Genomic DNA, 48,242 nt, shown 5'->3' on the forward strand with positions numbered 1-48,242 from the left:
AGGTGCAGACAGGATGAATAAGGGAAAGATCAACAAAAGAAAGTGGCTACGCCGGGGTAAATGCCAAACATTATATGGCTGGAGCGCTGCATATGATAACAGAGAAAGTTACATATGTTTCCAGCACTAGTAAGAGCTTCGAGCTGTTTATTGCGAAGCTTGAAACGCCAGTACCGTCGGGCAAAAACAATCATGTTGATCGTTGACAATTACATCAATTATAAAAGTAAAAAGTCCCAGAGTTGGTTGAAGTAAAATCCAAAATTTATTCTTCTGTTTCAGCCAGTTTATCCTCTGTAGGTGAATAAAATAGAGAAACTTTGGCACGCTTTGTATGAGACGTTGACCCAGAATTATCAGTGTGAAAATATGTAGCAATTATTACGGTGAGTACGTTACTTATCTGGATAACATATTACCATTCCTCGGTAGTTGTTACGGTCCGATAAAAGTGAAGTATAATTAGGAGCAGTTATTTAGGTAATATTTAACAAATTTTTTTGTAAATTAGATTTATAAACTCCTTGTTTTTTATCTCTGAATCAAAATAAACTTCAGCATGTTTTCTGCAAGAGTGTCTTAGATTATTTAAAACTTTTCTATCTAACAGATATTCGGTCACTTTCATTAATTCATTAATGTTTTTTAGTGGCACTTTATAGCCGTTTATTCCATTTTCTATAGCATCACTTACTCCTGGAACATCATATCCAATTGAGGGTATACCCATTGAACTAGCTTCCATAATACAAACAGGAAACCCTTCCCTAATAGATGGAAGTAACAATATATCTGATGATTCATAATAATGTGTTATTTCTTTTGTATATCCAATAAAATTTATTTTACTCTTATATTCCTTTTTTATGTTATTTATTGATTCTTGATTTAAAGATGTAGGGTTATTAGGATATATACTCCCAACTACTGTTAAACATATGTCATATTTTTTTTCTAGTTGTTTAAATATGTGTATAGCATCATTTATTCCTTTATCTGAAATTAATCTACCAACAAACAATAAGTTGAATTTTTCTCTTATATCTTTTTTTCTTGGTTTGAATTTATCAATATCAATACCTATACCATTAGACACATAATCATCTGGATTACCTAATATAAATCTATCTGATTTATTGCAAAATAACCGTATAAATCTTTTTCTATTCAGAAGAAATTTTAGTATTTTTTGAGCAAGAGTCGATTTTGCGATGAAGCTCCCTAGTCCTTCAGTATATATAAAACAAGGTTTTTTTGTAAAAATTAAACTTGGGTATATTAGAAGTGTTGTAACTATAAAATGACTAATTATTGTAGAGCCCATCAGTACATGTTTCAAAGTTAAAAAGTTCATTGTGATAATAGAGTGTAGAAGATTAAGTATTGATGTATGACTTCTTATACCATATACATGAGCCCCAATCTCCTCCAGCTTTAATTTTGATTCTGTGTCATCATTGGGAGCTATGATATAAACATCTCCTAATGAGATTAATATTTTTATATAACTCGCTCGAAATAGGTAGGTTGTTTTTATTGAGTTTTGAATAATAGTAAAAGTGTGTTTTTTCATATCTTTTGGAAAATAATTTGTAAGCTTTGTATATATTTTTGAATGTCATGATTCATTTTTATTACTAAGATTGCTTTTTTAGACATGCTCTCATAAGTATTGTCATCAATTAAGAGTTTATCAATTTCTTCTGCTAATATATCTATATTATACGGAGGGACAAGAACTCCACAAGTACTATTAACGACATTTGGAATACCACCAACAGAATAACAAACAGGAACATTGCCTAATGACATCGCTTCCAATAAAGATATTGGTAATCCTTCATATTGGGATGTCAGGCAAAATATATGAGAACATGCTAAGTATTGCAGGACCTCAGTATTACTTTTTGGGCCAAGGTAAAATATATCTTTTTTTCTATAAGATTTTTCTATTTCATTTTTTAAATTAACATAGTTATCTCTTCTATCGCCAATTATTATTAGTAAAGTATCTTTATTACTTAATTTATTAAATGCTTCTATAAGGTGGGTTTGATTTTTCACAGTGCTAGTGTTTGCAATATTGATTATTATTTTTTTTCCTTTAGATATGTTTCTTATTTCTTTTTGTATTGCTGAATTATCAAGGTTTGGAATCTGTATAGGATTCTTTAATACAATGCCTCTACAACCATTGGACTTATAAACTTGTTCTGAACAACATATAACAATAGATATTAGGCTATATGTTAATTTGTTTAACAATCTGGTTATTGAATTATAGTTTTCCCATACGGAGTGTTCCAAATAGATTATTTTTCTTTTAAAGCCCAATAATCTACTAAAGCAGGATATAATAGGCGAATTGTCAAATATTATATTGAAATTTTCTTTTTTTAATTTTAAATAATAGTTTATCACTGTTTTTAATAAACAAGTAGTTGATAATTTACCTATAAATTCTACATATGCGCCTGCTTTAGTTAGTTCATTATAGTAATCATCCTTATGACTTTCAAAATAATATATATGTATATCATATCCTAATTTCACTAGTTCTTTTGTAATAGTTAAAATATATGTTTCCGCACCACCTCTCTGTAATGTTTTTGTGGTAATACATATTTTTAGATTGCTATTATTCATTGTGTTTTTACAATTTTCTTATAGCTGTCGCTGTTTTATTATTATGATTGATAATATATTTATCTTTCAGTAAATTATTTATATCGCTAAAGCAGCTTTCCCCTTCTCTTTCTGGAGAAATATCAATTACTATATATTTTGGACTGATTTCATCAAGGCCTAGAATCACTTCGTTTTCAAACCCTTCAGCTTCGACTTTCAATAAAGTAAAATCAGGATCAATTTGATAATCATGAAAAATGTCTTTTAGAGTGATTGCCTCTACAGGTATAGATTTACCATTGCTATTTTCTGTTTTTTCACTAAGTGAGTTATCAGTATGAGTTTTGGAAAGATATAATTTTAGTATTCCTTTTTCCTGGCTGAGTGCTTTTTGAAGTGATATAACTTTTTGCGGTAGATTTTTTTGTAAACATGAAAAAGTCAGAGGTGATGGTTCTATTGCGATAACTTTTTCTAGTGATTTGTATTTATCTAAAGCTGATAGAGTGACTCCTCCAATAAAAGCACCACAGTCAATGAAATACTTTGGTTTAATATCTATTTCTAGATTAAGAAAATATTTTTTTGTTAGGTGTTTTTTATAATTAAAGAAAAACAAATTAAATAGTTTATAATGAGCTTTTTCAGGAAAAAACAATTTCTCCTTATATATGTTATTATATAGGTACAGATTATTGATTTTTTTAAATAAGAATGATCTGTTAAATATATAGTTTGTAATTTTTTGAATTTTTTGTCTTTTTAAAAAATTATGCAACATTTTTGTTTCTATTTCCCTTCCAAGTTAAATAAACGTAGCTATTAAACGAAAAGTTTATAAGTGATGACATTAAGAAAAAATCTAACTTATATAAAAAAAATAATAAAAAAGTAAAGGAGTATGATAAAAGTAGTAATAGGTGATATTTTAGAATAAAAAGATTTGACTTAGTATTGTGTAACCATGCTCCTAACCAACCTCCAACTAATTTACTTGACAGAAATAGAGATATGCCAATTAATGGCAAATATGTGAATAAAACGTTACATTTACTAAAATGTAGCATTAAAACTATTGAATAAAATAGGAAGAAAAACAATGTAACGATTGAAAAAAAACAATGCCAATAGTAGAGTTCACTTTTATTTTTGATATTATATTCTTTAGTTTTAGATGCGGATTCATAATAATTTATATTGAAAAAATACTGTATTTTAGAAAATAAAGAAAAAATAAGTTTTATGATTTTAACTACAGATAGTAAATTAGGAGAAATAAGTGATATGATTAATTCATCAGATTGGCCAGAAATACTTGAATTTAAAGATCTAAAAATAAAATAGTATGAATGTTTAAAAGATTTAATATATAGTAAAGAACATGAATGAATTTCTTTTATTTCATTTTTATAAAAATAAAAATAAATCAAGAGAAGAGTAAACGTAATTATATTAAAATATGAAAATTCATTAAATATTAATGATAAAGGTAAAGACATAACAATAATTTCTGATTTTTTTATATCCCCACACCATTTCATGTAAAAAGAGAAACATAAAAGAGTTGGTACTATGTATAACCCCTGATCAATTAGAAATGTTATTGGATAATTTAACAATAAAAAAAATATTGAACCACCAAATAGAGTTTTTTTACAATAAATTTTTCTGAATTTCTTTGTTTCAAATAATATTGGGAATATAAACGATTTCGTAATATTACAAAGAAATAATACTAAGATGAAATTCTTTACGTCTATATCATTTTTATAATAATAGATAAAAGATGATGTTAATGTTATAATTATATTATAAATAATAAATTTCATTATTTCATTATTTCATTATTTCATTATTTTAGTATTTTATTCCAAACTTCTATCGGATGATAGAAAAATATATCGGTATAATTTTTATTTGAAGAGATCTTATCAAGTTGTTTAAATAGTCTTATATCTGAGCCTGGTAATATGATTGGTTTTAATCCATGAACTAAGCATTCAATATAGAAATTTGACATTCCTTCTTTCAATGATGAAACACAAAAATACTCGTATGACTTTAATATTTCTGGTAATTCCTTAGGGGTATAAACACCTCGATAAAATGATTTAGAGGAATTATCTATTGTTAAATTGAATTTTCTCACATAATTTTCATCCGAATCATGATTTTCGTTGTAAGGACCATAGAAATCAACTTTTTTGATATAAGGTATATTCTCTAAAAAAAATATTGATGCTATTTGTCTTTTTCTTTTTGAAATTACTCCTGAATGAATGACAGAACCCTTAGTTAATTCTTTTGCATCTGTTAAGTCTTTTTTTAAATCTGAAATATTGGGCAAGGTTATCTTATTGCATTTCTCTTTAGAGTAAACTATAGAATTTTCCTTTTCTTGTGGTATACCTTGTTCAATAAAAGTATTAATTCCTAATATGCATATTTTTTTTAATCCAATTTTCATCGAATTAAAGTCATCATAGCCTATACATGTCGACTGAAATATTATTTTTTTCTTAAAAGTCAATAGAGGTATAAGTAAGCAGCCCATCCACCAACCATGGAATATGTATATGTCATTTTCTTTATCTATGATGAATAACTTTAACAATCTTAATAAATCTATAAACCGTAGTTTTCTATTACTATTTTTAGCATCTCCATATACAGAAAAAGTGCTATGCTTTGCGTGAGTGTAATTAATTAATTTTTGGATTTGTATAGCTCTTCCAGAAAAACCTGAATTTATATTGATTCCAATGTGTAATACTTTTTTCATGACTTATTCTGCGTAATATGTTTTCAATGGCTAAATGAATAAATATTATAAACATTCCATTAAAGAAAAAACCATATATTGTAGCACTATCTATTCTTAATGAGTTTATAAAGAGAAATAATAATAATGCTTTTTTCATATCATTACCTATTATTTTTATTTTTATAATAATAAAAATAGGTAAGAAAGTTAAAATATATATTGTCGGTATACCGATAATACCAAAATACCACAAACCTTCAATTGCTAAAGGAAGACCTCCAGTTGTATTGTAAAGGTCTCCAATTAAGCGAGCTAAATGTGGTGTGCTCTCTATTGGTGATAAAAAATCTGGTATTAGACCTATTACTGGTGAAATTATTGTTTTATATGAAAAAAAAGAAATATCCTGAAATGAAGGATGATGTATGTATACCGAATATAATCTCCCAAATACAGTTGCTTCCCCCGAATGATTAAAGTACTCTAAATATTTTAGAGAAAGGAATCTGTCAACTAATTCATAGTTTAAACCAACAGCTCTTACATTATCGATAAATATTGCAATGAAAGCTCCAGTTATACCGAGAGGAATTAAAAATATATTACGAAATCCAATTCTTGACAATATTAATAGAAAATAAATTAAAGACGGATTTCTACCTAATGAAACTAGAACTACCATGGCAGAAAATCCTGCAGTGATATAGAAGGTATATCCTTTTTTTATTTCACTTAATAAATAAGGTATATACATGACTACTATAGCATAAAGAACCCCAGATCTATTATTAAACATTTTATATTTTAATCTACCAGGAAGTAGCCAAGCTTCGAATGGAAGAATAAAGTTAAGTGTTATTAATAAAAGCAGTATAGAAAAAATACAAGTTAGAAGTCTTTTTGATTTCGTATTGTTATTATAACTACTTAATGAGATTACTAAAAATGAAAAAGTAAGATAACTGGCTAAAACTACAAAATAAATATTAATATCATTATATGCTGAGTATCCGCCAATAGAATAAAGTGTTGATGCTATTAGAGAGATAGATAGTATGTAGGTTTTATTTTTGTTTAATTGCACTTTTTAAACTTCTTATTAATAACAAAAATCTTGTTGTAAATACTCTATGTAAGCTTACTATAATTTGCATAACTTCAAAGAAAAGAATTGAGATAAAATTGTGTTTTTTAGCCGTTCTATCCAAAACTATGGATTTTTGAAAAAAATATTTGTCAAAAATCTTTTCTTTTTTTATCTTGTGTGAAAACTTTTCCGCTACCTTATTATGCTGTTTTTTTGTGAATTCTGGTAAGTTTATAGCATATGTATCATCATTTTCTATAAGTTGCTCTATCTTTGGTATTTCAAGATAATTTATTGACCATGTATTTGTTTCATTGCTACTCATTTTTATTAATGTTAATCTTTTTTCGTAGTCTCTCATCATATCTACAATAGTTGTCGGTCCCCAGCTTATTTTTTTGTGAGATGCCCATACTTCATTTATATCTCGATAACAATATATTTTTGATATAAATGGATTGTTGATGTGTAGTGACATCTCTAAATTTAAAGGGCTAGTTTCGATAATGGTTCTATCTAGATTAGATGATAATTGGAGCCAAAAGTCACATAAACGAATGTTAGCGGTATCTGTCTCTAAAAGCTGAATTTTCATCAAAGCATTATATAAGGGTATATCATGGTTTTCTACTCTGTATGAGTTAAAAAATTGTTTGATAGCTTTAGAATAATTTTGGGGTTGATGTATAACAGTCATAGTTATAGGAAATATTTCAGGTAAAAAGTATCCATTAACTATTTTTGTTAAAACATAACCTAGTTTAGTTGTCCCTGAACGGTCAATTCCTCCGATTAGAATCACATTACTTGATTTTATAGTATCTACATTAATGTTCATTTGAAAAACCACTTATTGAAAGACTATTAATCTTAGATAAAATTATATTAGTATGTGTTTGAAAAGTTTTAGAGCATTCTCGAGATAAATTATAAATCCTTTGTTGTTGGTTTTTGAAAATATCACCATGAAGTTTATATGTTGTTAGACCAAAAGGTAACACTTTTTTTGTTTTTTTTACATCGTAATCTAAATATAATTTCAGTTGACTCAGATATATACTTAGTGATTGAGACAATAATCTTTCATTGATATTAAAATGTCTACTATCTGATATACTATCTAAACAAGATATTATCCATCTTATATTTGTTGGTTCATAATTTAAACAATTAATTAAATTTTCTTCTATAGTTCGTCTTTTTACAGTGATATTTCTAGAAATGGCATTAATTAAAGCTATTTTGTTAAGCTTATTATCATTTCCATTTTCTAATGCTATTTTTTGAATTCTTTTTTTTGAAAATAAACCATATTTAGAAAGAAAAATATACATGTACGATTTATTGTAATTTTTACGTTTTAAAGAGATTAAGAGTAGATTTAATTCAAGTGATTTAATTTTTTTCATCATAACTTTTTGATATTTTAATTGTTATTAAAGAAAATAAACTACCAAAAATAATGCCAAGAAGAGAACCTAGAATAACTAATGATATTCTCTTTGGTTTGAATTTTTCTTCAGGAATAAATGGTGGGTCTATAGTTTTAAATACAAATTCATCTTGAACTTCTGCCAACATCAGCTTTTTAGTTTGTTCTTCAATTAATTTATAAAAGGCGCTTTGCATATCGGCAACTGCGGTTTTTTCTAGTTGTTCTTTTAAGTAATTGAGGTTTTTAGTCGTCTCTGCGATAGTACGGTCCCGCATGACTTTATTGATATCTTCAACTAGCCAGGAAACCCATTGCTGAGCAAGGTAAGGAGAGTAAAAAGAGACACTGATTGTATACAGTCCAGAATCTTTGTTCTGTGAAACATTCAAAACATCTTTAGAGAATTTTTCATAGGCTTCTTGTGCTGAAGGCTTAATTCCTCTTAAGCCTTTTGGTTTTCGTAGCCATTTCTTATTACTGATGTCATATATTTCATCATTATAAATCAGTTTGTTGCTAGCTAAATCCCACCCCTTAGCTACCATCAGCGGAACAAGAAGATGATGCTCCTTGATAAACTGTTCAATAAACTGGCGTGACTGTAACACCTGCACCGCTAAATCAGCCTGGCTGGTTTGCCCTTTGGCAAGGTTCACGCCAGCTAAGCTGGCTAACCCTCCAAACTGAGATGCCATTTGCGACAGCCCACTATTGCCTGAATTATCGGCAGGCGCTAACAAAGCATCCGATTTATATGTATTGGGTAAATGGAGAGCATAAGCGACAGCCCCTGCTGCAAATATAATTGTTGTTAGTATAATGATCCACTTACCGTGCCATAGCGCGCCAAACAGTTCTCGTAAATCAATTTCATCATCTTGCTGGGCATAGTAGTGAGGGGGTTCTCTGTGGTCTGAATCTGTAAAAATGTCTTGCTTTGTCATAAATAACCTATAGGAAAAAATATCAAGGCCTGCTTGGTATAGCAGGCCATTAATCTTTACTAATTCAAATCCAGTGCGTTGATAGCAACTCCGGTCTGATACAGAATTTGGGTTGCGGCCTGCCAGAAGCTTAAAGTATCCCGGTAGTCGGAATCGACAGGGACCACAATGGTATCTCCGGCAACCAAAGAGTCGTAACTACGGCCAAACCAGAAACCATTGTTGGGTTTAATTACCGAACCATCTGCCCTGATCACAAAGACGCGATCTTCATCCGCTCGTTTTTTCATTCCGCCGGCTTTATTTATGTAATCGTCCACATCTAAACGGGGATCAAGTAGGTAAGTTATGCCGACCTGAACTTCCCCCATAACAGATATAGTATTGCTGTAGGTCGGGACAAACAAGAAATCGCCATCTTCCAGAGGCACATCGGCCCGAAGATTTCCCTTTTCTATCTGATCCAATTGAATGACTAATCGGCCAAGCGCCTTACTTTTTGCGGCTTTATCGATAAAAGACAACGTTTTGTCAGGGTCGGATAACACACTGGAGTTATTTCCTGCAGTAAGGGACTTCTTAGCCACTTCGCTACGTAAGTCTTCGGCGTAATGCTTCAGCAGTTTTTCTTCTTTTAAGCGCAGCGATTCCCGGGTAAAAATAGCACCCTGAGGATACGCGTATTGTGTTAATCCTCCGGCTCGCTTGATAACATCCCGCAACGTTTCCCCTTTGCTGATTGTGTAGATACCCGGAAACTTCACTTCACCACGTAAATCCACGGTGTTTTGTTCTTTGAGACCGGGTTGCTGAAGAATATTAATTTTATCCCGAGGGGCAATGATTAGATTTGCCTGGGCATCGCCAAGTAAGGCGTTATTCAGGTTAAAAGAGATGATATTGATATGGCTTCTTTGATTGTGGATGAGTGTGCGGGCAATTTCGGCATTATGCGTATACGCGTATTCTGTCAGTCCTCCCGCGGCATTAATGATGTCTTTAACATGATTGCGTTGGGTTATGGGGTAAAGTCCGGGGTGCTTCACTTCACCGCGGACTTCAACTAACTGGGCCGGGCTGCCATATATGGCTTGCTGGCGAAGCTTCAGAATCACCTGAGCCATGAGCACACGGCGGGAATTGTTTTTTAGATCCTGAACTTGCTCTTTAGATATGTGCTTCCCCTGAAAGAGCCAATCCACCTGTTTGGTGGTAATCCCCGAGGTATCCAGAGTTTCTCCTCCGGAAGCAATTTTGGCTTGTTGCTGCTTATCAAATTGCGCCTGCTTCTGAGCCTGATGCAAACTTTTGGCGGTAACATCGTCGACATTTTTATTGTCAGTCATTCGTTTCAGGTCATCTTCACCAAAACGGTTAAAGATGAGGATTTGATCGCGTGAATGTAATGTCAGGTTATCATCACTATCCGGGTGTAGCAGCGCATTTGCCAGGCTAAATTGGAGGACACGAATATTGTGCTGAGGGTTAATTTCCCGGATCACTAAGGCATAATTCACATCGGCAGTGGGATTGAAGGCGGAATCAAGAGAGTAAAAGACGTCACTGATGCGTTGGCCTTTTGTCCATTGCTGATAACCCGGGTTAACAACATCGCCATCCACCTTTATATAGTCTTTATAATCACCATTGGCACTGCCGACGGAAATAATGTCGCCACGAGACACCAACTTTTTCATATCTGCTGTTGATGAATTAATGGTCAGAACTTGACGTTCGCCCTCAGGCGTTAAACGCGTTACCCGGATTTGCTCTGTGTATGCTGTGGATGTCATGTCACCGGCGTCATGTAACAGTTCCCGGAAGGTTTCACCGGTTCTTAATTCGTAAATCGCCGGACGGTTTACTGCGCCTTCCACTGTGGCCGTTTTTCCTACCGGATTAACAAATACGACGTCTCCCGGTAACAGGCGTACATCATTACTGGAATCACCTTTTAGAAGTAAGTCATATAAATCGAGCTTGCGGACAATTTTACCATTGCGTTTTAGCTGAATATTTCTCAAAGAACCGCTATTGCTAAAACCGCCACTGTAGTATATCGCCTGAGAAATAGTAGTCAGGGCACTGACTGTATAGGCCCCAGGCTTATAGGCATCCCCCATAACAAAAATTTGCATCGTGCGCAGTTTACCTAGTGTAATATCACTTTTCACGCCGATAATCTGTTCATTGATGCGTTTCGTTAAAGACGATTTGACCTGAGTAAAAGACATCCCCGATACTGAAATTGGTCCTAATGACGGAAAATTAATGACGCCATGGCGATTCACTATCAGGTGATATTCATCATTATCTTTACCAAACAGTTGAACAACGATTTCGTCTCCGGGACCAATCTGATAGTTGCTTGGAATAGGGGTGTCACTAACAGGAGCAAAAGTAGAAGGGGAAGAGGCAAACAGTGAAACACCAAAGCGTTTTAATTGTGTCGGGGTCTGCTGCTGGGAAACATTGCCATGAGAGTTTTCATCCTGAGATAACGCATTCTCTTCTCTGGGCTTTTGTGTCTCCGGAGTAGAAATTGGTTGTGAGTTTTTATTTCCGGAGGATGGCAAAGTGACACCATATTGTTGAGCCAAAGCCTGTTGTTGGGCTTTTGGTAAACTCTGAAACATTTTTATTTGTTCCTGAGTTGGTGTCTGAGCTGCAAAAGAGCAAGGTGTGGCAAGTATACTGGCCAAGAGTAAAATAGAATATTTTTTTAGCATAATAATGTCACGGAATAAGATTTAAAATCGGTATTGGAAGCCTATTTGCAGGCCGTTTAGTCTGACCTGGTTTCCGTCAGCGTATCTTACCAACTCAATGGTTGCGGCTTTATGGCTATCAAAAGCGTAATGTAATCCCACGCCTAAACTGATATCACTATCAGAAACGTTATTGTGGGAATTGTTTTTTGCCGTAATATCAGAATAACCGGCTAAGGCATAAACGGCTATTTGATCTGTGATGGGAAGGTTGCCTTTGATAAATGCCGAAGTGATATCTTCAACTGACTGACTGGCATCACCTTCTATTGATTTTCCATAGCGGATTTCAGCCCCGATATAATCTGAGAAGAAATATCCACCCTGAATCTGAGCCAGTACGGGTGACTCTTCCTGCCAGTCACTATTGTTCTTTATTTCGGAGCTGGTGTAGCTAAGGTTGATACCGGTATATACATCGGCAAATGAATACGTTGGAAGAAAAAAAGAAGTGAACAGAACAGCGTTAAGAACATTCTTGCAAAGGTTTTCTATCATGCGTTACCCAGTTGAATCCATTCAGGCTGTTAAACAGAAATTAAACATAATGACACAGGCATGCTACCGCCCTAGGGTATGTTCCCCCAAGCAAGACTGCTCCGTCATATTGTTGGTAATGATGCACTTGGTTTAACTTCAATCGCGTTCTAATGATACTTTGAGATTAAACGTCAAAAATCATACAGTCATCGGGTTACCTTGTGAAGTGCTTATGTTTTATTTATTAGATTTTTCGTGAAAAATTATTATTGAGCTTTATATTACTAGAAATTTGATTTATATGGTGATTTTTTAAAAGACGATAGGAAGAAAATCGGTATGTTAACAATAATTCATCACGGTGCCAGGCACACGGTTACCGGTTCCTGTCATGAACTTAAAATCGGCAAATCCAGTTTATTAATTGATTGTGGTCTTGAACAGGGGAATAACGCTCAGAATCCGCAAATTGATTTCCCGATAAAATCTGTGGAAGCCGTGATTCTGACGCATGCTCATATTGATCATGTGGGGCGGTTGCCATGGCTGTTAGCGGCCGGGTTTGTCGGGAAGGTGTATTGTACGCCGGCCACTGCGGCACTGTTGCCTCTGTTATTACGGGACAGTTTAAGAATTTATTTAGGGCTGGCAGAGGCTCAGATTCGTCACATATTAAACCGGTTAGATAAACAGATTATGACTCTGAGTTATGGGCAATGGCTCCGGATTCGTTTACCCAGAGAGCAGAGTTATTGCTACGTGCGTTTTTCGCCTGCCGGACACATTCTTGGGTCTGCCATTACCGAAATTAAGCTGGCTGATGAAAATATTGTTGCATTCTCTGGTGATATAGGCCCTTCTAATACGCCATTACTCCCCGATCCGGTCCCTCCCAAACGGGCTGATTTTCTGGTTTTAGAATCCACCTATGGTGATAAAATTCATGAAGATGTAGAAGGCCGGGCAACGCGCCTCGAAGCGATCATTCAGCATTCATTGCAGGACGGTGGCGCGATTATTATTCCGGCATTTAGTATCGGCAGAACGCAGGAGCTGTTATTCGATATTGAAAATCTGATTCACCAACATGCTGTGTCGGACCGGTTACCGATATTGCTGGATTCGCCAATGGCTGTTGAAGTGACGCATGCTTACCGCCGGTTTAGGAAATTGTGGAGTAAAGAAGCCAAACACCGCTATGAACAGCATCGTCATCCGTTGGCATTTGAGCAGTGCATAACCATTGATGGATACCGGGAGCATAAAAGGGTGGTAAACCGGCTTGCCGCATCTGGCGAGCCGGCTATTGTGATAGCCGCTTCTGGTATGTGTCAGGGAGGGCGTGTTATGGACTATTTAGCACAGTTACTTCCGGATCCCCGGACGGATGTGATTTTTGCCGGATATCAGGCTGAAGACACATTAGGGTGCCAGTTACAGGAAGGGGAATCCCAGGTCTATATTGATGGTCACCGGATAGAAGTGAAGGCTCAGATTCATCATATGTCCGGTTATTCCGCTCATGCTGATCAGGCGGATTTACTTCGTTTTGTTGAGCGGATAGAGCAGGGGCCAGGGGAAATTCGGTTGGTACATGGTGAAGAAAATGCACAATCGGAATTGGCTGGGAAACTGAAGGCACTGGGGTACCATGTTAGCTAATCATTGGTTTATATCCGGTCTAATATTTCGTGTACCCGTTTGGCCACATAGGGGATTACGTCCTCTTCAAACCAGGGATTTTTCTTTAGCCAAAAAGTATTTCTGGGCGATGGATGAGGCAGAGGAATAAACGCCGGTGCCCATTGTTGCCAGTTTTTTACGGTTTCGGTCAGTGTTTTGGGCTTGTTGTTAAGGTAGTACTGCTGGGCATACTGGCCAATGAGTAAGGTAAGTTCAATCCCCGGCAACTGATCCAACACTTTTTGATGCCACATCGGTGCACATTCTTTTCTTGGCGGTAGATCACCGCTTTTCCCTCTACCGGGATAACAAAGTCCCATCGGCATGATGGCAACCTTATTTTTATTGTAAAATTGAGCCTTGTCTATGTTCAGCCATTGTCTGAGACGATCCCCACTGGGATCATTCCATGGCACTGATGTTTGATGAACTTTCGTTCCGGGGGCTTGTCCTACGATCAAAATCCGGGCACTGGTACTGGCCTGAATGACCGGGTTAGCGCCTAAGGGAAGGTTAGGCTCACAGTGCCGACATTGACGAATTTCCGACAGGAGTTTTTCCAGCATTAGTACCCTTTGTTAAAATCGACTAAGTAATTAAGTGGTTTTTCCTGTTGCCATAAGGCCAGGTTTTTTGCAAATACTGTTGCTACCTGCTCTGGAAAGCTGACGGCAGCGATATGCGGAGTAACGGTAATTTTACTATTACTCCAGAAAGGGTGTTCTGCAGGTAAAGGTTCTTGCTCAAAAACATCTAAAAATGCATGAGCGATTTGGTTGGATTCTAAAGCATTGAGTAGATCCGTTTCAGCAACAGCACCTCCGCGACCAACATTAAACAGCAACGCATGTTTACATGCAGAAAAAGCATCTGAATTAAGTATATGCCGTGTTTCCTGAGTATGAGGAAGCGTATTTACAATAATATCGGCTTTGCTTAAAGCGGCGTCCAGTTCTCTGATATGAAAGACCTGACTGAACGGAGAGTCTTTGGGAGGAATACCGGAAGTATTAATACCTAACATGTTCAGTCCCATGACGGACAGTTTGCTGGCAACTTCTCTGGCAATAGTGCCGGTTCCCAGTATTACAAGGTTTTTGTCTTTCAGATTCTGATAAGAATGGGGTTGCCACTGTTTATGGTTTTGCTGTTCTTTGTATTGATTAAAGTGACGGGTATAAGACAAGGTATAACCCAGAACATACTCACTGATTAGCTGGCCGAACGGGCCTTTTACATTTGTCAGCTGGTAGTCCTGACGTAGTCCAGGTTTGACTAATGAATCAATACCGGCAAAGGTTGATTGTAACCACTTTAACTGGGTAAAGTGATCAAGATGATCTGCAACCAGCGGTGGGTCGCCGAGAACAATGGTGGCTTCTGAACGGTTCTCTGTTCGCTGAAACTGGTTTTTCTCTAATTCTTTTTTCAATAGCTGAATATACAAATCGTTATTTGCAGTCATTAAATAAATGCGGTGTTCTTGATTATTCATAAACAGTGCTTTTTTCCTTGTAAGTCACTCGGGTATACCAGTACACTTCCGGTGTGTTTTTTCATAGGCAAAATAATATGCTACAGAATCCGATTCAACTTCGCTTAGAAAAGTTTCAGCCCTGGCAACAAATAACATTTATGGCTTGTTTGTGTGAGCGTATGTATCCCAATTATGCGGCATTTTGCCAGCATACTCAGTTCGGTTCTGAGCGAGTTTATCGTGACATTCTTGATGCCGTATGGGAAACATTGACGGTGAAAACCGCAAAAGTCAACTTTGAGCGCCAGTTAGAAAAACTGGAAGAGCTGATACCGGTCGCAGAAGAATATGAGTTTTATGGTGTTTTCCCGGCAATTGATGCTTGTGAGGCTCTGGCCGATTTACTGCACGGTTTGCTTGACCGTGAAGATATGCTCGATGCCGTTCTGAAAGTCAGTGCGGTTTCTGTCAACACGGTTGCCCAGTTAGAAGAAGCTCAGGGGGCTGACGGCATTACCAATGAAAATCAAAAACTGAATGAGGCGGTTTGTGCTGAATGGGACGTCCAGTGGGCTATTTTCCGGCCGCTCAGAGAAGCCAAAGAACGCGATATTGAACTGATTAAAGATTTGAAAGAGGAACTTAGGCAGGAAAACCTCTCTAATATCGGTTTGAGTGTGTGATGAGTATTGCGGGAATAATGAGTTAATTATTCCCTGTTTGTCTCTTTATCTTTACTTTCTATGACACCATGATGTGTCTTCCATTCGTCCCATCTTTTCAGTGCCAGTTCCTGCATATCGGTGATTTTATCTGCTTCATCAACGATTTCTTCACCAAGAAGGTACTCAAAGATATCTTCCAGAGTCACGATGCCCTGAACTGAACCATATTCGTCTACGATGACCGATAGCTGAAGATCTTCTTTCATCATTTGATTAAAGGTATCCAGTAATGAGAGTGTGTTCAATATGACAAATATAGGACGCATGACTGCCCCTAGCTGTTTTTCTCCCAGTCCCTGTTGCTGTAATCTGAATAGTTCAAGGCGATGTACAAAACCCAGAATATTATCTTTACTCTGACTGTAAATTAAAGGTCGGGAAAAGGGGGTATCGGTGTAATCCTGCAAAAACCGATTAATGGTCAGTTCTGCATCGATCCGGAATAAAACGGTACGGGGCGTCATGACTTCAGTGACCGGAACCGTTCTTAATGTAAAGAAATTAGCCAATAATTTGGTTTCCCCTTCGTCAAATTCTTCGGAGTCATGTGCCAGCAGACTCATGGCATAAATTTCATCGCGTATTTTAGGCTGAAATTGGTTACGGGAAAACGGGCGGGTAATTTGTTCACTCAGCCAGACAAGGGGAAATAACGCTTTTACCATAAAACTTAAAATATGAACCGTTATTGGTGTAAGCCAGCGCCAGAACGTGGCTCCAATGGTTTTGGGTATAATTTCGGAGAGTAGCAGAATGGCAAGGGTCAGTATTGCTGAAAATACCCCGAGCCATTCATTGCCGAAAACGATTACGGCCTGAGCGCCGGCTCCTGCGGCTCCGATGGTATGTGCAATGGTGTTAAGTGTCAGAATAGAAGCCAGAGGACGGTCAATGTCTTGTTTCAGAATCAGTAATTTTGTTGCAAATGAACTGCCTATATTTTTTTGCTGAGCAATATAACTTGGTGTAATACTCAATAATACGGCTTCAAGGATTGAGCATAAAAAAGAGACGATAATCGCCACCAAAACATAGATAGTCAGCAATAGCATAACATTACCTTACAATTTTCATTTCGTGAGGTTATGAACTATAGATGGCTGCTAATCTCCTGTAATACAAGGGATCAGAGGTATGATATGTATGTAAATTGTGAGGAGTTGCGCAGTTTTTGGTTAAAAAATGGACATAAGCGCTCATGAAGTACGACAAACCTTTGCCATAAAGGGGGTTTTTGCTTTAGAGTGGATTGAGTTCGATAACATATTAGAAGGGAAACCTAATGAACAAGACCCAATTAATCGACTTTATTGCAGAAAAAGCAGACCTTTCAAAAGTACAGGCTAAAGCGGCTCTGGAAGCAACTCTTGGCGCAGTAGAAGGTGCTTTAAAAGAAGGTGACCAAGTTCAACTAATTGGTTTTGGTACGTTTAAAGTAAATCATCGTGCTGCGCGCACTGGCCGTAATCCTAAAACCGGAGATGAAATTCAGATTGCTGCAGCAAATGTTCCTGCGTTTGTTGCGGGTAAAGCACTGAAAGAGTCAGTGAACTAATCTATACTTTACGTCAGGGTTCTATAAGATTCTTGGCGTATTTTTTTTTATGAAACATCTATTATTTTTTCTTACTATTTTCTGCCTGTTAACGGCATGTTCATCTTCTCCCATTCTTGATACTACAATTAAACACTATTCTGGTGGCCAGAGAGCCGGGAATTCGGTCTCTTTCTTTTGGTATACCGAAAAAAGTGATCTTCCTGAAACCGCTTCTGACGCAGTATTTTCCGGCAATGATGGTGAATACCGGACCTCTTACTACTGGAGTCAGGGGAAATTGCAGGAAATTGTGCGTAAGGGAGAGAAACTAAATCAGCAGGGCCAGTTAGTTCCGTTTTCACTTCAGTTACGTTTTACTCAAACCGGAGAAGCGGTGTATCAGTTATATCGCATTGATGGAAGCGTGTTGCCAGTTCATGAAGAGCAGATTCATCATTATCAGGAACAGGCAGCGGATATTATCAAAATTACCAAAGGCCGGGGAGCAAGTATTCACCGCCCCCGTTTAATTCAGGGATACTGGGATGGTGAAACGTTTGAAAGCTGTAATGGGAAAGAATATTCATCCATTGAGTTTAACCAGACGTTACCCAGTTTTGTGGTCAATCGTTTATCTTCGTTGAATAATTATCTGGCAGTGTCCGGTTCAATAAAAGGTTCAACACTGCAGGTTGATAAGTTATTAGTGTTGACCGATGATGATCATGATTGTATGAAACCGGTTGATTTACGAAAAGAATAAAAGAAAAAGGGAAGTTTGAGGCTTCCCTTTTTAATGAGGCTATATTGACTGGTTATTTATTTTGTTCCCGTGCAATAGCTCGATAGCCAATATCACTGCGGCAGAAAACACCATCCCAGGTGACTTTTTTAGCCAGCTCATAGGCATGTTGCTGTGCTTCAGAAACGGAATGGCCAAGCGCGGTAGCACAAAGTACACGACCACCATTTGTCACGACGTGACCGTCTTTCTCTGTGGTGCCGGCATGGAAGATTTTTTCACCTTCAGCATCACGGTCAGGTAAGCCAGAGATAACATCACCTTTGTTGTAGTTACCCGGATAACCACCGGCAGCAAGAACGATACCGATTGAGGCTCTTGGATCCCATTTCGATTCAGCCTGATCCAGTTTGCCTTTCAGAGCTGCCTGACACAGTTCCACCATATCCGATTGCATACGCATCATGATTGGTTGGGTTTCAGGATCACCAAAACGACAGTTATATTCGATAACTTTGGGATTTCCATTCCCGTCAATCATCAGTCCGGCATACAGAAAACCGGTATACGGATGACCTTCTTTGGCCATGCCTTCAACTGTTGGGTAGATTACCTGTTCCATAATCCGGTCATGGACTTCCTGAGTGACAACCGGAGCCGGGGAATAAGCACCCATACCGCCGGTATTCGGCCCGGTATCTCTATCACCGACACGTTTATGATCCTGACTGGTTGCCATTGGTAATACGTTTTTACCATCAACCATGACAATGAAGCTGGCTTCTTCACCTTCGAGGAACTCTTCAATCACCACCCGGTGACCGGCATCGCCAAATGCATTCCCCGCCAGCATATCCTGTACAGCAGCTTCTGCTTCTTTCAGTGTCATTGCAACGATAACACCTTTACCGGCCGCCAGACCATCCGCTTTAACTACGATGGGCGCCCCTTTTTCACGGAGATAAGCCAGAGCCGGCTCAATTTCCGTGAAGTTGGCGTAATCAGCCGTTGGGATTTTATGGCGGGCAAGGAAATCTTTTGTGAAAGCTTTAGATCCTTCTAACTGTGCGGCTCCCTGAGTCGGGCCAAAGATGGCCAGACCTTCTTTTTGAAATGCATCAACCACACCGATAACCAGTGGTGCCTCGGGACCGACAATGGTCAGCTCAATGGTTTTTTCTTTGGCAAAAGCTACGAGGCCCGCGATATCTTCGACATCGATGGCGATATTCTGAACTTTTGCTTCCAGCGCAGTACCGGCATTACCGGGTGCAACAAAAATAGTATCAACCTGAGGGTTTTGAGCGACTTTCCAGGCAAGAGCGTGCTCGCGGCCGCCAGAACCAATAACAAGTACGTTCATAGGATAAATTCCTTACAATAAGTATCCAGTTGGTTAGGTTTCAGGAAGAAAGGTTTAGGTGGGAGGGTTTCAGGCTATTCCTGAAACTCTCTATCCTGAAACCCGGTATCCTTTTCTTAGTGTCTGAAGTGGCGCATGCCAGTGAAGACCATGGCCATGCCATGCTCATCTGCAGCGGCAATGACTTCGTCATCACGCATTGAACCACCCGGCTGGATTACACAGGTGATGCCTGCTTCTGCTGCTGCATCAATACCATCACGGAACGGGAAGAAAGCATCCGACGCCATGACAGTACCTTCGACTTCCAGACCTTCATCTGCTGCTTTGATACCCGCAATTTTAGCAGAATAAACACGACTCATCTGGCCGGCGCCAACACCAATGGTCATGTCTCCTTTGGCATAAACAATAGCATTGGATTTTACGTATTTGGCAACTTTCCAGCAGAACAGGGCATCTTTCAGTTCTTCATCCGATGGCTGACGTTTTGTCACAACTTTCAGATCACCCATTGTCACCATGCCGTGATCGCGATCCTGAACCAGCAAACCGCCATTGACCCGTTTTACGTCAAAACCGGTCGACTGAGCGGTCCATTCGCCACATTCCAGTAAACGAAGGTTTTTCTTCGCAGCAATAGCGTTTACTGCTTCGGTAGAAACTTTCGGTGCAATAATCACTTCAGCAAACTGGCGATCGATAATCGCCTGAGCTGTCTCTGCATCTAATTCGCGGTTAAAGGCGATAATGCCTCCGAATGCCGATGTTGGATCCGTTTTAAATGCCCGGTCATAAGCTTCAAGGCTATTTTTACCCAGAGCAACACCACAAGGATTCGCGTGTTTAACAATCACACAGGCAGGATCCGTAAATTCTTTCACGCACTCAAGTGCAGAATCGGTATCTGCGATGTTGTTGTATGATAATGCTTTGCCCTGAATTTGTTTTGCAGAAGAAACCGAACCGTTCTGAGCGTCACTTTCGACATAAAAAGCAGCGGCCTGATGGCTGTTTTCTCCATAGCGCATGTCTTGTTTTTTCTCAAATTGCATATTAAAGGTACGAGGAAATTCGGATTCTTCATCACCTTCTTTATTTTCACCGTAAGAGGGAACCATTGTGCCGAAGTAATTGGCGATCATACCATCGTAAGCGGCAGTATGTTCGAATGCTGCAATCGCAAGGTCAAAGCGTGTCTCCAGCGTCAGTGACTGGTCATGAGCGTCCATTTCAGCAATAACACGATCATAGTCGGAAGCATTTACAACGATGGTTACATCTTTATGGTTTTTTGCCGCAGAACGAACCATCGTCGGACCACCAATATCAATGTTTTCAACCGCATCTGCTAGTGTGCAGTTTTCTTTTGCGACAGTTTCAGCAAATGGGTACAGGTTAACAACAACCATATCGATTGGCTGAATTCCGTGTTGTGCCATAACGTCGTCATCCTGACCACGGCGTCCTAATACACCACCGTGTACTTTCGGGTGAAGCGTTTTTACACGACCATCCATCATTTCAGGGAAACCTGTATAATCAGAGACTTCTGTTACGGCAATGCCTTGCTCTGCTAATAGGCGGGCGGTACCACCGGTTGACAGAATATCGACACCGCGTTGAGTCAGTGCCTGAGCGAATTCTACAATTCCGGTTTTGTCTGATACGCTAATCAGCGCACGGCGAATAGGACGAGCGTTATTCATGCTACGATGTTCCTCACATTCACGGAGTTAGTGTTAAAAAAACTGAGCTAAAATTGATGGCGCGTATTCTAACGAATTAATCACAAAAAAGCTCGCGCAATCGTTTGGCATAAAGAAAATAATTAGAATTTAATGTATTTTTAGTCATGTTTGTTAATAAAATGTATGGGATTTCAGATGTTCCAGATAGGTGAATTGGCAAAACGCTGCGGGGTAACCACGGAAGCACTGCGGTTTTATGAAAAGAATGGGTTGATTATGCCGGCAGCCAGAAGTGAGTCGGGTTACCGTCTTTATTCTGATGAAAGCGAAAAACAGGTAAAATTCATTCTTAAAGCGAAGTCTCTGGGGTTATCGTTGGATGAGATTAAAGATCTTTTAGATATTCGATTAGAGGCATCGGAGCACAGCTGCGCTGAAGTAAAAGCCATTACCAGTGCAAAACTGGATGTTATTGATCAGAAAATTGAAGAGTTACAGAAATTTCGTAACGCATTGAAAGAAATTAATGACGCTTGTTGCGGCAAGGTAAATGACAATGCCAGTCACTGTTCAATTTTGGAAGCACTGGATAAACAGTGAAAGTTTTATCCATTAGCTATGTATAACGCATGGCTCTAAAGCCCCTCATGTCTGACACGCAAAAAACGGGCAAAACGGGGTTTTCCTTTGGCGGTAAAGCCGTTGTATCTATAGGTTACCCGGCTTCTGATCTGTGGTGGTTCATTCCGCTCATTATCACTGAGGCCGCTTCCGAGAGAAAAAATAATACCAGTATCGGTCTGAACGATCAGAGCGCCGGTTTTACCCTGCAACCGACCTTTTCCTGGTTTGTATCCGATGACCGTGGCTTCTGCATCCCGATAACTTTTCAGTTTGATTAGCCCATCACTCCGGCCTCCTTGATAGCGATCATTGATACGACGTAATATGATGCCTTCCCCTCCTTTTTTCTCTATGAGGTTCAGGTGTTCCATTAACTCTGCTTCTTGGGGAATTTTTTGGTAAGAGACAATATCAAGGAATGGACTCTTGAGTGTGTTTACCCACAGTTTCAGTGCCGCATAGCGGGATACGTAGTCGCCTGGTTCTAGAGGCATATCAAATACCATCCATGTAATGTCATGCCATGCTTTATCATCCGGTAAGGAATCGAGAACTGTATTCTGCACATGGTTAAAACCATTACGACCCGCCCATAACTCTCCCTCAATCATGATATGTTTGGGTAATGCAGCAGTAAACCATTTGGGAGCATGAATCAAATTACCGCAGCGGGTTACCAGTTTTGTTCCGGTCCACAAAGCCCGGATACCATCATATTTTTCGCTGATCCAGTAGTGAGAGAGCGGAATTCCGGATTGATATTCTGTTGCCAGGGTAAGGGAAGGCTGAGTGATAGTTTCACTTGCTGGACAGGTCAGTGATAAGGAGAACAGCGGTAAAAAGATGATTTCTTTATTTATCGAACCGTAATGCATAGTAAATGCCCTAAATGTCAACAGATAGGAGAGATATAGCGGATACGGTGCAAGAAAACGAGCAATAAGAACAGGAACTCGAGTTACATCAATTATTTATAGGTAAAAATTAGTTTATTGCTTTTACTGCGCGACAATATTCACGAAAACAATCAGGAGGGTAGAGGAAAGAAAAAAGAGCTATAGTCAAATCTGGTGTACAGCTACTTGCTCTGTATCCTGCTGATCTGTCCCATTATCGCGGATGCCATCGTTGAATTTCACGCTTTTGATAACATCTGCCAGTAGTTTAAATTTCCTGAGTTTGCGCCAATTCTTCTCTGCTGCTTTCATCAACTTAAACTCCATGGTTAGCGTGTTTTTTCGGCTACCGCTGTTCTTATGTTTTATGTGTTCTCAATCTGACTGTAGCAAATAGTGATTCAATCGGATTTGTGGAGCGAATATGCGTCCAGTGCTCGGTCAGAAAGTCATAAAACTCCAGCATTTCAGCTTTGTCTTTCGCCAGACATTCAGTCTGGGGTATTTCGCGCCGTACTATTTCTCGAATAATCCAAAATTGGCAGGCATAAAAACGCAAATATAAGTATTGCCCCTAACGATTCTACCTGATATGTTTAGCCTAATAATATTAAGGATATTAATATGATACTTCAAAAATTATTGCGTGTACTATCTAAAAATAAGGTAGGCCATTCTATTGTGTACAGAGCGAGAAGATTAATTGCATCGGACAAGTTTGTTGAAACAGAGTTGGAGTTCTCCCAAAAACGGATCATTGTTCCTCAAAGTGATTTCATAGGATATCAATTGTATGCCTTTGGTCAGTTTGAAGGTCATATACAAAAAGCAACAAGGAGTTTAGATTTACAAGGAAAAACTATAATCGATGTAGGTGCCAATATAGGTGCATTTGCTTTTAATGTCTGTGATTTAGCTAAAGATATTTATGCCATTGAAGCAAATCCAGAATGCTGTTCTATTTTGAGGAAATCAATAGAAAATGCCAACATATCTAATATTGAAGTTATTAATAATGCTGTAAGTTCGAACAGTAATGATACAGTGGATTTAAGAGTTTCTTCTAACACATTAGGTAATAGCAGCATTGTTTATAAAGGTGATCCATCGAATAAAACCGTAGCTATAAACACAATATCCATGGATGATTTTATTTTTACAAATGGTATAACACCTTACTTGATTAAAGTTGATATTGAGGGAGCAGAACCATTATTTTTGGCTGGAGCAGAAAAAACAATAGAAAGATATAAGCCAATTATTATCCTTGAGTTTAATTGCTCTATCATGACTAATCTTGGGCAAACAGTTGATGATTACAAGTCATTATTGAAAGGTGAATATAACTATTTTGTTGCTGATATCTACGGTAAGTTAAATGAAATTTCGATTGAGGATATAAAATCAGCCATGTGTAATAAGACAAGTCTAGACATTTTCTTTATACCAAAGAATAAAATATAATTTTAGATACAAATACTAATATTCATCTAATGGATGTAATCCTCCCCGCAAAACTGTTCGCTGGTAATTAGACTTTTCCCGTTTACACTGAAATAAACGGAGAACACAAGATGAAAAAATCACGCTACACAGAATCACAAATCGTTAAGATCCTGAAGGAAGTGGAAGCAGGCCGGAAAGTGAATGAAGTCTGTCGTGAGTCCGGAATTTCTGACGCAACTTATTACAACTGGAAATCTAAGTATGGCGTGAGCGCCCCACAAAACCACGGGCGCTAAGTTAATGAGATAAGTTCTAGGGAAGAAGAGAGTCGATATCTGGCTCTGGTTTTGCCAGCTCTTTCATGCACCGGACCAGATATTCATACAGGATAAGTCCGTTGGCTGTAACCGCCTCATAAACCACACATTCAATTAATCTGATACCAGATTTATGCTCTTATCTTCAATAATCAGGAGATAAAAGCATGGCGAAACTACGTAGCGATCAGGAATGGCTGGAAATATTTAAGAAATACGAAAGCAGCACACTTACCCAAAGGGAGTTCTGTCAGAAAAATAAAATCAGCTCATCGACTTTCTTTATGAAAAGGCGTTTGCTGAAATGTTCCGGAGAAAGTGATCAGAGTGGGTTTGTTCGGGCTGAAATTACTGAGCACTCTCGTTATCAGGTAATCAATCCTGTTGCGGCAAATATGACGCTTATGTTTAACAATGTTGAGTTGAGTATTCCTCAGGGAACGCCAACATCCTATCTTGCGGAATTGATTGGTGCACTATCATCATGATGGGACTTACCAATCCTCCTGCCATTTATCTGTATCGTGAGTATGTTGATTTTAGAAAGTCCATCAACGGTCTGGCTGCATTGGTTGAGTCGGAAACCGACCTGCCTCTTGGCTCTGGCGCTTTGTTCCTGTTTACCAACAGGCAGCGCAACAAAATCAAGATACTTTACTGGGATAAAACCGGCTTTGCCGCTCTGGTACAAACGTCTGGAAAAAGCCAGATTCAAATGACCCTGTCAGGAAAAAAACAGGTGTTTACCCTCAGAAAATCAGAGCTGAACAGGTTGTTATCCGGCTTCACGATAATCGGTCATAAATCCATTGAAATACACGATTTTACAATGAGTTGACCGACATAAAAGTCAGATATATCAGGTGCGTTAGTGGCATTTTTAGTATAATAAATACCATGAAAACGATACCTGATATTAATCCTGACAGCCAAGATATTGCCGAGCTTCAAGCGATGGTCAGACAGCTAATGTCTGAAAAACAGACGTTGCTCGAGCAGTTCAAACTGGCGATTGACCGTCAGTTCGCCAAGCGAAGTGAGGCGCTGAAACCGTATAATGACGCTCAGGGTGACTTATTTAATGAAGTGGAAGTGGAAGCGTCAAAAGAGGAAGAAACTGAAGAAGTCGTTACCACGACAACAACAAAAAAAGTCCGTGGCAAACGCAAACCGCTTCCTAAGGACTTACCTCGTGAACGAATCGTTCTTGACCTGGATGATGACGAAAAAGTCTGCTCATGCTGTCAGCATCCGCTGCATAAAATCGTTGAAGATATCAGTGAGAAGTTGGAGTTTACTCCTGCGGTACTGAACGTTATCGAGTATGTCCGTCCCAAGTATGGTTGCCGTCATTGTGAAAAAGAAGCAGAAAGCGTCACCATACATCAGAAGCCAGCACCTGCCAGTATTATCCCGAAAAGCTTTGCCACTGAAAGTCTGCTGACCAATATCATCCTCGGTAAATACCAGTATGCACTACCACTTTATCGTCAGGAAAGTCTGTTCCAACAGTCCGGTATTGAACTCTCCAGAACGACCATGACACGCTGGGTTATGACGGTCAGCGAACACTTTACTCCGTTATATCAGGCCCTAAAAACGTATCTTCTTCAACAAATAGTCGTTCATGCGGATGAAACCCCATTGAATGTACTCAAAGAAGAGAAGCAATCTTATATGTGGGTTTACTGCTCAGGTGCCGATTCGCCGGAAGCGACCTTGGATGGAATGAAAAATGTCGTGTTGTTCGATTATCAGAATAGTCGCGCCAAGGCATGTCCGGAAACATTCTTTGGGGATTATAATGGTTATCTGCAAACTGATGGTTATCCTGCCTACGATGGCCTGTCCAAAGTGAAACATCTGGGGTGTCTTGCTCACGCCCGACGTAAATTTATGGATGCGAAAAAGCTGCAAGGGAAAGGCAAAACGGGCAAAGCGGATGTTGCTCTGGCAAAAATCCAGAAACTGTATGCACTGGAAACTCGCCTGAAAGGAAAAACCGCCCAGGAGAGAATGGCTGAACGGCAGAAACTGGCAACGCCGATGCTTAATGATTTATATGAGTGGCTGACATCATCAAAAGTGGTCGAATCGACTCCATTAGGTAAAGCTATCAAGTACACGGTGAATCAATGGCCAAAGTTGGTTCGTTATGTGGAAGGCAGTCACCTTCCTATCGACAATAACCGAGCTGAGCGGGCAATAAAATCCATAGTCATTGGCCGAAAAAATTGGCTTTTTGCTGATACTTCAAAAGGTGCGGACGCCAGTGCGATACTTTACAGTATCATCGAAACCTCCAAAGCCGACGGACTTATCCTGTATGAATATCTGGTCCGGTGCATGAAAGAGCTGGCAAAACCAGAGCCAGATATCGACTCTCTTCTTCCCTGGAACTTATCTCATTAAGTTAGCGCCCGTGGTTTTGTGGGGCGCTCACTTTGAAATGTCGATTAGCCGTCAGTTTGATAAACCTAAAGGAATGCACTGGAAAAATTTAACAGAAAACTGGCTCAGTTGAATGAGTTAGAAACGGTTTATTGGTCTCGCTACTGTGTTTTGTTTGACAGGCTTTATCCTAGTTTTTCTAATGCGAATTAAAGGTGTGATTTGGGTATGCGTGTAACCATGTGTGTAACTATTAACAAAAAGAGGCTATTCATTTCTAAATAAGCCTCTTTAAATACAATGTGTTAACCCTTATTGGATTAGTTCATGCCGTATTTTTTTAGCTTCTTGCGAAGTGTTCCACGGTTGATTCCCATCATGTTTGCTGCGCGAGTCTGGTTTCCGCGAGTGTATTGCATGATGGTATCTAGCAGAGGTTGCTCTACTTCAGCTAGAACTAATTCGTATAGCTCTGTTACTTCTTGTCCATTTAACTGAGCAAGATAGTTTTTAAGAGATGCTTTAACGGAGTCACGTAAAGGCTTTTGCGTGATTTGATCTTGTGAAGTTACGGTTGTTACTGTTAAAGCTTCTGAAGTCAGATTTTGTTCGAACATATTCGGTCTAGCTCTTCTCTTAATTATATGATGCAACTTTGTCAAAATAACCCTCTAATGCTTCCAGTTGTAGCCCGGCTACTTCTATGGCATTGAAGGTACGGCGAAACTCACCTGCTTGTTTATGTTCCTTTAAGTACCAGCTAACGTGCTTACGCGCGATTCGTGGTCCTAAATACTCACCATAAAAATGATGGAGAGCAAGAACATGACCAAGCAGTATTTCCTTCACTTCCTTAACCGGAAGTGTTGGCATTGTGATGCCGTTTTCCAAAAAATAGTGGATTTCATTAAAAATCCATGGACGTCCCTGTGCAGGTCGTCCGATCATTAAAGCATCCGCACCGGTGTAATCCAGCACGTACTTTGCTTTCTCCGGACTGTCAATATCGCCATTGGCTATGACAGGGATGGAGATCGCTTGTTTAACGGCTTTAATGCTGTCGTATTCGGCCTCTCCTTTGTACATACAAGTACGGGTTCTGCCATGCAGAGCCAATGCCTGTATGCCACAGTGTTCAGCTAATTTCGCTATGTGGACACAGTTTTTATTTTCTGCATTCCATCCTGTACGGGTTTTTAATGTCACAGGAACATTAACCGCATTGACTACCGCTTTAAGAATCTCTTCTACCAGCCCGGGATAACGTAGTAATGCAGAACCCGCCAGCTTTTTGTTTACTTTTTTCGCCGGGCATCCCATGTTGATATCGATAACTTGCGCACCGTTTTCAACACTGAACTGTGCGGCCTCTGCCATAAGCTGAGGGTCGCTCCCCGCAATCTGGACCGAACGAATACCCGATTCGGCTTCGTGTACCATACGCTGTTTTGACTTTGATGTTTTCCACAGTGCCGGATTGGATGACATCATTTCGCTGACAGCCATGCCTGCACCGTATTGAAGACATAACTCTCGAAAAGGCCGATCAGTAACACCGGCCATCGGTGCCAGAATCAGCTTGTTCTTAAGTAGATAGTTTCCAATCTTCAAAATGTCTTTATCGTTCTTAAACAGCGAAGGCGCGCATTTTACGCATTTTTTTTCGCCCTGAAAAGACTATTATTTGAGCATTTACAATTTGTTTTTGTAAATTGCATGTTTTTCAGTCAATTACAGTCTGAGCTGATCAAATTTTATTCTTACAGCCTGAAATTCTGCACCATTCACTCTGTTCAATAATGGGATCCAGTGTCAGTTCATCGCTGTAATACGTCGCGACATCTGAAGCCTGAGTATCTAATACGCCAGATATAGCAAGTACGCCGGATGGTTTTATCAGACTTTTGATTACCGGGGACAGCTCTCTTAAAGGACCGGCCAGAATGTTGGCAACCACGACATCGGCTGTCAGATTTTCTGGCTGATCTTTGGGCAGAAAAACGTCAAGCCGGTCTTCAACACCATTACGTTTGGCATTATCCCGGGAAGCTGTCAGAGCCTGAGGATCGATATCAATACCAATGACTTTTTCTGCTCCCAGTTTTATAGCTGCAATGGCCAGAATACCGGAACCACAGCCGAAATCGATTACGGTCTTACCGTTTAAATCAAGGCCATCCAGCCACTCAAGGCAAAGTGCGGTTGTTGGATGAGTACCGGTTCCGAAGGCCAGCCCGGGGTCGAGCATGACATTGACAGCATTGGGTTCGGGAATGTCTCTCCAGCTTGGACAAACCCATAACCGTTGACCAAATTTCATTGGGTGGAAGTTATCCATCCATTCTCTTTCCCAGTCTTTATCTTCAATTTGCTCGACTTTATGAGCAAAATTTTCCGGTAAAAGTTCAAAGGCCTGAATTTGTTCTAAAATCAGCCGGGTATCGGCTTCGGCATCATAGAGAGCCAGTATATCGGTATCTCCCCACAGTCGTGTTTCACCCGGCATAGGTTCAAAAACAGGCGTGTCTTTGGCATCAAGGAAAGTAACGGAAAGCGCTCCGGTTTCTTCCATTAACCTGTCACCGATCAGTTCGGCATTCTCATTTGTCGCATTAAGCTTAATTTGAATCCAAGGCATAGCTGTAACCTGTTAATACTAATATTTGGCGCAGAGTTTAGCAGAAGTTATGACGTTTGTCTGATGACAAAAAAGCCCGTTCGGTTGTGGAACGGGCTGCCTGTTATCAGAGGATATCGGCTTACTGAAGACCAAGTTTCTTCTCAAGATAGTGGATGTTGGCCCCACCATGTTGGAAGTTTTCGTCCATCATGATTGATTGTTGTAGAGGAACATTCGTTTTAATGCCTTCCAAAATCATCTCATTGAGTGCATTTTTCATACGGGCGATGGCGACATCCCGGTTTTCACCGTAGGCAATCAGCTTTCCGACCATAGAATCGTAATGCGGTGGAACGGTATATCCCGTATAAATATGAGATTCCCAGCGTATTCCCATACCGCCTGGCGAATGGAACTGAGTAATTTTACCAGGAGAAGGTAGGAAGCGCTCAGGATCTTCTGCGTTGATACGGCATTCGATCGCATGACCATGGATCTTAATATCGCTTTGCGTAAAAGACAGAGGCTGTCCCGCTGCGATACGCAGCTGTTCTTTAATGATATCGACACCTGTAACCATCTCGGTGACCGGGTGTTCAACCTGAACGCGAGTATTCATTTCGATAAAGTAGAATTCACCGTTTTCATACAGGAATTCAAACGTACCGGCACCACGATAGCCGATTTCAATACAGGCACGGGTACAGCGCTCACCGATGTATTTCCGCATTTCTTCGGTAATACCCGGCGCTGGAGCTTCTTCTACTACTTTCTGGTGGCGTCGTTGCATTGAACAGTCACGTTCACCTAAATGGATAGCATTGCCTTGCCCATCGGCCAGTACCTGAACTTCAACGTGACGTGGGTTCTCCAGATATTTCTCCATGTAAACCATGTCGTTATTAAAAGCCGCTTTGGCTTCTGCACGAGTCAGAGAAATGGCTTCTACGAGATCTGCTTCGCCGCGGACAACTCGCATTCCACGACCACCGCCACCACCGGAGGCTTTGATGATTACCGGGTAGCCAATGCGTTTAGCAAACGATTTATTTTTTGCTTCATCGTCGTCAAGTGGACCGTCAGAACCGGGTACACAAGGAACGCCAGCTTTTTTCATGGCTGAAATCGCTGATACTTTGTCGCCCATCATGCGGATGGTTTCTGCTTTGGGGCCGACAAAAATAAAGCCGGATTTTTCAACCTGTTCCGCAAAGTCCGCATTTTCAGATAAGAAACCATAGCCCGGATGGATAGCGATGGCTCCGGTAACTTCTGCCGCTGAAATAATGCGGGGGATATTTAAATAGCTGTCAATACTACGTGCAGGGCCAATACAAATGGCTTCATCGGCCAGCAGGACGTGTTTTAAGTCGCGATCGGCTGTTGAGTGAACGGCAACAGTCTTGATGCCTAATTCTTTACATGCGCGAAGAATGCGAAGTGCTATTTCACCCCGGTTCGCGATGACAATTTTATCTAGCATGGTTATCCGTCCCGTTTATTATTCGATAACAACAAGTGGTTGGTCGAATTCAACAGGTTGCCCGTCTTCAACAAGAATTGCAGTGACAACACCAGCTTTATCTGATTCGATTTGATTCATCATTTTCATTGCTTCAACAATACACAAGGTATCGCCGACGTTAACGCTCTGACCAATTTCTACGAATGCTTTAGCATCCGGACTTGGAGCACCATAAAATGTTCCAACCATTGGCGAAAGTACCTGATGACCAGCGGGAACAGCCGGAGTTGATTCTGCTGCTGGTGCCGCGGCAGGAGCGGGTGCCGGAGCAGCTACAGGAGCTGCTGCATATTGAACTGGTGCTACCGGAGCGGCTGAAGCAGGGCTGTTACGGCTGATTCGTACAGATTCTTCACCTTCGGAAATTTCCAGCTCAGCGATACCAGATTCTTCAACTAATTCGATAAGCTTTTTAATTTTACGAATATCCATTGTGCTCATGTCTCTTTTTATCTCGTTAATAGACAACCTCTGCAGCGAGGTTGTTAAATATTCATTGTTTAATGCTCTTCAGTGTTTGGATTGCTGAAGAAAGCGCAAATTCGTACCCTTGTGCTCCTAAGCCACAGATGACCCCCTTCGCCTTATCAGACAAGTAAGAATGATGGCGAAAACTTTCTCTGGCGTGAATATTTGATAGGTGCACTTCAATAAAAGGGATATCGACACCAAGTAATGCATCTCTTATTGCTACACTGGTATGAGTAAATGCAGCGGGATTAATAATAATAAAATCCACTTTTTGATATGCATTATGTATCTTTTCAATAATTTCGTACTCACGGTTTGACTGAAGATGATCCAGTATGATGTCAGCGGCTTCCGCCTGTTCCTGAAGCGTCGAAATAATGTCATCCAGAGTTTGCGAACCATAATGAGCTGGTTCCCGTAATCCCAGAAGATTTAAATTAGGACCGTTGAGGACAAGTATGCGAAATTTTGCTGTCATTGTGCGGTTATCTTCCTATATTGTGGTACTTCGACATCATAATCCTATATTTATAAAAATCGACATAAAATTTTTATAAACTTTAAAAGAAAAATAATGGAATAAGTAAGATTATAGCTAATTCAATACAAATAGCAGCAAATTAATAGTATTATCACCGAAAAATGTTAACTTTATTGTGTGAGTTATCTTTCAGACTATAAAAATAAATTAATCTCTGCAATTTATGTTCTAAGGTTAAATGACCACTTTTTATGCACAATGTTCCATTGTTTTTCAAAAAAAGTGATATAGACTGACCAATGATTCAGTTTAGGCGCTAATGTGGTTTAACATTGCATGAGCAAAACAGGGAAAGGTTATACAAAATAACTGACCCTTTTTCCGTTTAATGAAGACGTGCATAATAGCGGCGCATTTTATCCCTTCTTGATGAGATTTTTATGTTAAAGACAACGCCCTTCCGCTGGGCATCGCAATTCTTTTTCGGTTTCTTTTTTGTTTATGGTGTTTATTTACCTTTCTGGGCGCTCTGGCTGAAATATGAAGGAATGGATCCGGGGCAAATCGGAATTCTTGTCGGAGTCGCCTTTGCGACACGTTGCGCCGTAAATTTAATTTTGACCCCCCGAATTCACCGCGCTGAAAAGCTTGTTCCGGTTTTGCGCTGGTTGAGTCTGATTAGTATAGCCAGTCTGGTGTTATTTTCGTTTAGTAATAACTTTTACTGGTTACTTTTGGTTACGGTGTTGTTCAATCTTTGCATTGGACCGACAATGCCTCTTTCGGACTCCGTGGCAAACTATTATTCAAAGCTCAACTTGCTTGATTACGGTCGTTCCCGGTTATGGGGATCATTTGCTTTTATAGTCGGCTCCACATTAGTTGGCTGGCTGGCCGTACATCTTGGAGGACAGGTCATTCTTTATACAGCACTGGCCGGTGCCTGCGCTTTATTATTAATGTCTGTACGTAATCCGGATCCTTATCCGGTGGACAGTGATACAGGCCGCAGTCGTAAAGGGGAGTCCCTGATTCGATTATTGAAAAATAAATCCGTTGTGCTTTTTCTGGTTCTTGTTGCCTGTATACAAGGAAGCCATGCTGCATATTACGGATTTAGTTCGATTTACTGGAAATCGGTTGGTTATAGTGAAGAAACGATTGGTTATCTGTGGAGCCTTGGTGTTATCGCTGAAATCATTGTGTTTGCTGTCAGCAAAACGGTGTTCTCCGGCTGGACGATTCGGGGACTGTTTATGCTTTCTTCCTGTGCTGTTATTGTTCGCTGGGGGGTAACGGCATTAACATATGAACTTTTTGCATTGGTTTTTGTTCAGTTATTTCATAGTTTGACGTTTGCTTCTGCACACATAGCTGCCATACGTTACATTCAGAATGCACCTAACCATCTTATGGTGCCATTACAGGCTCTTTATAATGCTATTCCACTGGGGCTGGTTATCGCTATTCTGACTCCCATGTCTGGGTGGGGATTCGAGCACTGGGGAGGGAAGGTGTTTTTAGCCATGTCGGCGATGGGGGTTATTGCCTTGTTTGTTCCTGTCCGGTTATTAGGGAAGAATGGTGTCGGGGATGCTACGAGCCGGGAATTATCGGCAGGTTCTCGCAGTAAATAATCAGTCTGGATTTTCTTTCTTCAGAAATAATGACAGCAAACAGTTAGTCGTTACTTCCGGGTAACTGTTTGCTGAATCGGTTTATTTGATTGTCAGAGGCCAGCCTATGTCGGTTTGACGGTAAGCTTCACTTTCCAATTCTGCTTTGGTCAGAGGATTTCTCTCCAGCCAGTTCTTATCTATCATCAGTGTTAAATTGTCGTCTTCAGCCTCTAAAGTAAAACCGGGTTGTAATTTAACATTACGACGATGAGTAAGCAGGATCGCAAGACGAAGTAACCGCAATACCCGTTTTGCACTGGTACCGGACAGAGCATATTGCTCAGGTAACATTGTTAAGGTTTCCCGGTAGCGTTTAGTCAGTTCTCCTAAATACTGCTTTTGAGCCCGGGTATAGCCTGGAAGATCAAGGTGTTGTAATAAGTAAGCACCATGTTCTCCCCCTTTTTTGAAGTCAATGGATAAACCGATTTCGTGGAGTTGTGCTGCCGTTCTGAGTAACATTTCCCCCTGTGGTTCTGCTATCCACTTTGCTCCTCCACATTGTTGAAGCAATAAACTGGCCACATCGGCAACCTGCCTGGCGTACGGTTTATCAATTTGATAACGAGCCTGAACACTGTTGATCGTTCTTGAGCGAATATCACTTTGACGCAGTTCATCCACCATTTCATAAACCAAACCTTCTCTGAGTGCGCCTCCGGCCAAAGTCATCGCTTCTATGCCCAAAAGCTCAAATATCGCAATGAGAATGGATAGACCACTGGGAAACACCAGAGCCCGTTCCAGAGTCAATCCGGTGATTTCCAGTTCTTCAAGATGATCGGCCATCATGGCTTGTTGCTGAAGGCGTTTCAACTTGGCCAGTGTTATGACTTCGTCCATTCCCTGAGCTAGCATAATCTCCTGTAAAGCCTGAACGGTTCCACTGGCTCCGACACAGACATTCCAGCCCAAATGGCAATATTTTTCCAGAATCGGCTGTATGGTCTGTTTGGCCGCATCAATTGCATCTCTGAAATTTTCTTCAGTTAGCTGCCTGTCTCTGAAGTATTTTTCCAGCCAGGTTACACATCCCATTTTCAGACTGGTCAATGCCTTAGCATCAAACCCTTCACCGATAATAAGCTCAGTACTTGCACCTCCGATATCGACAACAAGGCGCCGGCCAACGCCTCCGGAGGTATGAGCAACGCCCTGGTAGATAATGGCCGCTTCATCTTCTCCCGGGATGACGTTGATATCGTATCCCAGAATCTGATTGGCCTTTTTTAGAAAAATATCAACGTTAATTGCGGTTCTTAAGGTCGCTGTGCCAACAATTCGGATATTCTCAGCAGGAATGTCTTGTAAACGTTCGGCAAATAATGCCAGACAATCCCACCCTCGTTGCATTGCTTCTGTGCTCAGCTCATTATTTTCATTTAACCCTGCAGCCAAACGCACTTTGCGTTTTATTTTAGCCATAGTTTGAACGCTGCCATCGATATGCCTGACGATAAGCATATGGAAACTGTTTGATCCTAAATCAATTGCAGCGTATAGCGGTGAAGGTTCGTTCGAGCTCATATACGACCTGGGCTTCCTTAATTATGTTGCGTTGTGTTTTTATTCTTAGAGTATGGTTTTTTATTTCGGTTTGAGCGCCGGTTTGAATGTGAACCGCCGGTATTAGTTCTGCGGAACTGGCGGGAATGGCGCATTCTCAGTGGTTCGGGTAAATCCTGAAGCAGTGCTGATGCGTCGTATTCTGATACCGGAATCGAATGCTCAATGTATTCTTCAATCGCAGGAAGATTAATCGCGTACTCTTCACAGGCAAAACTGATAGAGCTGCCACTGGCACCGGCTCGTCCTGTCCGACCGATTCGGTGTACATAGTCTTCACAGTCATCCGGAAGATCATAGTTGAAAACATGAGTCACTTCAGGAATATGTAAGCCTCGGGCTGCAACATCGGTAGCGACCAGAATATCGAGTTGGCCGTGGGTAAACTCGTCCAGAATGCGTTCACGCTTCTTCTGTGGAACATCACCGGTTAGCAGACCAACCCGATGACCGTCGGCAGCAAGATGTCCCCATACCGATTCACATTTGTGTTTTGTATTGGCAAAAATGATAGCCCGTTCCGGCCATTCTTCTTCTATCAGAGTCTGGAGAAGAGCCATTTTATGTTCATTAGAAGGGTAGAATAGTTCTTCTTTGATTCGGTGACCCGTTTTCTGTTTGGGTTCTACCACTATATGTTCAGGTGATGTCATGTGTTCAAAAGCCAGTTCCTGAACACGATAGGAGAGTGTTGCTGAAAACAGCATATTAAGCCTGTCAGCAGGTGCAGGCATTCGTCTGAAGAGGAAACGAATGTCTTTAATAAAGCCTAAATCGAACATGCGGTCTGCTTCATCAAGCACAACAACTTGAATATCATTCAGGTTAAATACACGCTGTTTATAAAAATCGATGATTCTACCCGTCGTTCCAATCAGGATATCAACGCCATTTCCAAGATTTTTTAATTGCTTATCGTAGCTTTCTCCACCATATGCAAGGCAGGCTTTAATCCCTGTCGATTGAATAAGCGGCTCAGCATCATGAAAAATTTGTATCGCTAACTCCCGGGTCGGTGCCATAATTATAGCTCGAGGTTGGGAAGCATTTCTTCCTTCTCGTGCTGGGGTTGTCAGCAAGTGGTTAAAGGTAGCAGTAAGAAACGCGAGCGTTTTACCAGTCCCTGTTTGGGCCTGGCCTGCAATGTCTTGGCCGGAGAGCAGTACCGGCAACGCCAAAGCTTGAATAGGGGTACATAATTCGAACCCTTTTTGTTTCAAACCTTCAATAATTTGAGGCTCTAACCCCAAATTGGCGAATTTTTGCTCTGTGATATGTGTCTTCTTCATTGCTATAGAATATCAGTTTAAGCTTGCAATACGGAAGTAAATACATTCCAATAGAGCATCTATTTACTAATTGTTATGCAATTGGTTCAGGAAAAACACATTGGAGTCAAAGATGAGTGATAAATTTTTGCAGCTAACTGATGACAGTTTTGAAAGTGATGTGATCAAAGCTGCAGGACCTGTTCTTGTTGATTTCTGGGCAGAATGGTGCGGTCCATGTAAAATGATTGCTCCTATTCTTGATGAAATTGCGGATGAGTACCAAGATAAACTCACTATCGGTAAGCTGAACATTGACCACAATGCAGGAACACCACCAAAATTTGGTATTCGTGGTATTCCTACGTTGTTACTTTTTAAAGATGGGAACGTCGCTGCAACGAAAGTTGGCGCACTATCTAAAACTCAGTTAAAAGAGTTTTTGGATGAAAATCTTTAAGTGAAAATGAGGCCGTACATTGATCAATGTACGGTTTTATTTTTAGAATTTAAACAAACTCTAGACTAGACTTACTTTTAGTGCTAGTTTAGTGCACATTAATTAGGCAAGTGTTCACTTCTTGGTCAATCCTGAGACCAAAATTTTTCTTAATTTTACTAGCAAACAGATTCCTATTTTGACTAAACAAGTATCCACCATAATGAATTTAACAGAATTGAAGAACAGAGCTGTTTCCGATCTCATCAAGCTGGGAGAATCCCTGGGGCTTGAGAATTTGGCTCGTTTACGTAAACAGGACATGATTTTCTCTATACTGAAAGCGCATGCTCGAAGTGGAGAAGATATCTTTGGGGATGGTGTGTTAGAAATCCTTCAAGATGGTTTTGGTTTCTTACGTAGTGCTGACAGTTCTTACTTGGCCGGCCCGGATGACATTTATGTGTCGCCAAGCCAGATTCGTCGTTTTAATCTGCGTACCGGGGACTCTATCTCCGGAAAAATTCGTCCGCCAAAAGAAGGTGAACGGTATTTCGCTCTTCTTAAAGTGAATTCCGTCAATGACGACAAGCCGGATAATGCCCGCAATAAAATACTTTTTGAAAACTTAACCCCGCTTCATGCAAATGAACGCATGAAAATGGAGCGGGGAAATGGTTCAACAGAAGATATTACTGCCCGTGTTCTGGACTTAGCTTCTCCTATTGGTAAAGGTCAGCGCGGTTTGATTGTTGCGCCACCTAAAGCTGGTAAGACGATGCTGTTGCAAAATATTGCACAGAGCATTGCTCATAATCATCCTGAATGTGAGCTGATGGTCCTTCTTATTGATGAACGTCCGGAAGAAGTGACAGAAATGCAGCGCCTTGTAAAAGGTGAAGTGGTTGCATCAACATTTGATGAGCCGGCTTCTCGCCATGTACAGGTTGCAGAGATGGTAATTGAAAAGGCAAAACGTCTTGTTGAGCATAAGAAAGACGTTGTTATCCTGCTTGATTCGATCACTCGCCTGGCTCGTGCTTACAATACGGTTGTACCTTCATCAGGTAAAGTACTGACTGGTGGTGTGGATGCCAATGCTCTGCATCGTCCGAAGCGTTTCTTTGGTGCCGCTCGTAATGTTGAAGAAGGTGGCAGCTTAACGATCATCGCGACTGCATTGGTTGATACCGGCTCTAAAATGGATGAAGTTATTTACGAAGAGTTTAAAGGTACCGGTAACATGGAGCTGCACCTCAACCGTAAGATTGCGGAAAAACGTGTTTTCCCTGCCATCGACTTTAATCGCTCAGGTACCCGTCGTGAAGAGTTACTTACCAAAGCCGATGAATTACAGAAAATGTGGATTTTACGCAAGATTGTTCACCCTATGGGAGAAACAGATGCGATGGAATTCCTGATTGATAAACTGGCGATGACAAAAACAAACGATGAGTTTTTTGACGCAATGAGACGTCAATAGGCATTCCGGTTCGAATACTAAAAACGCCATCGAAAAACGATGGCGTTTTTTTGTATGTTTTCTGGGGTTGTGCTTTGAAAACCGGAAACACTGGAGTCCGCTTTCAGTGAATAAAGGGTTTTTGTTATACTCAATTCATGTTTCGCAACGGTACTTACCCATATGAAATTTACGGATTTGCGGGAGTTTATCGACTATTTAGAAGAAAATGGTCAGCTCAAACGGATTAAACATCCTATTGATCCGCAGTATGAAATGACGGAGATCAGCGATAGAACGCTTCGGGCTAATGGCCCTGCGTTGTTATTTGAAAACCCGATTGGTTACAACTTCCCTGTATTGACTAACCTGTTTGGGACGCCTGAACGCGTTGCCATGGGAATGGGGCGAGAGCACGTTCGGGAATTGAGAGAAGTCGGTGAACTATTGGCTTACCTTAAAGAACCTGAGCCACCAAAAGGTTTCCGCGATGCCATTGATAAACTGCCAGTCTTTAAACAGGTGCTTAATATGCCGACAAAGCGTTTGAGAAAAGCAGCTTGTCAGGAAATTATCTGGCAGGGAGAAGAGGTTAATTTAGATAAAATACCTGTAATGAGTTGTTGGCCGGGAGATGTGGCACCGCTATTAACGTGGGGATTGACAGTAACAAAAGGGCCAACCAAAAAACGGCAAAATATCGGAATCTACCGTCAGCAAAAACTGGCTAAAAACAAAATTATTATGCGGTGGCTTGCTCATCGCGGAGGAGCATTAGACCTTCGTGATTGGGTAGACGAACACCCGGGAGAGCCATTTCCTGTATCGGTTGCTTTTGGTGCGGATCCGGCCACTATTTTGGGGGCTGTTACTCCAGTGCCTGATACTTTATCTGAATATGCCTTTGCCGGTTTGCTGCGAGGCAGTAAGACAGAAGTGGTTAAATCGGTTAGTAATGATTTAGAAATACCGGCCAGTGCAGAAATTGTGCTGGAAGGTTATATCGACCCAAATGAGTATGCAGATGAAGGACCGTATGGCGATCACACTGGTTATTTTAATGAAGTAGAAAAACATCATGTGTTTACTATCACGCACATAACGATGCGCAAAGATGCCATCTACCACAGTACCTATACGGGACGTCCACCCGATGAACCGGCAGTGCTGGGAGTGGCTCTGAATGAAGTATTCGTTCCTATTCTGCAGAAGCAGTTTCCTGAAATTGTCGATTTTTACTTACCACCTGAAGGGTGTTCCTATCGTATGGCCGTTGTTACGATGAAAAAACAATATCCCGGTCATGCGAAGAGAGTGATGATGGGAATCTGGTCATTTTTGCGGCAATTTATGTATACAAAATTTGTGATTGTATGTGATGATGATGTTGATGCGAGAGACTGGAAAGATGTCATCTGGGCTATCACAACCAGAATGGATCCTGCCAGAGATACTGTCATGATAGAGAATACACCAATCGATTCGTTGGATTTTGCGTCACCGGTTGTTGGGTTAGGGTCTAAAATGGGATTAGATGCAACCAATAAATGGCTTGGTGAAACGCAAAGAGATTGGGGAACACCTATCAGGAAAGATCCGAAAATCGTTAGCAGAGTAGATGAATTGTGGGATGAACTGAACATACTACCGTAGATATAATTTGTATTGTTATTCAGGTAACAAAAAGACAGAAGTTTAGCCCGGTTCATTGTTCTCATGAAATATAGCTATATGCTCAGCAGCTATTTTTTATGAGGTTCCATTTATCCTTACCTGTTATGAATAAATGTAAGAGAAAAATAGATGACAATAAAATGTAAAGTAAAGTCGATAACGCCACTGGCATGTAATACCTATAAGATATTATTAAGCCCTGAAGAAAAGGTACAGTTTCAGGCTGGGCAATATCTAATGATAGTGATGGGCGAAAAGGATAAACGGCCTTTTTCCATTGCGAATGCACCGAGTAATGAAGGTGATGACTTAGAGCTTCATATCGGTGCCGCTGAACATAATGCTTATGCTATTGAAGTGGTAGAGGCAATGAAGCTGGCTTTGAATAATAATAGTGAGATTGTCATCGATGTACCACACGGTGATGCATGGTTCCGTGATGATAGCAAAAGACCAGTGATGTTAATTGCGGGTGGTACAGGATTCAGTTATACCCGTTCCATTTTGAAATATTGCATTGACCGGCAGATTAACAGGACAATCTATTTGTATTGGGGAGCAAAAGATTCATGTCAGTTGTATGCGAAAGATGAGCTTAATGATATAGATGTTCAGTATCCTAATATTTCGTTTGTTCCGGTAATCGAGCAGGCTGAAGAAAACTGGACAGGTAAATTGGGAAATGTACTTGAAGCTATTGAAAGCGATTTTTCTTCATTAGAAGAGTTTGATATTTATCTGGCGGGGCGTTTTGAAATGGCTGGTGCTGCTCGTGAGCGTTTCACCCAAAATAAATCCGCAAAAAGTGAGAGGATGTTCGCTGACGCTTACTCCTTTATTTGATCCTAATGATAAGCCAGTAATTAGTGTAAATGCTTTATTCTTACTGGCTTCTGCCTCTTTTTTCACCATAAAAATGAAATATTACAGATTTATGAAGAAAGTGCTTGCACATCTTCATTGAGTCCCTATAATGCCGCCTCACTGACACGGTAACTAAAATAAAATATTAGTTCGCGAAGTCAATCAGGACGGGCAATAGAGAAGTTTCAAAAAGTGTTTGACACTTGCCGTTAACTCTATAAAATGCACCTCCACTTCTTTGGTGAAAATAGCCGGAGAAAAGCTCTTTAACAATATAAACCTATCAATCTGTGTGGGCACTCGTCGGATAAACATCCAAAAGATTTTATCAATGATACGAGTGACCAAAACGAACAGGATTTTTTTTTAGAATGAATGTTTGGCACAGTCAATTCAACATAACATTACTTTTAATAAAGTAGTGCATGTTATCAGTATTCATTGAGCCGATGCTAAGCATCAAAAAAACTTTAATTGAAGAGTTTGATCATGGCTCAGATTGAACGCTGGCGGCAGGCCTAACACATGCAAGTCGGGCGGTAACAGGAGAAAGCTTGCTTTCTTGCTGACGAGCGGCGGACGGGTGAGTAATGCTTAGGAAGTTGCCCGGTAGAGGGGGATAACCATTGGAAACGATGGCTAATACCGCATAATACCTACGGGTCAAAGCAGGGGCTCTTCGGACCTTGCGCTACCGGATACGCCTAAGTGAGATTAGCTGGTTGGTGAGGTAAGAGCTCACCAAGGCGACGATCTCTAGCTGGTCTGAGAGGATGATCAGCCACACTGGAACTGAGACACGGTCCAGACTCCTACGGGAGGCAGCAGTGGGGAATATTGCACAATGGGGGAAACCCTGATGCAGCCATGCCGCGTGTATGAAGAAGGCCTTCGGGTTGTAAAGTACTTTCAGCAGTGAGGAAGGGTGACAGATTAATACTCTGTTATTTTGACGTTAGCTGCAGAAGAAGCACCGGCTAACTCCGTGCCAGCAGCCGCGGTAATACGGAGGGTGCGAGCGTTAATCGGAATTACTGGGCGTAAAGCGCATGTAGGTGGTTGATTAAGTCAGATGTGAAAGCCCGGGGCTTAACCTCGGAATCGCATTTGAAACTGGTTGGCTAGAGTACTGTAGAGGGGGGTAGAATTTCAGGTGTAGCGGTGAAATGCGTAGAGATCTGAAGGAATACCGGTGGCGAAGGCGGCCCCCTGGACAGATACTGACACTGAGATGCGAAAGCGTGGGGAGCAAACAGGATTAGATACCCTGGTAGTCCACGCCGTAAACGATGTCTACTTGGAGGTTGCGGCCTTGAGCTGTGGCTTTCGGAGCTAACGCGTTAAGTAGACCGCCTGGGGAGTACGGTCGCAAGATTAAAACTCAAATGAATTGACGGGGGCCCGCACAAGCGGTGGAGCATGTGGTTTAATTCGATGCAACGCGAAGAACCTTACCTACTCTTGACATCCAGAAAATCCTTTAGAGATAGAGGAGTGCCTTCGGGAATTCTGAGACAGGTGCTGCATGGCTGTCGTCAGCTCGTGTTGTGAAATGTTGGGTTAAGTCCCGCAACGAGCGCAACCCTTATCCTTGTTTGCCAGCACTTCAGGTGGGAACTCCAGGGAGACTGCCGGTGATAAACCGGAGGAAGGTGGGGACGACGTCAAGTCATCATGGCCCTTACGAGTAGGGCTACACACGTGCTACAATGGCGTATACAGAGGGCGGCCAACTTGCGAAAGTGAGCGAATCCCAAAAAGTACGTCGTAGTCCGGATTGGAGTCTGCAACTCGACTCCATGAAGTCGGAATCGCTAGTAATCGTGGATCAGAATGCCACGGTGAATACGTTCCCGGGCCTTGTACACACCGCCCGTCACACCATGGGAGTGGGCTGCAAAAGAAGCAGGTAGTTTAACCTTCGGGAGGACGCTTGCCACTTTGTGGTTCATGACTGGGGTGAAGTCGTAACAAGGTAGCGCTAGGGGAACCTGGCGCTGGATCACCTCCTTACACGATGATGATTATTGTCGAGTGTTCACACAGATTGATACGGTTTACATTATCGAGAGCACCGTTAAACCTCTGCCCTCATTGCGAGCAGAGACTTTTTGTGTCCCGTTCGTCTAGAGGCCTAGGACACCGCCCTTTCACGGCGGTAACAGGGGTTCGACTCCCCTACGGGATACCATCTTTAAGTGTTCTTTTCTTTATGAATGGGAAGAGAATGGTTAAACATGGTTCTTTATGAATCACGCTCTTTAACAATTTGGAAAGCTGACAAAGCAGTTTTGTTTTTTTAAACAAAATTGTTTGTAAAAGTTCTCAATACTTTCTTGTATAAGAAAGACCAACACAATCAAGTGTTCTTGGAAATTGAGTCCGGCAATATCATAGTCTGCCGCATGTATAAAAATGGCAGACAAATCTTGGTGACAAGACCACATTCCGAAACTTTTTCGGGTTGTATGGTTAAGTGACTAAGCGTACATGGTGGATGCCTTGGCAGTCAGAGGCGATGAAGGACGTACTAACTTGCGATAAGCTCAGATGAGGCAGTAAGAGCCACCTGAATCTGAGATTTCCGAATGGGGAAACCCACTTACAGCAGTAAGTATCATTAAGTGAATACATAGCTTAATGAGGCGAACCGGGAGAACTGAAACATCTAAGTACCCCGAGGAAAAGAAATCAACCGAGATTCCGAAAGTAGCGGCGAGCGAAATCGGAGTAGCCCTTAAGCTGATACAGTGTCAGGTGAAGTGTCTGGAAAGGCACGCGATACAGGGTGACAGCCCCGTAACTGACGGCATTGTATGAGTGAAATCGAGTAAGGCGGGACACGTGATATCCTGTTTGAAAATGGGGGGACCATCCTCCAAGGCTAAATACTCCTGACTGACCGATAGTGAACCAGTACCGTGAGGGAAAGGCGAAAAGAACCCCTGTGAGGGGAGTGAAACAGAACCTGAAACCGTGTACGTACAAGCAGTAGGAGCCTACTAGTTAGGTGACTGCGTACCTTTTGTATAATGGGTCAGCGACTTATATTCAGTGGCAAGGTTAACCGATTAGGGGAGCCGTAGCGAAAGCGAGTGTTAACTGCGCGTTTAGTCTCTGGATATAGACCCGAAACCGAGTGATCTAGCCATGGGCAGGTTGAAGGTTGAGTAACATCAACTGGAGGACCGAACCGACTAATGTTGAAAAATTAGCGGATGACCTGTGGCTAGGGGTGAAAGGCCAATCAAACTCGGAGATAGCTGGTTCTCCCCGAAAGCTATTTAGGTAGCGCCTCGGACGAATACTACTGGGGGTAGAGCACTGTTAAGGCTAGGGGGTCATCCCGACTTACCAACCCTTTGCAAACTCCGAATACCAGTAAGTACTATCCGGGAGACACACGGCGGGTGCTAACGTCCGTCGTGGAGAGGGAAACAACCCAGACCGCCAGCTAAGGTCCCAAATTACAGCTAAGTGGGAAACGATGTGGGAAGGCTCAGACAGCTAGGATGTTGGCTTAGAAGCAGCCATCATTTAAAGAAAGCGTAATAGCTCACTAGTCGAGTCGGCCTGCGCGGAAGATGTAACGGGGCTAAGTTGTAAACCGAAGCTGCGGCAATGCGATTTATCGTATTGGGTAGGGGAGCGTTCTGTAAGCCGCTGAAGGTGTGTGGTAACGCACGCTGGAGGTATCAGAAGTGCGAATGCTGACATGAGTAACGATAATGGGGGTGAAAAACCTCCACGCCGGAAGACCAAGGGTTCCTGTCCAACGTTAATCGGGGCAGGGTAAGTCGACCCCTAAGGCGAGGCTGAAAAGCGTAGTCGATGGGAAACGGGTTAATATTCCCGTACTTCTTACTGTTGCGATGGGGGGACGGAGAAGGCTAGATGAGCCTGGCGATGGTTGTCCAGGTTCAAGTGCGTAGGCTTAAGAGTCAGGTAAATCCGGCTCTTTTTAAGGCTGAGACACGACGTCGAGCCACTAAGGTGGTGAAGTCATTGATGCCATGCTTCCAGGAAAAGCCTCTAAGCTTCAGACAGTAAGGAATCGTACCCCAAACCGACACAGGTGGTCGGGTAGAGAATACCAAGGCGCTTGAGAGAACTCGGGTGAAGGAACTAGGCAAAATGGTACCGTAACTTCGGGAGAAGGTACGCTCCTGATGGTGAAGTCCCTTGCGGATGGAGCTGACGGGAGTCGCAGATACCAGGTGGCTGCAACTGTTTATTAAAAACACAGCACTGTGCAAAATCGTAAGATGACGTATACGGTGTGACGCCTGCCCGGTGCCGGAAGGTTAATTGATGCTGTTAGACTTTGGTCGAAGCGGTTGATCGAAGCCCCGGTAAACGGCGGCCGTAACTATAACGGTCCTAAGGTAGCGAAATTCCTTGTCGGGTAAGTTCCGACCTGCACGAATGGCGTAATGATGGCCACGCTGTCTCCACCCGAGACTCAGTGAAATTGAAATCGCTGTGAAGATGCAGTGTACCCGCGGCTAGACGGAAAGACCCCGTGAACCTTTACTACAGCTTGGCACTGAACATTGAGCCTACATGTGTAGGATAGGTGGGAGGCTATGAAACACAGTCGCCAGATTGTGTGGAGCCATCCTTGAAATACCACCCTTGTATGTTTGATGTTCTAACTTGGTCCCCTAATCGGGGATGAGGACAGTGCCTGGTGGGTAGTTTGACTGGGGCGGTCTCCTCCCAAAGAGTAACGGAGGAGCACGAAGGTGGGCTAATCACGGTTGGACATCGTGAGGTTAGTGTAATGGCATAAGCCCGCTTGACTGCGAGAGTGACGGCTCGAGCAGGTGCGAAAGCAGGTCATAGTGATCCGGTGGCTCTGAATGGAAGGGCCATCGCTCAACGGATAAAAGGTACTCCGGGGATAACAGGCTGATACCGCCCAAGAGTTCATATCGACGGCGGTGTTTGGCACCTCGATGTCGGCTCATCACATCCTGGGGCTGAAGTCGGTCCCAAGGGTATGGCTGTTCGCCATTTAAAGTGGTACGCGAGCTGGGTTTAGAACGTCGTGAGACAGTTCGGTCCCTATCTGCCGTGGGCGTTGGAAGATTGAAGGGGGCTGCTCCTAGTACGAGAGGACCGGAGTGGACGAACCTCTGGTGTTCGGGTTGTGATGCCAATCGCATTGCCCGGTAGCTAAGTTCGGAATCGATAACCGCTGAAAGCATCTAAGCGGGAAGCGAGCCCTGAGATGAGTCTTCCCTGGCACTTTAAGTGTCCTGAAGGGTTGTTCGAGACCAGAACGTTGATAGGCAGGGTGTGTAAGCGTTGTGAGGCGTTGAGCTAACCTGTACTAATTGCCCGTGAGGCTTAACCATACAACACCGAAAAGGTTTTGGCGGACTCAAGAGAGAATCTTGGTTGTGGGTTGAGAATAAGACAGCTTTCTGAATTAACGAATTTGCCTGGCGGCCATAGCGATTTGGACCCACCTGACTCCATGCCGAACTCAGAAGTGAAACGAATTAGCGCCGATGGTAGTGTGGGGTTTCCCCATGTGAGAGTAGGACATCGCCAGGCTTTTATTTTGCTTGCTTATTGATTTAAGCAAGTCACCATAAGACTTTAAAAAAGATTAGAGTTTTATGTTGACTTTCAAAGTGGGTAGCGTATTATACGCGTCCTGCTTAAGTGCTAACGCACTGAAAGCAAAGCTCTTTAACAATATAAACCTATCAATCTGTGTGGGCACTCGTCGGATAAACATCCAAAAGATTTTATCAATGATACGAGTGACCAAAACGAACAGGATTTCTTTTTAGAATGAATGTTTGGCACAGTCAATTCAACATAACATTACTTTTGATAAAGTAGTGCATGTTATCAGTATTCATTGAGCCGATGCTAAGGCATCAAAAAACTTTAATTGAAGAGTTTGATCATGGCTCAGATTGAACGCTGGCGGCAGGCCTAACACATGCAAGTCGGGCGGTAACAGAAGAAAGCTTGCTTTCTTGCTGACGAGCGGCGGACGGGTGAGTAATGCTTAGGAAGTTGCCCGGTAGAGGGGGATAACCATTGGAAACGATGGCTAATACCGCATAATACCTATGGGTCAAAGGCGGGGGCTCTTCGGACCTTGCGCTACCGGATACGCCTAAGTGAGATTAGCTGGTTGGTGAGGTAAGAGCTCACCAAGGCGACGATCTCTAGCTGGTCTGAGAGGATGATCAGCCACACTGGAACTGAGACACGGTCCAGACTCCTACGGGAGGCAGCAGTGGGGAATATTGCACAATGGGGGAAACCCTGATGCAGCCATGCCGCGTGTATGAAGAAGGCCTTCGGGTTGTAAAGTACTTTCAGCAGTGAGGAAGGGTGACAGATTAATACTCTGTTATTTTGACGTTAGCTGCAGAAGAAGCACCGGCTAACTCCGTGCCAGCAGCCGCGGTAATACGGAGGGTGCGAGCGTTAATCGGAATTACTGGGCGTAAAGCGCATGTAGGTGGTTGATTAAGTCAGATGTGAAAGCCCGGGGCTTAACCTCGGAATCGCATTTGAACTGGTTGGCTAGAGTACTGTAGAGGGGGGTAGAATTTCAGGTGTAGCGGTGAAATGCGTAGAGATCTGAAGGAATACCGGTGGCGAAGGCGGCCCCCTGGACAGATACCTGACACTGAGATGCGAAAGCGTGGGGAGCAAACAGGATTAGATACCCTGGTAGTCCACGCCGTAAAACGATGTCTACTTGGAGGTTGCGGCCTTGAGCTGTGGCTTTCGGAGCTAACGCGTTAAGTAGACCGCCTGGGGAGTACGGTCGCAAGATTAAAAATCAAATGAATTGACGGGGGGCCCGCACAAGCGGTGGAGCATGTGGTTTAATTCGATGCAAACGCGAAGAACCTTACCTACTCTTGACACCAGAAAATCCTTTAGAGATAGAGGAGTGCCTTCGGGAATTCTGAGACAGGTGCTGCATGGCTGTCGTCAGCTCGTGTTGTGAAATGTTGGGTTAAGTCCCGCAACGAGCGCAACCCTTATCCTTGTTTGCCAGCACTTCGGGTGGGAACTCCAGGGAGACTGCCGGTGATAAACCGGAGGAAGGTGGGGACGACGTCAAGTCATCATGGCCCTTACGAGTAGGGCTACACACGTGCTACAATGGCGTATACAGAGGGCGGCCAACTTGCGAAAGTGAGCGAATCCCAAA

Annotated in this window: 38 protein-coding genes, 1 tRNA gene, 4 rRNA genes and 3 pseudogenes (1 of these 46 cut by a window edge); 21 read left to right on the forward strand and 25 right to left on the reverse strand. The window is 41.5% G+C overall.

From position 1 onward, the window contains the following. Positions 1-466 (forward strand): annotated as a pseudogene (locus tag LRQ06_RS07715) (transposase); its annotated part reaches 11 nt to the left of the window's first position; the annotation flags it as partial. Between the two features lie 21 nt (positions 467-487). On the opposite strand, the gene LRQ06_RS07720 reads toward LRQ06_RS07715, so the two are convergent. From LRQ06_RS07720 to LRQ06_RS07765, 10 genes are all read right to left on the reverse strand, one after another. Then, positions 488-1,573: a glycosyltransferase gene (locus tag LRQ06_RS07720; protein ID WP_232765811.1), complete on the reverse strand. Its 1,086-nt coding sequence runs from the start codon at positions 1,571-1,573 to the stop codon at positions 488-490. Then, entirely contained in the window at positions 1,570-2,646 is a 1,077-nt protein-coding gene (locus LRQ06_RS07725) for a glycosyltransferase family 4 protein (protein ID WP_232765812.1), read from the reverse strand. The genes LRQ06_RS07720 and LRQ06_RS07725 overlap by 4 nt, the downstream gene beginning before the upstream one ends. Before the next feature lie 7 nt (positions 2,647-2,653). Further along, positions 2,654-3,286, reverse strand: a complete 633-nt coding sequence (locus LRQ06_RS07730) for an FkbM family methyltransferase (RefSeq protein ID WP_232765813.1) — start codon at positions 3,284-3,286, stop codon at positions 2,654-2,656. A gap of 1,194 nt (positions 3,287-4,480) precedes the next feature. Continuing rightward, positions 4,481-5,410 carry a hypothetical protein gene (locus LRQ06_RS07735; protein ID WP_232765814.1) on the reverse strand — a complete coding sequence of 310 codons (930 nt, stop codon included), beginning with the start codon at positions 5,408-5,410 and terminating at the stop codon, positions 4,481-4,483. Then, positions 5,331-6,476, reverse strand: coding sequence for a hypothetical protein (locus LRQ06_RS07740; RefSeq protein WP_232765815.1), 1,146 nt, complete (start codon positions 6,474-6,476; stop codon positions 5,331-5,333). The genes LRQ06_RS07735 and LRQ06_RS07740 overlap by 80 nt, the downstream gene beginning before the upstream one ends. Then, complete coding sequence (locus LRQ06_RS07745) at positions 6,457-7,317, reverse strand: hypothetical protein (RefSeq protein WP_232765816.1); 861 nt, start codon at positions 7,315-7,317, stop codon at positions 6,457-6,459. Before LRQ06_RS07745 ends, LRQ06_RS07740 begins: the two co-directional genes overlap by 20 nt. Then, entirely contained in the window at positions 7,307-7,888 is a 582-nt protein-coding gene (locus LRQ06_RS07750) for a hypothetical protein (RefSeq protein WP_232765817.1), read from the reverse strand. The genes LRQ06_RS07745 and LRQ06_RS07750 overlap by 11 nt, the downstream gene beginning before the upstream one ends. Next, positions 7,875-8,858, reverse strand: a complete 984-nt coding sequence (locus LRQ06_RS07755; protein ID WP_232765818.1) for a Wzz/FepE/Etk N-terminal domain-containing protein — start codon at positions 8,856-8,858, stop codon at positions 7,875-7,877. Before LRQ06_RS07755 ends, LRQ06_RS07750 begins: the two co-directional genes overlap by 14 nt. A gap of 59 nt (positions 8,859-8,917) precedes the next feature. Then, on the reverse strand, positions 8,918-11,587 hold the full coding sequence (locus LRQ06_RS07760; RefSeq protein WP_232765819.1) for an SLBB domain-containing protein: 2,670 nt from the start codon (positions 11,585-11,587) through the stop codon (positions 8,918-8,920). A gap of 21 nt (positions 11,588-11,608) precedes the next feature. Further along, positions 11,609-12,124 carry an outer membrane beta-barrel protein gene (locus tag LRQ06_RS07765; protein WP_232765820.1) on the reverse strand — a complete coding sequence of 172 codons (516 nt, stop codon included), beginning with the start codon at positions 12,122-12,124 and terminating at the stop codon, positions 11,609-11,611. Between the two features lie 321 nt (positions 12,125-12,445). Here LRQ06_RS07765 and LRQ06_RS07770 point away from each other — a divergent pair, with 321 nt between their 5' ends. Then, the gene (locus tag LRQ06_RS07770) at positions 12,446-13,768 is read left to right on the forward strand and encodes an MBL fold metallo-hydrolase RNA specificity domain-containing protein (RefSeq protein WP_232765821.1); all 1,323 of its coding nucleotides are present in this window, start codon (positions 12,446-12,448) and stop codon (positions 13,766-13,768) included. Between the two features lie 8 nt (positions 13,769-13,776). On the opposite strand, the gene LRQ06_RS07775 is transcribed toward LRQ06_RS07770, so the two are convergent. Together LRQ06_RS07775 and LRQ06_RS07780 are read right to left on the reverse strand one after the other, a co-directional pair. Continuing rightward, a complete protein-coding gene (locus LRQ06_RS07775; protein WP_232765822.1) occupies positions 13,777-14,355 on the reverse strand; it encodes a uracil-DNA glycosylase family protein in 579 nt (192 codons plus the stop codon). After that, positions 14,355-15,284 carry a D-2-hydroxyacid dehydrogenase gene (locus LRQ06_RS07780; protein WP_232765823.1) on the reverse strand — a complete coding sequence of 310 codons (930 nt, stop codon included), beginning with the start codon at positions 15,282-15,284 and terminating at the stop codon, positions 14,355-14,357. The genes LRQ06_RS07775 and LRQ06_RS07780 overlap by 1 nt, the downstream gene beginning before the upstream one ends. A gap of 77 nt (positions 15,285-15,361) precedes the next feature. Between LRQ06_RS07780 and LRQ06_RS07785 the strand changes: the two genes are divergently transcribed. After that, positions 15,362-15,949: a YjaG family protein gene (locus tag LRQ06_RS07785; RefSeq protein WP_232765824.1), complete on the forward strand. Its 588-nt coding sequence runs from the start codon at positions 15,362-15,364 to the stop codon at positions 15,947-15,949. A gap of 26 nt (positions 15,950-15,975) precedes the next feature. Here LRQ06_RS07785 and LRQ06_RS07790 read toward each other — a convergent pair whose 3' ends face one another. Continuing rightward, the gene (locus LRQ06_RS07790) at positions 15,976-17,043 is read right to left on the reverse strand and encodes a CNNM domain-containing protein (RefSeq protein ID WP_232765825.1); all 1,068 of its coding nucleotides are present in this window, start codon (positions 17,041-17,043) and stop codon (positions 15,976-15,978) included. A 230-nt stretch (positions 17,044-17,273) separates the two neighbouring features. Between LRQ06_RS07790 and hupA the strand changes: the two genes are divergently transcribed. Together hupA and LRQ06_RS07800 are read left to right on the forward strand one after the other, a co-directional pair. Then, positions 17,274-17,546, forward strand: a complete 273-nt coding sequence (gene hupA / locus LRQ06_RS07795; RefSeq protein ID WP_232765826.1) for a nucleoid-associated protein HU-alpha — start codon at positions 17,274-17,276, stop codon at positions 17,544-17,546. 49 nt (positions 17,547-17,595) lie between these two features. Beyond that, entirely contained in the window at positions 17,596-18,291 is a 696-nt protein-coding gene (locus LRQ06_RS07800; protein WP_232765827.1) for a DUF1481 domain-containing protein, read from the forward strand. A 52-nt stretch (positions 18,292-18,343) separates the two neighbouring features. Here LRQ06_RS07800 and purD read toward each other — a convergent pair whose 3' ends face one another. After that, positions 18,344-19,633 (reverse strand): phosphoribosylamine--glycine ligase, encoded by a 1,290-nt coding sequence (gene purD / locus LRQ06_RS07805; protein WP_232765828.1) that lies wholly within the window; start codon positions 19,631-19,633, stop codon positions 18,344-18,346. Positions 19,634-19,749: 116 nt separating this feature from the next. After that, positions 19,750-21,342: a bifunctional phosphoribosylaminoimidazolecarboxamide formyltransferase/IMP cyclohydrolase gene (purH, locus tag LRQ06_RS07810; protein WP_232765829.1), complete on the reverse strand. Its 1,593-nt coding sequence runs from the start codon at positions 21,340-21,342 to the stop codon at positions 19,750-19,752. 177 nt (positions 21,343-21,519) lie between these two features. Here purH and zntR point away from each other — a divergent pair, with 177 nt between their 5' ends. Continuing rightward, positions 21,520-21,924 carry a Zn(2+)-responsive transcriptional regulator gene (gene zntR, locus LRQ06_RS07815; RefSeq protein ID WP_232765830.1) on the forward strand — a complete coding sequence of 135 codons (405 nt, stop codon included), beginning with the start codon at positions 21,520-21,522 and terminating at the stop codon, positions 21,922-21,924. 35 nt (positions 21,925-21,959) lie between these two features. Here the strand turns inward: zntR and LRQ06_RS07820 are convergent, their stop codons facing one another. Together LRQ06_RS07820 and LRQ06_RS07825 are read right to left on the reverse strand one after the other, a co-directional pair. Continuing rightward, positions 21,960-22,823: a DNA ligase gene (locus LRQ06_RS07820; protein ID WP_232765831.1), complete on the reverse strand. Its 864-nt coding sequence runs from the start codon at positions 22,821-22,823 to the stop codon at positions 21,960-21,962. A gap of 186 nt (positions 22,824-23,009) precedes the next feature. Further along, positions 23,010-23,340 (reverse strand): annotated as a pseudogene (locus LRQ06_RS07825) (transposase); the annotation flags it as partial. Positions 23,341-23,468: 128 nt separating this feature from the next. Here LRQ06_RS07825 and LRQ06_RS07830 point away from each other — a divergent pair. From LRQ06_RS07830 to tnpC, 5 genes and pseudogenes are all read left to right on the forward strand, one after another. After that, positions 23,469-24,308, forward strand: coding sequence for an FkbM family methyltransferase (locus tag LRQ06_RS07830; protein ID WP_232765832.1), 840 nt, complete (start codon positions 23,469-23,471; stop codon positions 24,306-24,308). Positions 24,309-24,418: 110 nt separating this feature from the next. Continuing rightward, positions 24,419-24,556, forward strand: a pseudogene (locus tag LRQ06_RS07835) (transposase); the annotation flags it as partial. A gap of 218 nt (positions 24,557-24,774) precedes the next feature. Beyond that, positions 24,775-25,095 (forward strand): IS66 family insertion sequence element accessory protein TnpA, encoded by a 321-nt coding sequence (gene tnpA, locus LRQ06_RS07840; RefSeq protein ID WP_232765833.1) that lies wholly within the window; start codon positions 24,775-24,777, stop codon positions 25,093-25,095. Continuing rightward, complete coding sequence (gene tnpB / locus LRQ06_RS07845) at positions 25,092-25,445, forward strand: IS66 family insertion sequence element accessory protein TnpB (RefSeq protein ID WP_232765834.1); 354 nt, start codon at positions 25,092-25,094, stop codon at positions 25,443-25,445. The genes tnpA and tnpB overlap by 4 nt, the downstream gene beginning before the upstream one ends. Positions 25,446-25,504: 59 nt before the next feature. Continuing rightward, entirely contained in the window at positions 25,505-27,019 is a 1,515-nt protein-coding gene (tnpC, locus tag LRQ06_RS07850; RefSeq protein WP_232765835.1) for an IS66 family transposase, read from the forward strand. A 299-nt stretch (positions 27,020-27,318) separates the two neighbouring features. Here the strand turns inward: tnpC and fis are convergent, their stop codons facing one another. From fis to aroQ, 6 genes are all read right to left on the reverse strand, one after another. Then, on the reverse strand, positions 27,319-27,615 hold the full coding sequence (gene fis / locus LRQ06_RS07855; RefSeq protein ID WP_073585509.1) for a DNA-binding transcriptional regulator Fis: 297 nt from the start codon (positions 27,613-27,615) through the stop codon (positions 27,319-27,321). Positions 27,616-27,634: 19 nt separating this feature from the next. Continuing rightward, positions 27,635-28,609, reverse strand: coding sequence for a tRNA dihydrouridine synthase DusB (dusB, locus tag LRQ06_RS07860; protein WP_232765836.1), 975 nt, complete (start codon positions 28,607-28,609; stop codon positions 27,635-27,637). 136 nt (positions 28,610-28,745) lie between these two features. Next, positions 28,746-29,636, reverse strand: a complete 891-nt coding sequence (prmA, locus tag LRQ06_RS07865) for a 50S ribosomal protein L11 methyltransferase (protein WP_232765837.1) — start codon at positions 29,634-29,636, stop codon at positions 28,746-28,748. A gap of 121 nt (positions 29,637-29,757) precedes the next feature. After that, a complete protein-coding gene (gene accC / locus LRQ06_RS07870) occupies positions 29,758-31,101 on the reverse strand; it encodes an acetyl-CoA carboxylase biotin carboxylase subunit (protein WP_232765838.1) in 1,344 nt (447 codons plus the stop codon). A gap of 18 nt (positions 31,102-31,119) precedes the next feature. After that, positions 31,120-31,575 carry an acetyl-CoA carboxylase biotin carboxyl carrier protein gene (accB, locus tag LRQ06_RS07875; RefSeq protein ID WP_232765839.1) on the reverse strand — a complete coding sequence of 152 codons (456 nt, stop codon included), beginning with the start codon at positions 31,573-31,575 and terminating at the stop codon, positions 31,120-31,122. A gap of 61 nt (positions 31,576-31,636) precedes the next feature. After that, the gene (gene aroQ, locus LRQ06_RS07880; protein ID WP_232765840.1) at positions 31,637-32,092 is read right to left on the reverse strand and encodes a type II 3-dehydroquinate dehydratase; all 456 of its coding nucleotides are present in this window, start codon (positions 32,090-32,092) and stop codon (positions 31,637-31,639) included. Between the two features lie 443 nt (positions 32,093-32,535). On the opposite strand from aroQ, the gene LRQ06_RS07885 reads away from it, so the two are divergent. After that, positions 32,536-33,732, forward strand: coding sequence for a 3-phenylpropionate MFS transporter (locus LRQ06_RS07885; RefSeq protein ID WP_232765841.1), 1,197 nt, complete (start codon positions 32,536-32,538; stop codon positions 33,730-33,732). Between the two features lie 81 nt (positions 33,733-33,813). Here the strand turns inward: LRQ06_RS07885 and gppA are convergent, their stop codons facing one another. Together gppA and rhlB are read right to left on the reverse strand one after the other, a co-directional pair. Beyond that, positions 33,814-35,301 (reverse strand): guanosine-5'-triphosphate,3'-diphosphate diphosphatase, encoded by a 1,488-nt coding sequence (gppA, locus tag LRQ06_RS07890; protein WP_232765842.1) that lies wholly within the window; start codon positions 35,299-35,301, stop codon positions 33,814-33,816. Positions 35,302-35,318: 17 nt separating this feature from the next. Next, complete coding sequence (gene rhlB / locus LRQ06_RS07895) at positions 35,319-36,629, reverse strand: ATP-dependent RNA helicase RhlB (RefSeq protein WP_232765843.1); 1,311 nt, start codon at positions 36,627-36,629, stop codon at positions 35,319-35,321. 112 nt (positions 36,630-36,741) lie between these two features. Between rhlB and trxA the strand changes: the two genes are divergently transcribed. The 9 genes from trxA to LRQ06_RS07940 all read left to right on the forward strand — a co-directional run. After that, entirely contained in the window at positions 36,742-37,068 is a 327-nt protein-coding gene (trxA, locus tag LRQ06_RS07900; RefSeq protein WP_232765844.1) for a thioredoxin TrxA, read from the forward strand. A gap of 202 nt (positions 37,069-37,270) precedes the next feature. Beyond that, positions 37,271-38,530 carry a transcription termination factor Rho gene (gene rho / locus LRQ06_RS07905; protein ID WP_232765845.1) on the forward strand — a complete coding sequence of 420 codons (1,260 nt, stop codon included), beginning with the start codon at positions 37,271-37,273 and terminating at the stop codon, positions 38,528-38,530. Between the two features lie 162 nt (positions 38,531-38,692). Beyond that, positions 38,693-40,162 (forward strand): 4-hydroxy-3-polyprenylbenzoate decarboxylase, encoded by a 1,470-nt coding sequence (ubiD, locus tag LRQ06_RS07910; protein WP_232765846.1) that lies wholly within the window; start codon positions 38,693-38,695, stop codon positions 40,160-40,162. Between the two features lie 150 nt (positions 40,163-40,312). Continuing rightward, entirely contained in the window at positions 40,313-41,026 is a 714-nt protein-coding gene (gene fre, locus LRQ06_RS07915; protein WP_232765847.1) for an NAD(P)H-flavin reductase, read from the forward strand. A 492-nt stretch (positions 41,027-41,518) separates the two neighbouring features. Beyond that, a 16S ribosomal RNA gene (locus LRQ06_RS07920) occupies positions 41,519-43,060 on the forward strand. A 102-nt stretch (positions 43,061-43,162) separates the two neighbouring features. Then, positions 43,163-43,238: transfer RNA gene (locus LRQ06_RS07925), tRNA-Glu, on the forward strand. A gap of 279 nt (positions 43,239-43,517) precedes the next feature. Continuing rightward, positions 43,518-46,407: ribosomal RNA gene (locus tag LRQ06_RS07930) — 23S ribosomal RNA — on the forward strand. Positions 46,408-46,493: 86 nt separating this feature from the next. Then, positions 46,494-46,609, forward strand: a 5S ribosomal RNA gene (gene rrf / locus LRQ06_RS07935). A gap of 343 nt (positions 46,610-46,952) precedes the next feature. Next, positions 46,953-48,242 (forward strand): 16S ribosomal RNA (locus LRQ06_RS07940); the annotation flags it as partial.

This window comes from Vibrio salinus, from assembly GCF_021272385.1.
Lineage (GTDB): Bacteria > Pseudomonadota > Gammaproteobacteria > Enterobacterales > Vibrionaceae > Vibrio > Vibrio salinus.

What these genes read in the sequence shown, in the direction of transcription:
- LRQ06_RS07720 (WP_232765811.1), bottom strand. Translation starts at nt 1,573, where the DNA reads ATGAAAAAACACACTTTTACTATTATTCAAAACTCAATAAAAACAACC.
- LRQ06_RS07725 (WP_232765812.1), bottom strand. Translation starts at nt 2,646, where the DNA reads ATGAATAATAGCAATCTAAAAATATGTATTACCACAAAAACATTACAG.
- LRQ06_RS07735 (WP_232765814.1), bottom strand. Translation starts at nt 5,410, where the DNA reads ATGAAAAAAGTATTACACATTGGAATCAATATAAATTCAGGTTTTTCT.
- LRQ06_RS07745 (WP_232765816.1), bottom strand. Translation starts at nt 7,317, where the DNA reads ATGAACATTAATGTAGATACTATAAAATCAAGTAATGTGATTCTAATC.
- LRQ06_RS07750 (WP_232765817.1), bottom strand. Translation starts at nt 7,888, where the DNA reads ATGAAAAAAATTAAATCACTTGAATTAAATCTACTCTTAATCTCTTTA.
- LRQ06_RS07755 (WP_232765818.1), bottom strand. Translation starts at nt 8,858, where the DNA reads ATGACAAAGCAAGACATTTTTACAGATTCAGACCACAGAGAACCCCCT.
- LRQ06_RS07760 (WP_232765819.1), bottom strand. Translation starts at nt 11,587, where the DNA reads ATGCTAAAAAAATATTCTATTTTACTCTTGGCCAGTATACTTGCCACA.
- LRQ06_RS07765 (WP_232765820.1), bottom strand. Translation starts at nt 12,124, where the DNA reads ATGATAGAAAACCTTTGCAAGAATGTTCTTAACGCTGTTCTGTTCACT.
- LRQ06_RS07770 (WP_232765821.1), top strand. Translation starts at nt 12,446, where the DNA reads ATGTTAACAATAATTCATCACGGTGCCAGGCACACGGTTACCGGTTCC.
- LRQ06_RS07775 (WP_232765822.1), bottom strand. Translation starts at nt 14,355, where the DNA reads ATGCTGGAAAAACTCCTGTCGGAAATTCGTCAATGTCGGCACTGTGAG.
- LRQ06_RS07780 (WP_232765823.1), bottom strand. Translation starts at nt 15,284, where the DNA reads ATGAATAATCAAGAACACCGCATTTATTTAATGACTGCAAATAACGAT.
- LRQ06_RS07785 (WP_232765824.1), top strand. Translation starts at nt 15,362, where the DNA reads ATGCTACAGAATCCGATTCAACTTCGCTTAGAAAAGTTTCAGCCCTGG.
- LRQ06_RS07790 (WP_232765825.1), bottom strand. Translation starts at nt 17,043, where the DNA reads ATGCTATTGCTGACTATCTATGTTTTGGTGGCGATTATCGTCTCTTTT.
- hupA (WP_232765826.1), top strand. Translation starts at nt 17,274, where the DNA reads ATGAACAAGACCCAATTAATCGACTTTATTGCAGAAAAAGCAGACCTT.
- LRQ06_RS07800 (WP_232765827.1), top strand. Translation starts at nt 17,596, where the DNA reads ATGAAACATCTATTATTTTTTCTTACTATTTTCTGCCTGTTAACGGCA.
- purD (WP_232765828.1), bottom strand. Translation starts at nt 19,633, where the DNA reads ATGAACGTACTTGTTATTGGTTCTGGCGGCCGCGAGCACGCTCTTGCC.
- purH (WP_232765829.1), bottom strand. Translation starts at nt 21,342, where the DNA reads ATGAATAACGCTCGTCCTATTCGCCGTGCGCTGATTAGCGTATCAGAC.
- zntR (WP_232765830.1), top strand. Translation starts at nt 21,520, where the DNA reads ATGTTCCAGATAGGTGAATTGGCAAAACGCTGCGGGGTAACCACGGAA.
- LRQ06_RS07820 (WP_232765831.1), bottom strand. Translation starts at nt 22,823, where the DNA reads ATGCATTACGGTTCGATAAATAAAGAAATCATCTTTTTACCGCTGTTC.
- LRQ06_RS07830 (WP_232765832.1), top strand. Translation starts at nt 23,469, where the DNA reads ATGATACTTCAAAAATTATTGCGTGTACTATCTAAAAATAAGGTAGGC.
- tnpA (WP_232765833.1), top strand. Translation starts at nt 24,775, where the DNA reads ATGGCGAAACTACGTAGCGATCAGGAATGGCTGGAAATATTTAAGAAA.
- tnpB (WP_232765834.1), top strand. Translation starts at nt 25,092, where the DNA reads ATGATGGGACTTACCAATCCTCCTGCCATTTATCTGTATCGTGAGTAT.
- tnpC (WP_232765835.1), top strand. Translation starts at nt 25,505, where the DNA reads ATGAAAACGATACCTGATATTAATCCTGACAGCCAAGATATTGCCGAG.
- fis (WP_073585509.1), bottom strand. Translation starts at nt 27,615, where the DNA reads ATGTTCGAACAAAATCTGACTTCAGAAGCTTTAACAGTAACAACCGTA.
- prmA (WP_232765837.1), bottom strand. Translation starts at nt 29,636, where the DNA reads ATGCCTTGGATTCAAATTAAGCTTAATGCGACAAATGAGAATGCCGAA.
- accC (WP_232765838.1), bottom strand. Translation starts at nt 31,101, where the DNA reads ATGCTAGATAAAATTGTCATCGCGAACCGGGGTGAAATAGCACTTCGC.
- accB (WP_232765839.1), bottom strand. Translation starts at nt 31,575, where the DNA reads ATGGATATTCGTAAAATTAAAAAGCTTATCGAATTAGTTGAAGAATCT.
- aroQ (WP_232765840.1), bottom strand. Translation starts at nt 32,092, where the DNA reads ATGACAGCAAAATTTCGCATACTTGTCCTCAACGGTCCTAATTTAAAT.
- LRQ06_RS07885 (WP_232765841.1), top strand. Translation starts at nt 32,536, where the DNA reads ATGTTAAAGACAACGCCCTTCCGCTGGGCATCGCAATTCTTTTTCGGT.
- gppA (WP_232765842.1), bottom strand. Translation starts at nt 35,301, where the DNA reads ATGAGCTCGAACGAACCTTCACCGCTATACGCTGCAATTGATTTAGGA.
- rhlB (WP_232765843.1), bottom strand. Translation starts at nt 36,629, where the DNA reads ATGAAGAAGACACATATCACAGAGCAAAAATTCGCCAATTTGGGGTTA.
- trxA (WP_232765844.1), top strand. Translation starts at nt 36,742, where the DNA reads ATGAGTGATAAATTTTTGCAGCTAACTGATGACAGTTTTGAAAGTGAT.
- rho (WP_232765845.1), top strand. Translation starts at nt 37,271, where the DNA reads ATGAATTTAACAGAATTGAAGAACAGAGCTGTTTCCGATCTCATCAAG.
- ubiD (WP_232765846.1), top strand. Translation starts at nt 38,693, where the DNA reads ATGAAATTTACGGATTTGCGGGAGTTTATCGACTATTTAGAAGAAAAT.
- fre (WP_232765847.1), top strand. Translation starts at nt 40,313, where the DNA reads ATGACAATAAAATGTAAAGTAAAGTCGATAACGCCACTGGCATGTAAT.